This is a genomic window from Desulfoscipio geothermicus DSM 3669, assembly GCF_900115975.1.
Taxonomy (GTDB): domain Bacteria; phylum Bacillota; class Desulfotomaculia; order Desulfotomaculales; family Desulfallaceae; genus Desulfoscipio; species Desulfoscipio geothermicus.
Genome location: NZ_FOYM01000026.1, coordinates 1 through 52,766, shown reverse-complemented (window position 1 = coordinate 52,766; position 52,766 = coordinate 1). Strand labels below are relative to the sequence as shown.

49 protein-coding genes, 3 tRNA genes and 1 pseudogene are annotated in these 52,766 nt (G+C 49.6%); 14 read left to right on the top strand and 39 right to left on the bottom strand.

What is annotated here, in order from left to right:
• Positions 1-286: 286 nt before the first annotated feature.
• Positions 287-2,296, bottom strand: coding sequence for an acetate--CoA ligase (acs, locus tag BM299_RS14480; RefSeq protein WP_245779791.1), 2,010 nt, complete (start codon positions 2,294-2,296; stop codon positions 287-289).
• 257 nt (positions 2,297-2,553) lie between these two features.
• Positions 2,554-4,257, bottom strand: coding sequence for a Na/Pi cotransporter family protein (locus BM299_RS14475; protein ID WP_092485845.1), 1,704 nt, complete (start codon positions 4,255-4,257; stop codon positions 2,554-2,556).
• A 276-nt stretch (positions 4,258-4,533) separates the two neighbouring features.
• Between BM299_RS14475 and BM299_RS14470 the strand changes: the two genes are divergently transcribed.
• Positions 4,534-5,643, top strand: coding sequence for an HD-GYP domain-containing protein (locus BM299_RS14470; RefSeq protein WP_092485843.1), 1,110 nt, complete (start codon positions 4,534-4,536; stop codon positions 5,641-5,643).
• A gap of 143 nt (positions 5,644-5,786) precedes the next feature.
• Here BM299_RS14470 and BM299_RS14465 read toward each other — a convergent pair whose 3' ends face one another.
• The 10 genes from BM299_RS14465 to tsaD all read right to left on the bottom strand — a co-directional run bounded on the left by BM299_RS14465 (position 5,787) and on the right by tsaD (position 19,096).
• On the bottom strand, positions 5,787-7,421 hold the full coding sequence (locus tag BM299_RS14465) for a long-chain-fatty-acid--CoA ligase (protein WP_245779790.1): 1,635 nt from the start codon (positions 7,419-7,421) through the stop codon (positions 5,787-5,789).
• Positions 7,422-7,643: 222 nt separating this feature from the next.
• Complete coding sequence (gene fdhF / locus BM299_RS14460; RefSeq protein WP_092485838.1) at positions 7,644-10,331, bottom strand: formate dehydrogenase subunit alpha; 2,688 nt, start codon at positions 10,329-10,331, stop codon at positions 7,644-7,646.
• 24 nt (positions 10,332-10,355) lie between these two features.
• On the bottom strand, positions 10,356-11,282 hold the full coding sequence (locus BM299_RS14455; protein WP_092485835.1) for an NADH-quinone oxidoreductase subunit G: 927 nt from the start codon (positions 11,280-11,282) through the stop codon (positions 10,356-10,358).
• A gap of 47 nt (positions 11,283-11,329) precedes the next feature.
• Entirely contained in the window at positions 11,330-13,282 is a 1,953-nt protein-coding gene (gene nuoF / locus BM299_RS14450; protein WP_092485832.1) for an NADH-quinone oxidoreductase subunit NuoF, read from the bottom strand.
• Positions 13,283-13,300: 18 nt separating this feature from the next.
• Positions 13,301-13,786: an NADH-quinone oxidoreductase subunit NuoE gene (nuoE, locus tag BM299_RS14445; protein WP_092485830.1), complete on the bottom strand. Its 486-nt coding sequence runs from the start codon at positions 13,784-13,786 to the stop codon at positions 13,301-13,303.
• Between the two features lie 107 nt (positions 13,787-13,893).
• On the bottom strand, positions 13,894-14,478 hold the full coding sequence (locus BM299_RS14440; RefSeq protein WP_092485827.1) for a 5-formyltetrahydrofolate cyclo-ligase: 585 nt from the start codon (positions 14,476-14,478) through the stop codon (positions 13,894-13,896).
• A 135-nt stretch (positions 14,479-14,613) separates the two neighbouring features.
• A complete protein-coding gene (locus tag BM299_RS14435; RefSeq protein WP_092485824.1) occupies positions 14,614-15,045 on the bottom strand; it encodes an ACT domain-containing protein in 432 nt (143 codons plus the stop codon).
• Positions 15,046-15,084: 39 nt separating this feature from the next.
• Complete coding sequence (locus tag BM299_RS14430; RefSeq protein WP_245779789.1) at positions 15,085-16,383, bottom strand: phenylacetate--CoA ligase family protein; 1,299 nt, start codon at positions 16,381-16,383, stop codon at positions 15,085-15,087.
• Between the two features lie 87 nt (positions 16,384-16,470).
• Positions 16,471-17,838 (bottom strand): DUF512 domain-containing protein, encoded by a 1,368-nt coding sequence (locus BM299_RS14425; protein ID WP_092485821.1) that lies wholly within the window; start codon positions 17,836-17,838, stop codon positions 16,471-16,473.
• Between the two features lie 235 nt (positions 17,839-18,073).
• Entirely contained in the window at positions 18,074-19,096 is a 1,023-nt protein-coding gene (gene tsaD / locus BM299_RS14420; protein WP_092485818.1) for a tRNA (adenosine(37)-N6)-threonylcarbamoyltransferase complex transferase subunit TsaD, read from the bottom strand.
• 138 nt (positions 19,097-19,234) lie between these two features.
• On the opposite strand from tsaD, the gene BM299_RS14415 reads away from it, so the two are divergent.
• On the top strand, positions 19,235-20,005 hold the full coding sequence (locus BM299_RS14415) for an endonuclease/exonuclease/phosphatase family protein (RefSeq protein ID WP_092485816.1): 771 nt from the start codon (positions 19,235-19,237) through the stop codon (positions 20,003-20,005).
• Here BM299_RS14415 and BM299_RS14410 read toward each other — a convergent pair.
• A complete protein-coding gene (locus BM299_RS14410) occupies positions 19,944-20,726 on the bottom strand; it encodes an SIR2 family NAD-dependent protein deacylase (protein WP_092485813.1) in 783 nt (260 codons plus the stop codon). The genes BM299_RS14415 and BM299_RS14410 overlap by 62 nt on opposite strands.
• 285 nt (positions 20,727-21,011) lie before the next feature.
• Between BM299_RS14410 and BM299_RS14405 the strand changes: the two genes are divergently transcribed.
• Positions 21,012-22,964: an acetoacetate--CoA ligase gene (locus tag BM299_RS14405; RefSeq protein WP_092485810.1), complete on the top strand. Its 1,953-nt coding sequence runs from the start codon at positions 21,012-21,014 to the stop codon at positions 22,962-22,964.
• Positions 22,965-23,191: 227 nt separating this feature from the next.
• Here the strand turns inward: BM299_RS14405 and BM299_RS14400 are convergent, their stop codons facing one another.
• Positions 23,192-23,611, bottom strand: a complete 420-nt coding sequence (locus tag BM299_RS14400; RefSeq protein ID WP_092485807.1) for a zinc ribbon domain-containing protein — start codon at positions 23,609-23,611, stop codon at positions 23,192-23,194.
• A 123-nt stretch (positions 23,612-23,734) separates the two neighbouring features.
• Here BM299_RS14400 and BM299_RS14395 point away from each other — a divergent pair, with 123 nt between their 5' ends.
• The 3 genes from BM299_RS14395 (at position 23,735) to BM299_RS19460 (ending at position 24,983) form a co-directional block, all read left to right on the top strand.
• Entirely contained in the window at positions 23,735-24,553 is an 819-nt protein-coding gene (locus BM299_RS14395) for a DUF2889 domain-containing protein (protein WP_092485803.1), read from the top strand.
• Between the two features lie 65 nt (positions 24,554-24,618).
• The gene (locus BM299_RS14390; RefSeq protein WP_092485800.1) at positions 24,619-24,816 is read left to right on the top strand and encodes a hypothetical protein; all 198 of its coding nucleotides are present in this window, start codon (positions 24,619-24,621) and stop codon (positions 24,814-24,816) included.
• A 29-nt stretch (positions 24,817-24,845) separates the two neighbouring features.
• Positions 24,846-24,983 carry a hypothetical protein gene (locus BM299_RS19460; protein ID WP_165608349.1) on the top strand — a complete coding sequence of 46 codons (138 nt, stop codon included), beginning with the start codon at positions 24,846-24,848 and terminating at the stop codon, positions 24,981-24,983.
• Between the two features lies 1 nt (position 24,984).
• Here BM299_RS19460 and BM299_RS14385 read toward each other — a convergent pair whose 3' ends face one another.
• The 3 genes from BM299_RS14385 to BM299_RS14375 form a co-directional block, all read right to left on the bottom strand.
• Positions 24,985-25,299: a hypothetical protein gene (locus BM299_RS14385; protein WP_092485797.1), complete on the bottom strand. Its 315-nt coding sequence runs from the start codon at positions 25,297-25,299 to the stop codon at positions 24,985-24,987.
• Between the two features lie 33 nt (positions 25,300-25,332).
• A complete protein-coding gene (locus tag BM299_RS14380) occupies positions 25,333-25,638 on the bottom strand; it encodes a GerW family sporulation protein (protein ID WP_092485794.1) in 306 nt (101 codons plus the stop codon).
• A gap of 88 nt (positions 25,639-25,726) precedes the next feature.
• Complete coding sequence (locus tag BM299_RS14375; RefSeq protein WP_092485791.1) at positions 25,727-27,505, bottom strand: adenine deaminase C-terminal domain-containing protein; 1,779 nt, start codon at positions 27,503-27,505, stop codon at positions 25,727-25,729.
• A gap of 185 nt (positions 27,506-27,690) precedes the next feature.
• On the opposite strand from BM299_RS14375, the gene BM299_RS14370 reads away from it, so the two are divergent.
• The 3 genes from BM299_RS14370 (at position 27,691) to BM299_RS14360 (ending at position 30,778) form a co-directional block, all read left to right on the top strand.
• Positions 27,691-28,074, top strand: a complete 384-nt coding sequence (locus BM299_RS14370) for a hypothetical protein (protein WP_092485789.1) — start codon at positions 27,691-27,693, stop codon at positions 28,072-28,074.
• Between the two features lie 128 nt (positions 28,075-28,202).
• A complete protein-coding gene (thrC, locus tag BM299_RS14365) occupies positions 28,203-29,714 on the top strand; it encodes a threonine synthase (protein ID WP_092485785.1) in 1,512 nt (503 codons plus the stop codon).
• 518 nt (positions 29,715-30,232) lie between these two features.
• A complete protein-coding gene (locus tag BM299_RS14360; protein WP_092485782.1) occupies positions 30,233-30,778 on the top strand; it encodes an O-acetyl-ADP-ribose deacetylase in 546 nt (181 codons plus the stop codon).
• Positions 30,779-30,888: 110 nt separating this feature from the next.
• Here BM299_RS14360 and BM299_RS14355 read toward each other — a convergent pair whose 3' ends face one another.
• From BM299_RS14355 to BM299_RS14285, 15 genes are all read right to left on the bottom strand, one after another.
• The gene (locus BM299_RS14355) at positions 30,889-33,894 is read right to left on the bottom strand and encodes an FAD-dependent oxidoreductase (RefSeq protein ID WP_092485854.1); all 3,006 of its coding nucleotides are present in this window, start codon (positions 33,892-33,894) and stop codon (positions 30,889-30,891) included.
• Between the two features lie 79 nt (positions 33,895-33,973).
• The gene (locus BM299_RS14350) at positions 33,974-34,828 is read right to left on the bottom strand and encodes a CoB--CoM heterodisulfide reductase iron-sulfur subunit B family protein (RefSeq protein ID WP_092485779.1); all 855 of its coding nucleotides are present in this window, start codon (positions 34,826-34,828) and stop codon (positions 33,974-33,976) included.
• Positions 34,829-34,917: 89 nt separating this feature from the next.
• The gene (locus BM299_RS14345; protein WP_092485776.1) at positions 34,918-35,463 is read right to left on the bottom strand and encodes a 4Fe-4S dicluster domain-containing protein; all 546 of its coding nucleotides are present in this window, start codon (positions 35,461-35,463) and stop codon (positions 34,918-34,920) included.
• 494 nt (positions 35,464-35,957) lie between these two features.
• Positions 35,958-36,042 (bottom strand) — tRNA-Leu (locus BM299_RS14340).
• A gap of 70 nt (positions 36,043-36,112) precedes the next feature.
• Entirely contained in the window at positions 36,113-36,439 is a 327-nt protein-coding gene (locus BM299_RS14335; protein WP_092485773.1) for a DVU0772 family protein, read from the bottom strand.
• Positions 36,440-36,549: 110 nt separating this feature from the next.
• A complete protein-coding gene (locus tag BM299_RS14330; RefSeq protein ID WP_092485770.1) occupies positions 36,550-36,798 on the bottom strand; it encodes a DUF1540 domain-containing protein in 249 nt (82 codons plus the stop codon).
• 227 nt (positions 36,799-37,025) lie between these two features.
• Positions 37,026-37,102, bottom strand: a tRNA-Arg gene (locus BM299_RS14325).
• Between the two features lie 7 nt (positions 37,103-37,109).
• A tRNA-Gly gene (locus BM299_RS14320) sits at positions 37,110-37,183 on the bottom strand.
• 112 nt (positions 37,184-37,295) lie between these two features.
• Positions 37,296-37,772, bottom strand: a complete 477-nt coding sequence (locus tag BM299_RS14315; RefSeq protein WP_165608348.1) for a metallophosphoesterase — start codon at positions 37,770-37,772, stop codon at positions 37,296-37,298.
• A gap of 28 nt (positions 37,773-37,800) precedes the next feature.
• Complete coding sequence (locus BM299_RS14310; protein WP_092485766.1) at positions 37,801-38,406, bottom strand: XTP/dITP diphosphatase; 606 nt, start codon at positions 38,404-38,406, stop codon at positions 37,801-37,803.
• A gap of 23 nt (positions 38,407-38,429) precedes the next feature.
• A complete protein-coding gene (gene rph, locus BM299_RS14305; RefSeq protein WP_092485764.1) occupies positions 38,430-39,170 on the bottom strand; it encodes a ribonuclease PH in 741 nt (246 codons plus the stop codon).
• Positions 39,171-39,195: 25 nt separating this feature from the next.
• Entirely contained in the window at positions 39,196-39,969 is a 774-nt protein-coding gene (locus BM299_RS14300) for an MBL fold metallo-hydrolase (protein WP_092485762.1), read from the bottom strand.
• Positions 39,970-39,973: 4 nt separating this feature from the next.
• Positions 39,974-40,750 (bottom strand): acyl-CoA dehydratase activase, encoded by a 777-nt coding sequence (locus BM299_RS14295; protein WP_092485851.1) that lies wholly within the window; start codon positions 40,748-40,750, stop codon positions 39,974-39,976.
• A gap of 5 nt (positions 40,751-40,755) precedes the next feature.
• Positions 40,756-41,730 carry a 2-hydroxyacyl-CoA dehydratase family protein gene (locus BM299_RS14290; protein ID WP_092485760.1) on the bottom strand — a complete coding sequence of 325 codons (975 nt, stop codon included), beginning with the start codon at positions 41,728-41,730 and terminating at the stop codon, positions 40,756-40,758.
• 176 nt (positions 41,731-41,906) lie between these two features.
• Positions 41,907-44,162 (bottom strand): SH3 domain-containing protein, encoded by a 2,256-nt coding sequence (locus BM299_RS14285; protein WP_092485757.1) that lies wholly within the window; start codon positions 44,160-44,162, stop codon positions 41,907-41,909.
• A 252-nt stretch (positions 44,163-44,414) separates the two neighbouring features.
• Between BM299_RS14285 and BM299_RS14280 the strand changes: the two genes are divergently transcribed.
• A complete protein-coding gene (locus tag BM299_RS14280; RefSeq protein WP_092485754.1) occupies positions 44,415-45,530 on the top strand; it encodes a Gfo/Idh/MocA family protein in 1,116 nt (371 codons plus the stop codon).
• Between the two features lie 59 nt (positions 45,531-45,589).
• Here BM299_RS14280 and BM299_RS14275 read toward each other — a convergent pair whose 3' ends face one another.
• Positions 45,590-46,186, bottom strand: coding sequence for a GerMN domain-containing protein (locus BM299_RS14275; RefSeq protein WP_092485751.1), 597 nt, complete (start codon positions 46,184-46,186; stop codon positions 45,590-45,592).
• A 137-nt stretch (positions 46,187-46,323) separates the two neighbouring features.
• On the opposite strand from BM299_RS14275, the gene BM299_RS14270 reads away from it, so the two are divergent.
• A complete protein-coding gene (locus tag BM299_RS14270) occupies positions 46,324-47,268 on the top strand; it encodes a L,D-transpeptidase family protein (protein ID WP_092485748.1) in 945 nt (314 codons plus the stop codon).
• Between the two features lie 11 nt (positions 47,269-47,279).
• Here the strand turns inward: BM299_RS14270 and BM299_RS14265 are convergent, their stop codons facing one another.
• The 6 genes from BM299_RS14265 to BM299_RS14240 all read right to left on the bottom strand — a co-directional run bounded on the left by BM299_RS14265 (position 47,280) and on the right by BM299_RS14240 (position 51,706).
• Positions 47,280-48,638, bottom strand: coding sequence for an APC family permease (locus BM299_RS14265; protein ID WP_092485745.1), 1,359 nt, complete (start codon positions 48,636-48,638; stop codon positions 47,280-47,282).
• A 1-nt stretch (position 48,639) separates the two neighbouring features.
• Complete coding sequence (locus BM299_RS14260; protein WP_092485742.1) at positions 48,640-48,996, bottom strand: SCP2 sterol-binding domain-containing protein; 357 nt, start codon at positions 48,994-48,996, stop codon at positions 48,640-48,642.
• A 32-nt stretch (positions 48,997-49,028) separates the two neighbouring features.
• Positions 49,029-49,946 (bottom strand): DUF8754 domain-containing protein, encoded by a 918-nt coding sequence (locus tag BM299_RS14255; protein WP_092485739.1) that lies wholly within the window; start codon positions 49,944-49,946, stop codon positions 49,029-49,031.
• A gap of 177 nt (positions 49,947-50,123) precedes the next feature.
• On the bottom strand, positions 50,124-50,324 hold the full coding sequence (locus BM299_RS14250) for a hypothetical protein (RefSeq protein ID WP_092485736.1): 201 nt from the start codon (positions 50,322-50,324) through the stop codon (positions 50,124-50,126).
• Between the two features lie 46 nt (positions 50,325-50,370).
• Positions 50,371-50,766, bottom strand: coding sequence for a hypothetical protein (locus BM299_RS14245; protein WP_092485733.1), 396 nt, complete (start codon positions 50,764-50,766; stop codon positions 50,371-50,373).
• A gap of 184 nt (positions 50,767-50,950) precedes the next feature.
• Complete coding sequence (locus BM299_RS14240; RefSeq protein WP_092485730.1) at positions 50,951-51,706, bottom strand: CpaE/TadZ family protein; 756 nt, start codon at positions 51,704-51,706, stop codon at positions 50,951-50,953.
• A 162-nt stretch (positions 51,707-51,868) separates the two neighbouring features.
• Between BM299_RS14240 and BM299_RS14235 the strand changes: the two genes are divergently transcribed.
• From BM299_RS14235 to BM299_RS14225, 3 genes and pseudogenes are all read left to right on the top strand, one after another.
• A complete protein-coding gene (locus tag BM299_RS14235; protein ID WP_207545195.1) occupies positions 51,869-52,093 on the top strand; it encodes a spore coat associated protein CotJA in 225 nt (74 codons plus the stop codon).
• Positions 52,094-52,108: 15 nt separating this feature from the next.
• A complete protein-coding gene (locus BM299_RS14230) occupies positions 52,109-52,372 on the top strand; it encodes a spore coat protein CotJB (protein ID WP_092485724.1) in 264 nt (87 codons plus the stop codon).
• 23 nt (positions 52,373-52,395) lie between these two features.
• Positions 52,396-52,494: pseudogene (locus tag BM299_RS14225) on the top strand (manganese catalase family protein); the annotation flags it as partial.
• Positions 52,495-52,766 lie beyond the last annotated feature (272 nt).

The following is a 52,766-nucleotide window of genomic DNA, read 5'->3' as shown; positions in this document are numbered from 1 at the left end:
AAACTGTAGCAGATCTTTGCAAGGAAAGCCTTTCTGTTTGAAAAAGTTCGACTGCTTTAGTGCTTGGCCGATCTTATGTTCCTTGAAAAAGTTCGCAACGTAATTGGCTGACTTATTTTCAGCAGCCGTATTTTCTGATAAAATAGAAGTCACAAGAACACCCTTCTTTCCTTGGTATAATGGGTTTTTGTCACTTCTATTTTACCAGATTGAGGGGTGTTTTTGTTGTTAGATTTCAGATTTACCAAGGGTTTGAGGGCATTTTTCTAGTGCGAAAGTTGAAAACCTAACTTTGCACCTGCCGGCGGATTTGTTCGACAACATCCGGGTTGGCCAGGGAGGTTACGTCACCAACATCCCCCCGGTTGGAAATGGATGCCAGGATGCGCCGCATAATCTTACCGGAACGAGTTTTGGGCATGTCGGGAACTATATGCACACTTCTCGGCCGGGCGATTTTACCCACCACAGTGGAAACGGCCTGGGAAATTTTTACCGCCAGTTCCTGGCTGGCCTCATACCCGGGTTTCAGGGATACGTACAGGTCCGGTACCGTACCCTTGATTTCATCCTTGGCGGCAATAACCGCGGCTTCCGCCACTTCTTCAACCGTAAGGGCGGCGGACTCGATTTCCTTGGTACCCAGCCGGTGCCCCGCCACGTTGATAACATCGTCAACCCGGCCCAGAATGCGGACGTAACCGTCGCTGGACATCACCGCCGCGTCGCCGGCCATGTAGGGCCAGTCGCGCCAATCTTTGCTGTTGGGGTCTTTGTTGTATTTTCCATAATAAGTGCTTACATAACGGTCCCGGTCCTTCCAAATGGTCTGCATCTGCCCCGGCCACGGGTTTCTGATGCAGACGTTGCCGGCTTTGCCCTCACCGGGTTTAATTTCATTCCCCTCATCATCGAAAATTACCGGGTGGATGCCGGGTACGCCGGGGCCGGCGCTGCCGGGTTTCATGGGGCTCAGGCCGGGCACGGTGCTGCACAGGAACCCTCCTGTTTCCGTCTGCCACCACGTGTCAACGATGGCTGCCCTGCCTTTGCCCACCACGTTGTAGTACCATCTCCAGACCTCGGGCTCGATGGGTTCACCAACCGTGGTCATGTGTTTGAAATCATAATTATACTTGGCGGGCTCATCCGGACCAGCTTTTCTTAACTGACGGATTGCAGTCGGTGAGGTGTGGAAGATGTTTACATCCAGTTCTTCGGCGATGCGCCATACCCGCCCGGCGTCCGGGTAAGTTGGAACCCCTTCAAAGATTACAGTGCTTGCGGCAGCTGACAGGGGGCCGTATACGATAAAGGAATGTCCGGTGATCCAGCCGATGTCGGCCATGCACCAGTAAACATCTTCAGGGTGAATGTCCTGGATATTCTTGGACATCCAGGTTACGTAGGAAAGGTAACCGCCGATGCTGTGCTGAACGCCCTTGGGCCGTCCCGTTGAGCCGCTGGTGTACATGAGGAAGAGAATTCCTTCAGCCGGCATTGATACGGGCTGTACTATTTTTCCCCGGTACTGCTTGACAAGATCGTCCATGAAGTAGTCCCGGCCTTCCACCATGGGAGCCGCCGACGAATATTTGCCGGGATAACGTCTCCACACCAGAATTTTATCGACATCCTGCCCCAGCTTTTTGGCCACTTCAACGGCCTGGTCGCCATTGACTTTATGGTCAAGCAGCTTGCCGCTCCGGTAGTAGCCATCAATGGTAATAAGCACGCGGCTTTCGGAATCCCAGATCCTCTCGCCGCAGGCTTGGCCGCTGAAACCGGCAAACACCTGGGAGTGGATAACCCCCAACCGGGCGCAGGCCAGCATGGTAATGGGCAGTTCCGGGGTCATGGGCAGGTGCAGGGTGACCCGGTCCCCAGCTTTCAGGCCCACAAAGTCCCTTAGTACTGCGGCGGTTTCATTAACCCGACGGTACAGTTCTTGGTAGGTCATGTGTACAATCGGCTCATCCTCGGGTTCGGGAACAAAGTGAATGGCGGTTTTATTTTTATACTTGTCCAGATGTCTGTCCACGCAGTTGTAACTGGCATTTAGCTTCCCGCCTACAAACCACTTCCAGCACGGGGCGTCGCTGGTATCCAGCGTGGTATGCCAGTATTGATCCCAATCCAGCAAGTCGGCAAACTCTTTGAAACACTCCGGGAAGTTATCCAAACTGAAACGTTCAAAAATTGACGGATCGGTTAAGTTGGCCTGACCCACAAAACTCGGTGGCGGGTAAATATACTCTTCTTCTTGCCAGTGCACTGCATAGTGCTTTTCGGACACAGTATCAACCTCCTTATAAAAATAATATAAGTCCGCAAGATCAAGCATGACCCTATATATATAATAAGATATACTATTAAAAAAATTAAGAAAATTCAGCCAAGTGGTTTTATTTTTAATCTGAACGGTTTTTCCAAAATGTTATCCGTTGAGGTCTGCATACTTTTGCCTAAGGGTATAAAAAGTAGCTTAAGTCAATAAACCACAAAAGTAAAGCCGGGCCACATAACCCGGCTTGAAAAGAATGTTTTTTATAGTTAATTGTTCGCTGCAATGTTATAATCTTCACAGGAAAGGAAATCTTCCTTTGAATGGTATCCGTAAGGGACTTCGCCGTCTTCCCCCTGGGTGATGATTTCATTACAGATGTTGCGGACATGCTCACTGATACGCAGGAAAGAATTAATCAGATCCAGGTGCAGCGCACTGGTAGAAAGGGAAAGCGTTTTGCCCTCCTTGAGCCGGTTAAAGTGTTGCGCCCGCAAGCGCCTTTCCATCCGAACAAGTTCGGGGTACAGTTTCATGGCCTTATCCGCCAACTGCACATCATTGGTGGCCAGTGCTATGTTGGCCATTTGTAACAATTCACAGGTGCGCTGGTGCATATCGTTGATCTCTTCCCAACCGGCCGCGGAAAACTTACATCCCTCGGCTATTTTACAGCTTGCGATGTAAGTAATGTCTCTTTCAATGATATCACCGATTATTTCCAGGTCATTGGTTATATGCATATAGCCCATGCTGCGTAAAAACTCTTGCTTGGATAGTGGGTGGCGCATTACCTGGGTCAAATAATTAGATAAAGATTTGCAAAGCACATCCAGGTAATCCTCTTTCTTGTTAATTTTATCTAATAGATCAATATCGCTCTTTTCAAAAATGGTGATAATGGCGCGTGTCATATCCAGTACCTGGTCCGCGGCGTGGTTGATTTCTTTGGAAGCCAGTCCCAGGGCAATTGACGGTGTATTGATTAATTTCTCATCAAGATATTTGGGTTTCAGTTCTTCTTCCGTGGCCGTTTTGCGTTCCGGCACTATTTTTTCCAGTAACTTGGCGAACTGGTTGATAAACGGTAAGAACAATATGGCAATGCCTATATTAAACAGCGTATGGGCGTTGGCCACCTGATACCCGGGTGAGGCGGTAAGATTGGTAAGCAGTTTGGCGTACGGGGTAACAAAGGGAAAAAGTACCAGTACTCCGGCTATTTTGAAAAGCAGGTGGGCCATGGCCACCCTTTGTGCCTCCCGGGAAGAACCAAGACTGGAGAGCACCGCCGTAAATGATGTGCCGATGTTGGCACCAAACAATAAGTAAATAGCGGATTGTAGCGATACCAAACCCTGTATGGCCATGATCATGATGATACCCACTGATGCCGCACTGCTATGTACGAGAAAAGTAAATAAAGCTGCGGCGGCGATGGCCAGCAACGGGTAATCGCTGGAATTCATCAGCATTTGGCGGAAAAAAGGTTCATCCCTGAGCGGATGCATGGTGTCGGCCATAATTTTTAGCCCCAGGAAAAGCAACCCGAATCCCAGCAAAACTTGGCCGATACGCCTGTATTTGTCTCGCTTGCTGAAAAAAATAATCGTTGCTCCAACACCGACAATAGGTAACGATATTTCCGTAATTTTAAGCGCAATCAACTGCGCTGTAACGGTGGTGCCGATATCCGCACCCAGAATTACTCCAAGAGTTTGTTTCAATGTCATAATGGAAGCACTGGTAAGCCCAACCAGTATAACGGTGGTGGCGGTGCTGCTTTGAAAAAGCATGGTAACCAGTGCGCCCACTATCAGCGCGGTAAACCGGTTGTGTGTAAGCGTACCGAGAATGTTGCGCAGCCTGTGTCCGGCTATTTTTTGCAACCCTTCGCTCATGATAAACATACCGTAAAGCAATAAGCCCATGCCACCCAGTAATCCCAGTACAACAGTTTTCCATAATTCCAAGACTATTCACCTCCCGGAACTTTAATCAAATTATGATAAAATTATTTAAATAAATGTTAAATAAATATTAATTTTTTGTTAAGATTATTGTACCATGTTTCACATTATTTTAGCAATAAATAATTTTTTTTACTTTATAAGAGTGTGTAGAAGAACATAAACCTTCTAATACTCTTATGATATTTTACACAAAAATTCTGCCAAATAAAAAGGATTTTATGGTTTATCGTCGAAAAACTAATTTAAAATAATTGGAATCAAGGACGAATCTTCTTAATGCGTAAAGTTGCCACAGACCGGTTGAAACCGGGTATGAAAATCGGCATTTCGGTATTTAATGCCAACGGACAAATATTACTGATTGCCGGTACTATTTTAACTGAAAAGTTTATTAAAAGATTGGCCAAATTAAATGTACCTGCAGTATATATAGATGATGGATTTTTGCCGGATATAGAGATTGACGATGTTGTAACCGAAAAAACCAGGACCCAGGCCATTCAGGTTACCAAAAAACTATTTCAAGACTTTCACTTTACCAGGACTTTGACGGGCCTGGAAAAAATTCAGGATGTAATCAGTACTATTATTGATGATTTGCTCAATAATCATACCATAATGCTTAATCTGGTGGATATTCGCAGCACTGATGAGTATACCTTCGGGCATTCCGTCAATACGTGCATTCTATCATTGATTACCGCCATCCATATGGGTTTCAATCACAACATTCTTCGCCGTCTGGCCATGGGCGCCATCATGCATGATTTGGGAAAAATATTGGTGCCGTCTGAAATACTGAATAAACCAGGCCGGCTAACGGCGGAGGAGTTTGAAGTTATTAAGAAACACTCCGAATCCGGGTATAAAGTACTTACCCGAAAAAGGAATTTTTATACCATTTCGGCCCTGGTTGCCCTGCAACATCATGAAAGATATGACGGTTCCGGATATCCCAACGGATTGACGGGAGACGAAATTCATCAATTTTCCGCTATTGTGGGTCTGGTCGATATGTATGATGCGCTAACCGCCGACAGGGTATATCGTAAGGCGTATTCCGCATACGAGGCTTACGAGATGATTTCCGCCCTGGGCGATTATATGTTTGATTTCCAGGTGGTGGAATCTTTCCTGCACCACATCGCTGCTTACCCCGTAGGTACCCTGGTAGAATTGAATACCGGGGAAATTGCCGCCGTGGTTGACAACCGGCCCGGGTTTTCCATGCGCCCCAAAATAAGGGTATTATTTACACCGGACATTGAACCTTTAAAAATACCTTACGAAGTAGACCTTGCCTCTGTAACGAATATCACCGTTGTTAGAATTATCGATGATGATGAAGAACTGGGTGCTCTCAAGCGCAAGGTTAGCCAATTTTAATAGTTTGCTTGCTAACACTATGCGTTGAGGCCACCCTGTGAGACAGACCGGTTAAAAGTTGTATATAATTTAAAACCCCATCCTCGGATGGGGTTTTAAATTGGGTACATTCGGCGTTCCGTCTGGGTATCTTGATCAATTCTTTAACTTTTAGTTACTTGCTGCTTTTTTACTTCTTCTTCCCGCAATATGCGCCTTAAAATTTTCCCGACAGTGGTTTTGGGTAATTCTGACCGGAACTCCACCAACCTGGGCACTTTATATTTAGCCAGGTTGGCTTTGCAGAATTCGATGATTTCTTCTTCTGTGGCTTGCTGACCTTCTTTTAGAACTACAAAGGCTTTGACGGTTTCACCGCGATAGGGGTCCGGCACCCCGGCCACCACCGCTTCCAGTACCTTGGGATGTTCAAATAAAACTTCTTCGATATCCCGTGGGTAAATATTATACCCGCCGGCAATAATCATGTCTTTTTTTCGATCCACAATATAAAAATAGCCTTCCTCATCCATTTTGGCGATGTCGCCGGTGTAAATCCACCCGTTGCGTAGTGTTTTGGCCGTTTCTTCGGGCATATTCCAGTAGCCTTTCATGACCTGGGGTCCTTTGATGCAGAGTTCGCCCACTTCGCCCGGGGGCAGTTCCCGCTCGCCGGTTTCCAGGTCAACAATTTTGCAGTCCGTATCCGGCAGGGGTATGCCGATGGAGCCCGCTTTTCGTTTGCCCAGCATGGGGTTGCAATGGGTAACCGGGGAGGTTTCCGATAGGCCGTATCCTTCTACCAGCAAGCCTTCGGTTATTCTTTCAAATGTTTCGGCCACTTCCACCGGCAGCGGAGCCGAGCCGCTTATACAACCCTTGATGGTATTGATGCCGTATTCCTGTACGTTTGGATAGTTGTTTATGGCTATATACATGGTGGGCACGCCGGGAAACAATGTTGGTTTGTATGCCTTGATAGTTTCCAGGCATTGCTTAATTTCAAACCGCGGCGTGACAATCATGGTGGCAGCGTAGATTATGCTCAAATTCATGGCCGTGGTCATACCGTAGGAATGGAAAAACGGTAATACGCACAATACTTTCTCGTTGCCGTATTCCAGTTGTTCAAACCATTCGGCCACCTGCAGGGCGTTGGCGGTAATGTTGCGATGTATCAGCATGGCACCCTTGGATACTCCCGTGGTTCCGCCTGTATACTGGAATACCGCTACATCTTCGTCCATATTTACCGGAACCTGGGTGAATTCCGGCGGGTATTTCATCAACAGTTCTTCCGCCTTCAGCACACTTCCATCTGCTGTGCCGGCGGGCTGACCCAGCGCGAATAGGATAACATTTTTCAGCTGCGTTACATTTTGCACGTTTTTAATCCGTGGGTAAAAAGCATCGTAGGCAATGATGGTTTCCGCTTCGGAATCGTTTAAAACATGTTCAAGTTCCCTTTCCACGTACATGGGGTTGACTTGTACCACTATAGCTCCCAATTTTAATGTAGCCATAAAGCCAACGATATATTGAGGGCAGTTTGGCGACATTATAGCTACCCGGTCGCCTTTCTTGATACCTAGATCCGCCAGGGCGGCCGCAATTTTGTTCACCATTGCCGCCAGCGTTGGGTATGATAGTTTGACACCGGCAAATATTACGGCGTCCCGTTCCGGTAAATTTTTAGCGGAACGGTCAAGAAACTGCGGCATGGTTAGGTCGGGGTAATCAATATGCTGGCGTACATTTTGATCATAACTTTTAAACCATACCTTATTTGAATCTACCAAAAAGTAACACCTCCTGTATGAATGAATGAGCATTCAATTGGTTATTTATCAATTAAATTTCTATAAAAAATTAATTAATCCTTCTGTAAATTAAAAATATTTAAAAAAAACAATAATATGAGTTGTTATGAGCATCACAAGGATATCACAAATGACATGCTCGTTAAATTAAAAAGGCCGCAGGTTGTATACCTTCGGCCTTAAGAGTATAAAGTTGTGGACTCAACTTACTGTTATTACTTTTACCGCGCAAACCTTCAGTTCCGGTATCTTGGCCACGGGGTCCCTTGCCGGGTTGGTCAACTTGTTGATGGCCACTTCCGGGAAGTGGAAAGAGGTAAATACCATGCCCCGGGGTACCACATCGGTAATGCGGGCGGTTACTTCCACCTGTCCGCGTCGGGATTTCATCAGCACTGTATCGCCCTCGGCCACATTCAGGGCGGCTGCATCGGCCGGGTTGATTTCCAGGTGCTCGGCACCGTAATGCACTTCCAGGGCACCGGTACGTTGGGTCATGGTGCCGGTATGGTAATGGAAGTGCCGGCGTCCGGTGCTCAGCACCAGCGGGTAATCCTGGTCGGGCAGTTCTGCCGGCGGGATGTATTCCACCGGGTTGAATTTACCCAGGCCCCGCACGAACTTGTCCTTGTGCAGGTACGGTGTTCCGGGATGGTCCGCATCAGGACAGGGCCACTGGATACCTCCCAACTCCAGGCGTGCGTATGATATACCGGCGTAGGAAGGTGTAAGGCTTGCGATTTCATCAAAGATGTTCGAAGCCGAGGCATATTGCATGGGATAGCCCATGGCCGTGGCGATATTGCAAATGATTTCCCAGTCCGCCCGGGCGTTCCCCACCGGGTCGATGGCTTTGCGCACCCGTTGCACCCGTCGTTCGGTGTTGCTGAAGGTGCCATCCTTTTCCGCGAAGCTGGCCGCCGGCAATACCACGTCGGCCAGGGCCGCAGTTTCGGTGAGAAAAATGTCCTGCACTACTAAAAATTCCAATTTTTCCAGTGCATGTACTACGTGGTCGGCGTCCGGATCCGACAATACGGGGTTTTCACCCATGATGTACATACCCTTGACCTTGCCATCCGCCGCGCCTTCCATCATTTCGCCCACGGTCAGGCCCGGTTGGGCCGGTAATTCGGCCACGTTCCAGGCTTTGGAAAACTTGGTCCGGTTATCATCAACGGTGACAGCCTGGTATCCGGTATATACATTGGGCAGCGCGCCCATGTCGCAGGCGCCCTGGACGTTATTTTGTCCCCGCAACGGGTTAACGCCGCTGTTTTCCTTGCCGATATGCCCGCACAGCATGGCCAGGTTGGCTACGGCAAATACGTTATGGGTACCGCAGATATGCTGGGTGACGCCCATGGTGTACAGAATAGTGGCGTTGTTAGCTTTGGCGTAACCCCGGGCCACTGTTTTGATGGTATCAGCCGGAATGCCGGTGATTTGTTCGGCATACTCCGGCGTATACTTGGCCACCGTTTCTTTCAGGGACTCGAAGTCTTCAGTTCTATTGGCTACAAATTCTTTATTCCATAACTCTTCGCTTATGATTACATTGGCCATGGCGTTGAGTAGAGCGATATCTGAGCCGGATTTCAATTGCAGATGGGTATTGGCCAGTTCAGCCATTTCAGTGCGCCGCGGATCCGCCACCACCAGTGTAGCCCCGTTGCGCTGGGCTTTTTTTGCTTGCAGGCTGATCACGGGGTGGGACTCCGTAGTATTTGTGCCGATGGCCAGGATAAAATCGGCCCCGGCAATTTCCCCAATGCTGTTGGTCATTGCCCCGCTGCCGAATGCAGTCGCCAGACCGGCGACGGTGGGGGCGTGTCAGAGACGAGCGCAGTGGTCGATACTGTTGGTACCGAGCACCGCGCGGGTGAATTTTTGCATCAGGTAGTTTTCTTCATTGGTGCAGCGTGCGGAACTGAGCACCGCAAGCGCGTCCGGGCCATATTTATCCTTTATGTCACCCAGTTTTTGGGCCACCAGAGTAATGGCTTCGTCCCAGGTGGCTTCTACAAACTCTCCGTTCTTTTTAATCAGCGGTGTGGTCAAACGGTCGGGATGATGGATAAAACCGTAACCGAAACGCCCTTTTACACAAAGGGCCCGGCCGTTGACGTCGCCGTCGCAGGAAGTGACGCCCACCACTTGGTTGTCCTTGACGTTTAATTCAAAGTTGCAGCCTGTACCGCAGTATGGACAGGTGGTTTTGACCTTTTGCACTTCCCAGGTTCTGGCAGCCGAGCGCAGGCCTTTTTCCTGCAAAGCACCCACCGGGCACACGGCCACGCAGTTACCGCAAAACACGCACTCCGATTCGGAGAGAGGCACGTCCATGGCCGGAGTGATCTTGGCGTCAAAGCCGCGGTAGGCGAAGTCCACGATACTCTTACCCTGAATTTCTGCGCAGGCGCGCACGCACTTGCCGCACAGTATGCATTTGTTCATATCCCTGACAATGAACGGGTTATCGTCTTCCAGGGGATAATTATGTTTTTCGCCCCCGAAGGGTTCGGTTTTCACGCCATACATGTAGGCGTAATCCTGCAGGCGGCAGTCCCCGTTTTTGCCGCAGGTCAGGCAGTCCATGGGGTGATTGGCCAGCATCAACTCCAGGATGGTTTTCCTGGCTTCAATGACTGCCGGCGAATCGGTATGCACCACCATGCCCTCGGTGGCCTCGGTGACGCAGGAAGCCGGCAAATTACGCATACCCGGGATTTCCACCACGCACATGCGACAGGCACCGAACCTGGTCAGTTCCGGGTCGTGGCAAAAAGTGGGAATGAACAGGCCGGCCTGCCGGGCAGCGTCCAGTACGGTGGTTCCCTTGGGCACGGTCACTTGCAGTCCGTTGATGGTTAATGTAACTTCTGCCACCGTAAGTTATCCCTCCCTTCCTTGTTAGCCTTTATTATCCAGCTTAGCTAAAATATCTTCCAGACCCAGTGCTTCAGCCCAGGATACCTGGGCAAATTCTCCATCCTTTTTCAAATACGGGGGTGGCGGATCATCCAGGTATTTAAGTTCCAAACCCAGTCTTCCCTTGAGGCAGAGCGGGCGGCCGTTACCAGATGCTTTGGGTATCACGCCGACGTTTTTACCGTCTTTGCTTAGCACTTCAAAAACACAGCCGCTGTCGCAGAAGGTACAGGTTACGTCCTGTCTGGCCATCTCCCATGTCCGGCCTTTGCCGGCCAGCGGTTTCCACGCCAGGGCGCCCACCGGGCAGACCGTGACGCAGCGACCGCAGTAAACGCAATCGGATTCACCCAGCGGGGTGTCCATGGCGGTGACAATTTTAGTGTTAAAGCCGCGGTAGCCGAAATCAATCACACTGCGATCGGGGATGGCGTTACAGGTGCGTACGCACCTGCCGCATAGAATACATTTATTGGCGTCCCGGATAATGTACGGGTTGGTATCATCAAGCGGGTAATCCTTGCTCTCGCCCTTGAACCCCGCTTCCTTGACGCTGTATCGGAAGGCATAGTCCTGCAGCCGGCAGTCCCCGTTTTTTTCGCAGGTCAGGCAGTCCTGGGGATGATTAGCCAGAAGCAATTCCAGGATAGTTTTGCGTGCCTCCACCACTGCAGGCGATTCCGTATATACTTCCATGCCCTCGGTGGCCTCGGTAACGCAGGAAGCGGGCAGGTTGCGCATGCCCGGAATTTCCACTACGCAAATGCGGCAGGCGCCAAAGCGCGGGATGTTCGGGTCGTGGCAAAAAGTAGGGATAAACACACCCGCTTCCCGGGCGGCGTTCAGCACGGTGGTCCCTTTGGGCACGGTTACCATAACCCCGTTTATGGTAAGGGATACATAGGACAATTTCTTCCCCTCCTTTTCAGAGAGTTGGTGCCTTTGCGTTAATATGTTTAGGCTTTATAAATAGCGTTGAACTTGCAACCCTGCAGGCAGGCACCGCACTTGATGCATTTTTCCGTATCAATGGTGTGCGGCTCCTTCTTTTCACCGGTAATAGCCCCTGCCGGGCAGTTCTTTGCGCACTTGGTACAACCTTTGCATTTTTCCTGATCGATCTTATAAACCAACAGGTTGGGGCAAACGCCCGCCGGGCAACGCTTGTCCCGGATGTGGGCTATATATTCGTCCTTGAAGTAACGCAGCGTAGAAAGAATTGGGTTGGGACAGGTCTGGCCCAATCCGCAAAGGGCGGTGTTTTTGACCACCCGCCCCAGCCGCTCCAGGGTATCCAGGTCTTCCATATTACCCTCACCGTCACAAATACGGGTCAATATTTCCAGCATGCGTTTGGTGCCTTCGCGGCAGGGGGTGCACTTGCCGCAGGACTCGGACTGGGTGAAAGTCAGGAAGAAACGGGCCACGTCAACCATGCATGTGGTTTCGTCCATGACCACCAAGCCACCTGATCCCATCATGGCTCCGGCGGCGGTTAGCGAGTCATAGTCCACCGGCAGGTCCAGGTTTTCTTCCGGGATACACCCGCCGGACGGCCCGCCGATTTGCACGGCCTTATATTTTTTACCGCCCTGGATGCCGCCGCCGATGGTAAAGATAATGTCCCGCATAGTCATGCCCATGGGCACTTCCACCAGGCCGGTGTTGTTCACCTTGCCGGTCAAAGCAAATATCTTGGTGCCTTTGCTTTTTTCAGTACCAAGTTTGGCGTAATTGTCGCCGCCGTGACGCAGAATGTAGGGTACGTTGGCGTAAGTTTCCACATTGTTCAGGTTGGTGGGTTTGCCCCATAAACCTTTTTGGGCCGGGAATGGCGGCCTAACCCTGGGCATGCCGCGATTGCCTTCAATGGAAGTCAAGAGTGCGGTTTCCTCGCCGCACACAAAGGCGCCGGCCCCGGCCTTTATTTTAATATGGAAATTAAATCCTGTGTTAAAAATGTTGTCTCCCAGGATACCATATTGTTCGGCCTGGGCAATGGCGATTTTCAAACGTTCAATGGCCAGAGGGTACTCAGCCCGCACATAAATATAACCTTCATCGGCACCCACGGCGTAGCCGCAGATCAGCATGCCTTCCAGTACGGCATGGGGGTCGCCTTCCAGCACACTGCGATCCATGAACGCGCCCGGGTCACCTTCGTCTGCGTTGCAGACCACGTATTTCTTGTCACCAGTCGCCTGGCGCACAAAACTCCACTTCATGCCCGTGGGGAAGCCGGCACCGCCTCGCCCGCGCAGCCCGGATTTTTTGACATCTTCTATTACTTCCTCGGGGGTCATGTCCAACAGGGCTTTGACAAAACCGGCGTAGCCGTCATTGGCGATGTATTCAGCCACGTCTTCCGGGTTGATATGCCCGCAGTTATGCAGTACCAGACGTTGCTGCTTGGCGTAAAAAGGCACTGATTCATAGGTTTCGGCGGGTTCGCCGGTGTTCGGGTCTTTATAAAGGAGTCTTTCCACTACTTGTCCGCCCACCAGGTTCTGCTCCACTATTTCAGCAACGTCGCTGTCCTGCACCCGAACATAAAAAGTCTTATCTGGTTCAACTATCATCAGCGGGCCCTGTTCGCAAAAGCCGTGACATCCGGTGATGGTTATTTTGATTTTGTCCGTAAGCCCGTGTTTTTGCAGTTCTTCCTGCAACACTTCCACCAGTTTTCGCGAACCGGAGGAGGTGCAGCCGGTACCGGCGCAAATCAGAATATTTTTTTTCTCAGAGCCTTTGGTTAAATGGATATCGGATAAAGCATTTTGCCTTTTTTGCCGGCAGGCTTCATCATCGTGGCAGATGGGGCCTGTTTTGCGACACTTGATGAAGTCCCGGCAGGGGGTTTGCGGTCCATGGGTACATTTTTCGCAACACTTGTCCAACAGGCTTTTCAAGTTTGCCAGGCCTCCTTTCTAATCGTATTTTTTAATCTCGGCAATGGCCTTGTCCGGTGTCAGGCGGCCATGTGTATCATCATTGACCATCATGACGGGCGCCAGCCCGCAGGCACCGAGACAGGCTACGGTTTCCAGTGTATAGCGCCGGTCTTCGGTGGTTTCATTACGATCTACGCCCAAATCGTTGGATACGGCTTCGAAAACCTTGGCTGCGCCCCGTACATGGCAGGCCGTTCCCTGGCATAATCGGATAATGTTGCGCCCGCGTGGTTTCAAGTGAAACTGAGAGTAAAAAGTAGCAACCCCGAAGGTCTTGCTGAAGGGCACACCGATTTCCCGGGAAATCTTTTTCATAACATCACCGGGCAGATAGCCGAAAATTTCCTGGGCTTCCTGCAGCAGCGGAATTAAAGCCCCCTGCACAGTCCGGTACTTGTCAAAAACTTTTTGCAGTTCCTGGTACTGGGATTCCAGGTTTTGTTCACACTTGCAAGATGCCAATTTTTTCCCTCCTCTCATTAATTCAAAACATGGACATTACATTAGCCCGGGCCAAAAATGCACCCGGGTAAAAATGATCTTTTAGAGAAGTTTCATTATATTCTCATTTATTTTCTCATATTGCGAAAGTCTAGCAACCTTTCCTCTGTTATTAACAAGTGAACGGGAACGTCATGCTCATGGGGATACACGTTTGGCCTTATTTGCAGTTCAAAGGCCAGGGAAACAAAAACAGTTGCCGCTCCGGTCAGGGGCAAGAAACGGTCGTAAAAACCGCCGCCGTAGCCAAGGCGGTTGCCGGCGGTGTCAAAAGCCACGCCGGGTACTATGACCAGGTCGATTTCCTCCGGCGCAACCGGGCGGACACATTCCGGCTTCGGTTCTAAAATGTTCCAGGTCCCCGGCGTCAGGTCATCAGGATAATTGATTAATTGTGAAGGAATAAGTCTCCTGTTGGGTGTGTCGGTAATTGGCACGACCAAGCGTTTACCATTTTGCAGGGCATGGTTGATGATCTCCGCGGTCTGAACTTCATTGCGAAAATCAACGTAGGTCATGACAGTTTCGGCATTTTTGTATTCAACCAGTTCCAGCGTCCGTTTGACGATTGCGGCGCTTTTCTCCCGCACTACCTCTTTGGGTAGCGCGTTACGCCCGGCAATTACATTTTTTCTTAATTCGTTTTTGGGCACATGAATTCCTCCAAAAATTTTTTTAAAAATTTTTTCGGTATGTCCCGTGCAGAATATTCAATACATTACTTCGCCGGAAAAAAAACAAATCCTCCACTGCCAGCGGAGGATTTGAAATATAATCCAAAACTTGAATTACAGCGCGTACACCCTGCTTCCGTCCAGGATGCTGATATTGTTCTTTTGCAACACTTCTATCGCTTCATCAATCTGTTCGACCCGGAAAACCACCAGGGCGGCGTTGGTTGCCTTTTGTAAAAAAGCATAGAGATATTCAATGTTTATATTGACGTTTTGCAATATTTCCAGCACCTGGGCCAGCCCGCCGGGGTCGTCTTTAACCTCCACTGCGATTACGTCGGTGGTGCTGACGGTGAACCCGGCGTCTTTAAGCGCCCGGTAAGCGGAATCGGGGTTGTTGACTATCAGGCGCAGGATTCCGAAGTCAGTGGTATCAGCTATGGAAAGCGCCCTGATGTTGATGCTGTTTTCACCCAACACTCTGGTTACTTGGGCCAGGCGGCCCGACTTGTTTTCGAGGAAAACCGATATTTGTTTTACTTTCATACTATTCGCCCCCTTTATGTAGAATAAAATTCATGTTAATTATATTTCCCGCTTGTCGATGACGCGTTTGGCCTTGCCTTCGCTGCGCGGAATGGTGCGCGGTTCTACCAGTTTGATACGTGCACTGATGCCCAGTACGCTGAGGATACGGGAGCGTAGTCTGTTTTCCAGGTCCTCAATGGCCCGCACCTTGTCTGAAAAGAACTTGTCGCTCAGTTCCACCCAGATTTCCAGTTCGTCCAGCGTGCCCTTGCGGTCCACCACCAGCAGGTAGTGCGGCTCGGTATCGCCGAATTCCAGCAGTACGCTTTCAATTTGGGACGGGAACACGTTTACTCCCCGGATGATCAGCATATCGTCAGTGCGTCCGGTAACTCGCTGCATGCGGGTGAATGTGCGACCGCAACCGCATGTTTGTTCAGCCAGCACGGTGATGTCCCGGGTGCGGTAGCGGATAATGGGCAGCGCTTCCTTGGTCAGGGAAGTAATCACCAGTTCCCCGGGCTGGCCGTAAGGGAGCGGTTTTTGGGTTTCCGGGTCTACGATTTCGGCTATAAAGTGATCTTCAAATATATGCATGCCGTTCTTTTCCGGGCATTCCATGGCCACCCCGGGCCCGATAACCTCGCTGAGGCCGTAAATATCAAGCGCTGTCAGGTTGAGCTTGGATTCCAGTTGATCCCGCATCTGTTCGCTCCAGGGCTCGGCGCCGAAAACGCCGATCCGGAGTTTTATTTTTTGTGGGTCAATGTCTGCTCCGGCAATTTCTTCCGCCAAGTACAGAGCGTAAGAGGGTGTACAGGTGAGGATGGTGGAGCCAAAATCCTGCATGAGCATCAATTGCCGGGCGGTGTTTCCGCCCGATACGGGTACTACCGTGGCCCCCAAGCGTTCGGCGCCGTAGTGGATGCCCAAGCCGCCGGTGAAGAGCCCGTATCCGTATGCGTTTTGGACGACATCTTTGGCTGTTCCCCCCGCCACTACGAAGGCCCGGGCCATAATATCAGCCCAGGTATCGATATCGTTTCGGGTATAACCGACCACCGTGGGCTTGCCCGTGGTACCGGAGGATGCGTGTAATCTAACTACTTGATCCATTGGTACCGCAAACAGGCCGAAGGGGTAATTATCCCGTAAATCTTGTTTGGTGGTAAACGGTAAGTTTGCCAGGTCTGCCAGAGACTTTATATCTTCGGGTTTAATACCGGCGGCGTCGAAAGCCCGGCGATAAAAATCCACATTTTGATACGCGTGCCGAACTGTTTTTTGCAAGCGCTTAAGTTGTAACTCTGCCAGCTTTTCCCGCGGCATGGTTTCATATTCCTTTTGCCAGTACAAATTTCTTTCTCCTTTCACAGTCGCAATAAATCTTATTTTAAAAAGAATAGCACAAGTTTAAATTAAAAAAAAGAGTGATTACACTTGTCACAAAATCTCCACCGGCAAGGCAAACTGCTGCTTGATATCCAGCCAGGAGCGGCCGGTAATGTCGCGCCCGCGGTGATCAAAGGCCACTTGTGGCAATAATACCAGATCCGGGCGGGGGTGGCGGGTTAGATAGGTCCGAAGTGCTTCCAGCATATCGGCCATTACCAGCAGCCCGGCTGTTTTGATGAATCCGCCGAAAAAACCGTTTGGTACCGGTAAAACGTATATTGCCGGTCCAGACTGCCGGCAATGCAACGAAGTTTTAATGATATTGTCTGCCAAAGCAGATGTGAGCACCAGCGTATTGGCCACCTCGTGCCTGGTTATTGCTCTATTAATTTCCCGTATTGTTCCCGGGTCAATATCGAAATCCATTACCAGCCCGGAACGGGCTCCGGCCGTTTTTTGCAGGGTCACCGTAATATTTGTGCCGTCCGGCCTGCGCAGGGCCAGCACCGGGTCGGACGCCTCCTTGACAAGGTGGAAGGCGTGTACCCGGGAAACCGGTACAACACCGTTTACGGTATTTATTACATCACCATGTCGCACTCCGGCCCGGTGGGCCGGTGAATCACTCAGCACTCCGGCCACTTCCGGGCGCAGGTCGTCCAGCAGCGGCGGTTCCAGGGTTACCGGCACCGCAATATCCGGGCGCAGTTCCCGGATAAAACAGTCCAATTGTCCGGGTAGTTCCGTAGGGAAGTGCAACTCCGGCGGCGCCAGCCGGGTGAAGCCGGGTATGAACACCCTGATGGTTTGCGCTCCGCACCGGGCCAGGTAATGGATTGTGTTACGCAGGTCATTCCATCCGGTCAGGTGGGGCATGGCCACCACGCTGCCATGCCAGGAAACGCCGTACCGGCCCAATAGCTTCGCCGCCGCCACGGCGTTTTGGGCCTGGGGGTCGCGCATGACCCACGCCCGCAGGTGTTTGTCGGCGCTGTTTAAAGAAAGATAAACGGTCAACGGTGCCAGGGACTGCAAAAATACTACCCGCTTCTTATCGAGCAGGGAACCGTTGGTGGTAATCTGTAAAGGGGTTCGGGGAAAAGTTGACCGTATCATGGTTAAGATTTCTTCAATTCGGGAGTGGGTAAACGGTTCTCCTTCATTTATCCTGGTTACCGATTCCCCAATCACCACCGGGCGGCTTCGGTCCATTACCGCCAGGGTTTGCCGCACCTGGTCCAGAGAACGCGGCTTGATATTGTATACTTCCACTCCGGGAGGATTTGACGAATTGCTGCAAAAGACACAGCGTACATTGCAGCGTGAAGTGAGCGGCAGAATGTTCCCGTGCCCGGCGCCCCGGTAAATTAATGATTCAACATAGTTCTGTATTAGTAAATTCGAATTGTCACCCACAGGTCAAACCTCTTAATTGCCAAGTTATTAACAGACTTATCCACATTGTCCACAGGAATTTAATCTACAAGCTATAAAATAATCACTATAGTTTAGAAAAATAGGCAAATTGCAATAATGTGATATGCGAGTAAAATTAGGGCTTTGAGTAACTGCCACCGTTCATATGAAAAATTTATCTACAACATGTTAGCAAAGACTGTGCTTTATTTTGTGGATAAAATGTTAAATCATTTTAATAGCGGTCTAATCCCAGTTGCAAATTGGGTATGGCGTTAAGTGTCAGCGGGGCAAAATCGCCGCGCAGGTATTTATAGTGTGCCGCACAGGCTATCATGGCGGCGTTGTCCGTACACAGCACCGGCGGAGGGTAAATGACCCGCAGACGTTCTTCCGCCGCCCGGCGGGCAAGTTCATCCCGCAACAGCCGATTGGCTGCCACTCCGCCGGCCAGCATGATGGTATCGGTTTCGTATTGCCGGGCGGCCAGGAGTGACTTGTCCACCAGTACGTCCACTACCGCCCGGCGGAAACTGGCTGCCACGTCGGCTGCATTGACCGGCTCGCCTTTCTGTTTCAAGCGGTGCAGGTAATTGATGACTGCTGTTTTTAGTCCGCTGAAACTAAAATCAAGGCTACCCTCTTCCAGGTAGGCCCGGGGCAGGGTGATGGCCCGGTCATTACCCTCGGTGGCCAGGTTGTCAATCAGCGGTCCGCCCGGGTAGCCCAAACCCAGAACCCGGGCCACCTTGTCAAAAGCTTCCCCGGCCGCGTCATCTCTGGTAGCGCCCAGCAATTGATAATCACCAAAATCCTTGATTAACACCAGGTCCGTATGGCCGCCGGATACCACCAGGCAAATTAAAGGAAATTGCGGGTTAGTTTCGGTTAAAAAGTTTGCAAAAACATGTCCTTCAATATGGTTGACCCCCAGCAGGGGAATGTCCAGTCCGAAGGCGATGGCTTTGGCTGCAGCCACTCCAACCAAAAGAGCGCCCACCAGTCCGGGGCCGTAGGTAACGGCCACTGCGCTGAGGTCGCCGAAACCGATTCCAGCGGCGTCCAGGGACTCCCGTATGACTATGTTAATCAATTCCAGGTGCTTGCGGGATGCCACCTCGGGCACCACGCCGCCAAACTTGCGGTGTACGTCCACCTGGGAAGATATAATGTTGGACTTGATAACCGCGCCGTCCGCCACTACGGAGGCGGAAGTTTCATCACAGGAAGTTTCAATAGCCAGAATAATAACGCTCATTTTTACATAGCTCCTTGTACAAACAGGCACTTTTTTAAACCGAGTTTTAATAGATTATTATAGGTCTTCCATATCAATTGCAGGGCCTGATGGCCCAACATACAATTATTTGCAAATTGTTTTGTCAAGGTGAGATAAGTGAAATTAAAAGTATTAACATATAATATCAGACATTGCCTGGGTATTGACGGCAGTGTATCTTTAAAAGCGGTGGCTTCCACCATCGCAGCTACGGGAGCTCAAATAGCGGGTTTGCAAGAAGTGGATTGTTGTAACCCCCGCAGTTTGTTTTTCAACCAGGCGCATAAGCTGGGCCGGTTGCTGGGCATGTATGCGTTCTTCGGACCCAACGTTCGATGGGGTTGTCTGGCCAGATTTGGTAATGCAGTTGTTTCCTCGTACCCCATTGTATCATGTCGTAATTATCCCCTGCCCAGCGTGGGCGAAAAAAGGGGCCTCCTACGCGCTGAAATTGTCGTGCATAACCGTCCGGTGGCGTTTTACACCACGCATCTAGGGCTCAACCAGGAAGAGCGTTTACGGCAGGTGGATACAATTACGGACATTATTGCTGACGATGAAGCACCCCTGGTATTAACCGGCGATTTTAATGCGCGGCCCGATGCGGCGGAAATACAAATAATGCAGGTTTTGCTTACGCCGGTGGACCCTGCGGGAGCGGGGTTGACTTTCCCGGCCGATTTTCCCAAATATAAAATAGATTATATTTTCGTATCAAAACACTGGGAAGTCCGTGATACCGGGGTCCATGACAGCCGGGCTTCGGACCATCTGCCCCTGGCTGCGGATCTTAAACTTAGATCTACGAACCATAATCAAACCATAATCAGTGATTTTCCGCTGTGTTTCCCAGTTCGCCGGGCAGTTGCTCTCCCAACTCCGCCATGATATCTCTAAATACCCGCCCGGCGCTTTCGTTTATTACTACGGCCGCTTCTTCGTCCCAGGGAGTGGGGGTTTTATTGATGATCACAATTTGCTTGGCCACTCCCGGCAGGCCGGCCACCGGATAGACGGTGAGGCTGCTACCCACCACCAGCAGCAACTGGCAGCCCGAAATGACCTGGGTGGCCTGAAAGAAATCTTCGTTCATCCGGTCCTCGAACAGTACCACGTCCGGGCGCAGGATACCGGAGCATTTGAGGCAGCGCGGTGGGTTTTCCCCGCCTTTGAAACGGGCCGCCAGGTTGGAAAAATCATGTTCAGCCTTGCAGGACATGCAGTGGCAGGTGCGCAGGTGGCCGTGCACTTCCCAAACCCTGTTGGAGCCTGCTTTGACATGCAAGCTGTCTATATTTTGCGTAATCACCCCCAACAGCAAACCTGTTTTTTCCAAACGTTCCAGGGCATAGTGGGCCGGGTTGGGTTTGGCGTTATTGTAAGCGGTCCAGCGTTCCAGGTTGATGGCGTAAAATTGGGCGGGGTCCTTTTTTAAGGCCGACAGACTGGCGGTTTTAATGGGGTCATGCTTTTCCCACAGTCCGGTCTGGGGGCTGCGGTAATCGGGAATGCCGCTTTCCGTGCTGATACCGGCTCCGGTGAGGGCCAGCGTTTTTTGGGATTCTTTGAGCAGGCGAACTATTTCTTTGATTTTATCAATGTATTGCACAAAAAAACCTCCGTTTAATGTAATTATCGTAAGTTTATAACATTATCTTATAAAATAATTTTCTCTGTCAATGTTTTGCCAGGTAAATGTCGCTATACTTATCAGTTTCGGGTTAAAGTGTATAATATTTTAAACAGGTTTACTAATGTGCATTTCAGGCAAGGCCCGCCAATAGTGTATAAACAGTCCGTAGCCGCTGGCACAGGTATTGCAAAACAATGCAGAAGATTAAACATAATAGGGCGGTATGTGTAAATTATTATTCAACGAGGGGGTTGTTTTTGCATGAAAAAGCCATTATGGGTACCATCGGAAGAGCGTAAGCAAAAAGCCAATATGACCGCATTTATTAATTTCGTAAATAATAAATACGGTAAAAATTTTTCTGATTATTCAGAACTATATGATTGGTCAGTCAACTGCTCGGCCGATTTCTGGGCGGCTATGTGGGAGTTTTGTGAAATAAAGGCTTCCCGCCCTTATGACAGTGTGGTAATTAACCAGGATGACATGATCGGGTCCCGCTGGTTTCCAGGAGCAAAGTTGAATTTTGCTGAAAACCTGCTGCGTTATCGTGATGAACAAACTGCTATTATTTTTAAAGGCGAGGGGCAAGTGCCGGTGCGCCTTACCTATGCCCAGTTGTTTGACCGGGTGGTGCGCCTGGCCCGCTCCTTGCGGCACCTGGGGGTTGCCGCTGGCGACCGGGTGGCCGGTTTTATGCCCAACATGACGGAAACGGTGATTGCTATGCTGGCCGCTACCAGCATCGGCGCCATCTGGTCATCCTGCTCACCGGATTTCGGAATCAAAGGGGTGTTGGACCGGTTCGGGCAAATTCAGCCGCGGGTGCTTTTTACAGCCAACGGCTATTATTATAATGGTAAGCAACACGATTCACTGGGACGGGTGGTCAGGATCATCGAGGAAATTCCTTCGGTGGAAAAAGTGGTGGTGGTGCCTTATACAGACCCCGCACCTGATCTGGGCGCTATACCCAACGCGGTGTTGTTTGCCGATTTCATGGCGCCGGAAAGCGGGCTGGAAATTGAATTTGCGCAGTTGCCCTTTGATCACCCGGTATATATCATGTATTCCTCCGGTACCACGGGCGTGCCCAAATGTATTGTTCACGGTGCGGGCGGGACTTTAATCCAGCATTTGAAGGAACTCAAGCTACATACGGACTTGAAACGTGAAGATACTATATTTTATTTTACCACCTGCGGTTGGATGATGTGGAACTGGTTGGTCAGTTCTTTGGCCCTGGGGGCCACCATACTCCTTTATGACGGCTCGCCCTTTTACCCCGGCCCCGAGGCGTTATTTAAAATGGCGCAGGACGAGAGGGTTACTGTTTTCGGCACCAGCGCCAAATACCTGGCGGCCATAGAAAAGGAAGGAGTAAAACCCCGGGAAACTTTTGATCTGACACCGCTCAAGGCCATCCTGTCCACCGGGTCACCCCTGTCGGTCGAAAGCTTTGAATATGTTTACCGCGACATTAAGGAAGATGTGTGCCTGTCGTCCATTTCCGGGGGCACGGATATTATTTCATGTTTCGCCCTGGGCAATCCCATCGGTCCGGTGTATGCCGGGGAATTGCAGTGCCGCGGCCTGGGCATGGAGGTGCATGCCTTTGATGACAGCGGACGGCCGGTGGTTAATCAAAAGGGCGAACTGGTTTGTACGTCCTCTTTTCCATCCATGCCTGTTTGTTTTTGGAATGACGAAAGTAATGAAAAATATACCAATGCGTATTTCAGCATGTATTCGAATGTCTGGAACCACGGGGATTACATTGAGATCACCGATACCGGCGGCATCATCATTTACGGGCGCTCCGACGCCACCCTCAATCCCGGCGGGGTGCGCATCGGCACGGCGGAAATTTACCGGCAGGTGGAGGCGTTGGAAGAAATCAAAGACAGCCTGGTGGTGGGCCAGAATTGGGACAATGACGTGCGGGTGATATTATTTGTCAAGCTGGCTGAAAATGTGGTCTTAAACGGTGACCTGATCAAGAAGATCAAAACCACCATTCGGGTCAATACCACCCCCAGGCACGTCCCGGCCAAAGTCATTGCCGTGGATGATATCCCTTATACCATCAGTGGAAAAAAAGTCGAAATGGCCGTGCGCAACATTATCCATAACGAACCTGTTAAAAACCGGGATGCCCTTGCTAACCCCGAAGCCCTGGATTTGTACAGAGATATTCCGGAACTGCAGGTATAATGCAAATAGAAGTAAAACTAAGCCGCGGTGAAAACCGCGGCTTAGTTTTACTTCGTTCGTTCTTTGGCGCGCTGCAGAAGGAATTTCAGCAGACCGGTAAATTGTTTCGTTTAACTGCTGGTTTAATGTCTTACCCTATTCAGCGGCCTTTCTTTTGACCTGTGACAGTTGATTCATGAGAAATTTATCAATTATATACTCGACATAAATAACCAGATAAAATATTTTTACTGCGTCTGTTTACTGGAGATTTGCTTGCCGCAGTAGCTGCAAAAATTGCCGCCTGCGGGCAGTTCTTTGCGGCAATCAGGACAAAACGGCTGCTCGGGCTGCATAGCGGCAATTTCCGCTTCCAGTTCTTTCATTTCCTGTTCTAACTCCCGGGTTGTGGCCAGTAGCCTTTGCATTTCTTCTTCTACGTTATCCTTGCCTGATTGCTGCTGGTAATATAATGCGCCGATACCGGCCAGGTTATTTTCCATTTCCTTTTCCATTTTTCGCAATTCATGCTTCATTCTGGTGAGTTCGAGCAAATCCGAAGATTTTTTGGTCAGGTCCTTGGCCTTGTCTCCGGCCATGCCGCCGAAGTCCCTGGCGCGGATGCTCAACTGCTTGGCGCTATCCGCTATTTTCTGGATAAAACTCATAAAATCACCTCCCGCTATATTTTTATTCGGCATACCTGGAAATAAACCTTTTCCATATCGCTGTAAATTTATCAGCCAAAAATTGATTGTTTTACAGTATAATAGTGCTAAAGGAGTGAGACTGTGTCCAATATTTTACAGCGACACTGGCTGACCACGGTGCGCCGGGACGCGCCCGGGGCTTTTTTGGAAGCGCGGACAGTTTATTGCGGCACTGATTGCGAGGTGGGCGCTTTTTTAAAAGTAGACCCGGTAAGTTTTACGGTTATTGAGGCTACCTGGGAAAACTATTCCCCGCCCGCGGCAAACATGGATATAGTCGGTCTGCGCGGCGTGCAGGCTTACTTTGACTGTGGCCCGGCGTTGAAGGAAGCGTTGGCCGGGATGGGAGAATTCCCTCGCTCGGTCTTTGCCGATACCGTGCGTGGCGTTATTCAGGCGGAAACATTCTTATATACTGAAAGAGGTTTTGCTTCAGCGGTGGAATACAGCAATTACTGGGAGAAGTTTTATGCCGATTCATGCCGCTATTACAGCAACCTGCACCGAGTCAATCGGAAGTGGCATGAATATGCCGGCCATATGCGTACATCCAACTTGTTCAACCGGTTCAAAGCTCAATCCGTTTATAGGGAGGTAAATGATTACCGGGTATGCAGTCAATTAAGCGATTCTTTTCATGAACTGAATGTAGAAATTGTCCTGGACAGGCAATTAGTGGTCACTGAATGCCGGGGCACTTTATTGCGCGTTCCTGACCCGGTTTGCCAGGAGGCCGCGGTATTTTTAGATCAAATGGTCAGCCGGCCGGCCAGCGCCCAAAGTAAAAAGCAAATCGCCGGTCTGCTCGGGCGGGGTGACGGTTGCGTCCACCTGATCGATATGGTTTATGAAGCGCTTGAGTCAGTAACAATAGCCATCGAGGTAATTGGTATAATTTAACAGGAAATTTCCTGTTTAAAAAAAGAATACTGAGGTAAAATACGGTAAATTGAGGTGAGGGAATAATGAGCAACAAAAAAATGGATTACCGAGTAAACTTTCGCGAGAATGGCCAAATTCTTAGCATTGAAATAACCTGCTGCGGCAAACATATCGGCGAAATCCGGTTTCGGGAGGGTGAATCAAAAACCTGTCCGGAATGTGGGGCTGCGCATACAATAAAAATTCAGCACAATCATTTTCACCTGACCCGTAGTGAATAAACCAAATGTTGCGTAAGGAGGGGGGTATAATGGCGGATTCGGATAAGCGCGCGGCTGCGCCCGACAAGCACAAAGGATTTTACAAGCCTTACCGAATCAAACCTGCTGAAGTATACGTGGAACCGAACCCGGACGTCTGTTCCGGGGAAGATAAATCCCCCAGGTGAGCTAATTAAATTGCTCACCTTTATTTTTTTCCTCGCTGTCCTTAAGCAATACCAGGGCTTTGGCGGTTAGCACAACGGGAAACATACGTATATACTTGGGTCTGAGGAATGTTGCCGGTAAAAAGGCCCTGGTAGAAATCAATCCTTTTTCCATCAGTAATTTGACAATGTCAATTGCTTCTTGTTCGGTGAACCCAAACTGGTCCATGACCCGCCCCATGGCGTCTTCCAGGAAAAAAGTACATTTTTGCGCGGTATATAATTCGCGCAATAGTTTTTCCAGGCGAATGTTTTCCAGGTTTACTACGTTGGACATGTGCATTCCTCCTCCGCACCCCCGAGCTTTCAGCTATTCTTCATCATTGTCCAGTTCCAGGACTTTCGGCAGCAACGCTGCCAGCTTTTCCACGGCATTGCCGCGCTGGAGCGGATAAACATTTATTTCTCCGTCCCGCAGCGCCACCACAGCCACCGGGTCAATTTTAAAACCTCCGCCCCCGGTATGGTTGGCCGATCCACCGTAAGCGGTGGTGATTGAGATTACGGGCACCAGGGTAGTTCCCTGCACCGCAATGGGTTCGCCCAGCACCATATTGGGGGCGGCGGCTGTTTTCAGCCCGGTTAGAATGCTTTTCGACATGTCACCAGGCAACACTATGTAACCTCCCGCTGAAAAAGCGTTTGTGCCCGGATTGCAGCACCTTTAGTGTTAGTATACCAGTATTTCTATTAAATTACAAAATTTATACCGGGCGTTTGCCGGTATATTTGACGGGAACCAGTATTTTTTTATCCTTTACAGAAAGAATGCCGGCCGGGGATAAGCGTAATTCCGGCAGGTGCGTGGCCGATAAAAACAGTAAGGTATACAGCAGGTCGTAGTGGGTGTGGCCCCGCTCCGCCAGCAGAGCGTACAAAGTGCTGCATTCCTCAATGAGCTGATCCACGGGCGCTGGACTCATGATGCCGCCCAGAGGCAGGGGTAATTCATAAATTACCCGGTGTTTTTCAACCAATACTACCCCTCCGCCCATTTCAAACATGCGTTTTACGGCCAGCAGCATTTCTCCGGGGCTGCGTCCCAGGGCCAGTATGTCGCCGGTGATGGTATTGGAGCAGGCCAGGCCGGCCAAGTCATCGGCAAAGCCGCCCAAGATGCCGCTGCAAACCCAGCTGCCTTTCCGGTCAAGCAAAGTGGCATAAAGCAAACCCCGCTTACCTGTTATATCAACCAGGCTGTCTTGTGCCGGTAATACCATGTCCTGTCTACGGGTGATCACGGGATTGACCAGTTGCATCACCGGAAAGGCACCAGTTCGGGCGGCGGGAACAAGGTCATGGGGGATTATTCCGTCCGTGGAGCCGGAAACGGCAGTGATGTTGTAATCTTGCCAGCGCGGTTCAGGGAATTTTACCAGCGGCCTGCTCTGTTCCGCTACCAGTGCGCCTTCGGCCAGCACTTTCACCGGGGTGGGGTTGGTTGGTTCAGTCAAAAAAAGAACATCAGCCAGCCGGCCCGGGGCGATACCGCCCAGTTCATCGTCCAGACCGTAGTAGACGGCCGGATTGATGGTAGCCATACGATAGGCATCCATTGGCGGCAGTCCCGCCTGCATGGCCACGCGCAATATGTGATCGGTAAACCCCTGCCCCATGCTCGGGGGAGTCACCCCGTCGGTGGTAACCATGGTGCGCCGCAGGTCCACTCCGCTGCTGAGCAGATCTTTAATCAATCCGGGTAGGTCCGGGCGCAGGGAACTGTGCCGTAGGGTGGCATATATGCCCAGGCGCAGGCGGCGCAACGCTTCTTCTCCCGTTATGCTTTCATGGCAGGCTGAAACGCCCCCGGCGGCCAGCATGTTCAGGGTCTGCATCGAGGCGCCGGGGGCATGGCCCTCCACCCGTTTGCCCAGGTGGCCGGCGGCCAGGATGTTTTCCAGCATCTGCACATGGCCGTTTACCAGCGATGGCCAATCGGTTAGCTCCCCCACCTGCCTGGACAGGGGCGTATCCAGCAATTGTTTGATGCCCTCCGGTGCAAACCTGGTCATTCTGGCGCGGGAATAGGTTTGGGGATCCAGGCGGATACTCCATAATAGTTTTACCTGCAGTTCAGCCAGTTCCCGCCATAAATGCATCAACCTGTCCTCATCCATGAGCATGAAAAAAAACAAGTTATCGCAAATCAGGGTGGTAGTACCCCGGGTCATCACATTTTCGACCAGAGTGATCGGGTTGTAAGTTTGAAAGGGATGGGCATGCGGCTCAATGTACCCGGGACATAGGTACATGCCGGCGGCGTCCAGCACCCGAGTGCCGTCCCCCACCATGGCATCCCCGTCGCCAACGTAAGCGATGTGCCGGCCTTTTATAGCCACGTTGGCTTTTATTAATTCACCGGAATAAACATTGATTACCGTACCGCCTTGAATATAAATGTCGGCTTCTATTTCCCCCCTGGCGGTGCGAATTAAGTCATATAATTTTTGTTTATCCAGCGGCCGTAATTTTTGGGTTTCCATATAAAACCTCCGGCAAATATTGGTTTGAGTAAATTATAGCACCAGTCAATCGGTAATTACCAGAACATTAAATAATAAAAAAATTATATCGCCCTTGAAAAAAAATCTCGTTACGTATCAAAATATCCTAAAATGTCAATCATTATTGTACAATATTGGATATATTTAATCTGGAGGACTTACAAATGCAGTTTGCAAATGTCTTAGCATTTCCGTCTGCCGAGGACCAACACGTCATTCAAACCGCAGTTGAAACGTTTCTTTACACGCAGACCGGAAAAACCAGGGAAGTAATGCTGAAAACCATCCGTGCAGTGCTTGACCGGTACGGAATTACCAAGTTCGGATTTGCCGATTACATGGTTTACGCAACGAGGGAACCCAGGTGGTCAATAATTAAAGCCAAGCATATTATACAAGGGGACAACTGCCCTGGTTGCGGGGACCGTATTTATAATTTTAAAAGCGCCATCCGAATCCTGAGCATAGAAGAGCATCTTCGCAGGCATTATGTCAGTTATGGCTGCCGCTGCGGTCGGGTATTCGGTAAATGGGAGCCCGCTATATAAGTCCGTTTTTTTTCTGACCGGGTTGAGGTTGCTCCAGTGTAAGTTGCTTTTTAACTGATATCTTGATTGACTCCGGCCTGCTAATGGTGTTTTAATGTAATAAGCAAAAACATGCGGGAGGAATTAAAATGTTTTATGAAAGCACCAGAGGAAATTACCAACCCCTACCATCCGCAGGCGCTATTAAACTGGGTATTGCCCCCGATGGAGGATTGTTTGTTCCCACTGAAAAAGTGACCTTTTCCATGGCAGATATATCGGCGATGGCAGGTCTTGGCTACCAGGACCGTGCCGCTAAAATATTACAATCGTTTTTAACTGATTTTACCGGGGAGGAACTTGCCCGGTGCATTAACGGGGCCTATAATGAAATCAGTTTTGATCACCCGGACGTGGCCCCTCTGGTGGATCTGGACGAAGGGTTAAGCGTGCTGGAACTGTGGCACGGTCCCACCTGTGCCTTTAAAGACATGGCGCTGCAAATACTACCTCATTTTTTAGTACAGTCTATGGGAAAAACCGGAGAAGACGCGGGCATCCTTATTCTTGTAGCCACTTCTGGTGATACCGGCAAAGCCGCGCTGGAGGGCTTTAAAGACGTACCCCGAACCGCTATTGTGGTGTTTTACCCTGAAGAAGGGGTCAGTGAGGTTCAGAGATTGCAGATGGTCACCCAGGAAGGAAAAAATGTGGGCGTTGTGGCCGTGCGGGGTAATTTTGATGACACCCAGAGCGGGGTTAAAGAAATTTTTGGTGATCCCGGTATGGCCGAAACAGCGTTGAAATACGGTTATAAATTTTCCTCTGCCAATTCAATAAACTGGGGCCGTTTGGTGCCCCAGATAGTATACTATTTTTCTGCTTACGCTGATTTACTGAAAAGGGGCCGGTTAAAGGTCGGCGAACCCGTTAATTTCGTGGTGCCCACAGGCAATTTCGGCAATATATTGGCCGGTTTTTATGCCCGGCAAATGGGCCTGCCCGTGAATCGGCTAATCTGCGCCGCCAATGATAACAATGTGCTCACAGATTTCATTCGCACCGGTATCTATGACCGCAACCGGGCTTTTAAACGGACTATTTCCCCGTCCATGGATATCCTGATTTCCAGCAATCTGGAACGTCTGCTCTTTGAGTTGACCGGGCATGATGCCCCAAGGGTTCGGCAGTGGATGGCCGATTTAAAGGAGCACGGACGGTACGAGGTGGACAGTACTACCAGAGACATGATACAAGAATTGTTCTGGTCCGACTTTGCCAGCGATGAGGAAACCTTGGTCTCCATTAAACAAAATTATAATCAATATAAATACGTGGTGGACACCCATACGGCGGTAGGTTTACATGTCTACCGCAAATACCGGGAGAGTACCGGAGATAAATTTCTGACCATAGTACTATCCACCGCCAGCCCGTTTAAATTTAACGCCAGCGTAACGCGGGCACTGCTCGGCGAAGATAATACAAATGATAAGGATGAATTCGCCCTGCTACAAATGCTGGCTGATTTCAGCGACTTGCCGGTCCCGCCGGGATTGCGCGCCCTGGACCGGCGTCCGGTGCGGCATAAGGTGGTAGTGGACCGGGACAATATGCGGGAGGCAGTTATAGATTTTTTACGTGCCGGTGATTGTAATTGATGAGTAAAACATTTCTGCCCATGATGCTGACGGTATTTGCGTCGGTGGGTACGTATTATCTACTGGTCACTGAAACTGGCCTTTCCGAAAATTTAAGTATGGCTGGTGGGGTGATAGTGGCTATTTTATTAGCAGTGGCAACTAGGAAGTTATTTGACCGAAAAAAATAGTCCCTGCACGGACACCTTTGCAGGGACTATTTTTTTCGGCGCTCCTCCGGTACATACCATTTTCCGTTAATTTGTACCAAATCTGTGTTTACGTCATTAACGGGGTAAAAGACCCAGCCTTGGGCCCGCTTGGTGTTACACAGTCAGGCCCATTCCTTCATGAGCAGCGGGATATTAAAGTGGTTGTTGATAAATACTTCACCCGTTTTGGGGTTATACAGCACCCCTTTACGTTCCATAAAAAGCACATCCTTTCCATTATTTTCAGGCGTTATCATAATATTATGTAAAGTTTATTATTACTGTAAAGTGTTTTTTAATTATTTATCATTACTGGAGGTGTAAAGTGTGGAATTCTGGGTTAATAATACTCGGATATTGTTAAAACGTGACGATATCACCAAACAAGATACAGAGGCTATAGTAAATGCCGCCAATTCGAGCCTGCTTGGCGGCGGTGGCGTAGATGGCGCTATTCACCGGGCTGGTGGCCCGAAGATACTGGAAGAGTGCAAGCAGATCAGGGCCAGGCAGGGAGGTTGCCCTACCGGCGAGGCCGTTATTACTACCGGGGGGAATTTACCGGCCCGCTATGTTATTCATACCGTGGGACCGGTATGGCACGGCGGCCGCCACGGGGAAGCGGATTTATTGCGCAACGCATACAAAAACAGTCTGCTGCTGGCGAAAGAAAAAGGTATTCGGAGCATCTCTTTCCCTTCCATCAGCACCGGGGCATACCGGTTTCCCATTGAACAGGCGGCAGGGATTGCCGTTGCCTCAGTACAGGAATTTGCTGCCCAAAATATTATCCCTACTGAAATAAGGTTTGTGCTTTTCAGCGACGAAGTTTTGCTGGTCTACAGGTTGGCCTGGGAAAAAGCGCTTCAGTAAATTGTACTTAGCAAGCATATAGCTAAATTTTCCTAGTAAGTGTTGAATGAACTGGGCAATATTAAAGTCCCCTCTTGCATTTAGCAAAAGAGGGGACTTTTTATGCATATTTACCGGGCTTGCTCAAACAAGCCGTGCACCGCGGCGCTCAGTTGCTTATCGCTATAACTTTGCAGGGTAATCGCCTTATTGGGGCATTCTCCGGCGCAGGTGCCGCAACCCTGGCAAATTACAGCCTCTATTTCCGCCACATGTTTTTCTTTGATTCTGGGTGCCTTAAACGGGCATAACCTGACGCAGGTCAAGCAGGCCGCGCATTTGGTGGGCTCAATCACGGCCACCACGCCTTTTGATTCCAGGGTATCGTGGGAAAGAATGCTGGTGGCGCGCCCGGCGGCTGCTTTGGCCTGGGCAATGCTTTCTTCTATAGTTTTTGGTCCGTGTGCCAGACCGCACATATACACTCCGTCAGAGGAAAAATCCACGGGACGCAATTTCATGTGTGCTTCCTGGAAAAAGTTATCCGGGTTTAATGGCACCTTGAACAGCTGAGAAAGCCGCTGGTTGGATGCAGGCGGCACGATGGGCGCCGCCAGGGTAACCAGGTCTGCATCAATGGTGATCGGCTCGCGCAGGATATGGTCAGTGGCGGTGACCCGCAAAACACTGCCGCCGTTTTGCCCAGCCAGTTCAACGGCTGGTTTGTTATCCACTTCGTAGCGAATGAAAATAACGCCATTTTCACGGGCTTGCCGGTAGTAATCCTCGTTAAAGCTGTAAGTTCTGATGTCCCGGTATAAAACGATAATTGATGCATTGGGGTTGACTTCCTTGATCTTCAGGGCCAGTTTCATAGTCTTGGTGCAACAAATACGGCTGCAATAAGGTCGGTTTTCTTCTCTGGAGCCTACACACTGGATCATAACAATATTCTGGGCGCTCTTTACCCGTGGGTCATTGTTGACGATGGCTTCGTCCAGTTCCAGTTGGGTCATAACCCGCTCGTCCTGCCCGTACAAATATTCGGTGGGCTTTTGTTCTTCCGCCCCGGTGGCGATAATGGTCACGCCGTGTTTGATTTCCTGCCCTGATGTCAACTTGGTCGTGAAATTGCCCATGTAACCGGAAACATCCGCTATTTCGCTGCCGGTGTACAGGTCAATTAAAGGGTTATTATTTACGATATTAATTAATTCCTTTATATAACCTTGAACATTTTCGTTGTTAAACCCTTCTTTGATTCGCAGCGCTACCCCGCCCAGCCGGTCGCCTTTTTCCAGCAGGCTGACCTTGTAGCCTTGCTTGACCAGGCTACCGGCGGCGGTCATGCCGGCAATGCCGCCGCCTATTACCAGCGCAGCACGGGTTACGTTCACTTTTACGTTATAAACCGGCTTTAATGTGGCTGCCTTGGCTACAGCCATACTGATTAAATCAATGGCTTTTTCAGTGGCTTTTTGGGGCTCTTGCATATGCACCCAGGAACACTGGTCCCGGATATTGGCCATTTCAAACAAACTGGGGTTCAGCCCCGCTTCACGCATGGTTTCCTGGAACAACGGTTTATGGGTCCTGGGGCTGCAGGATGCCACAACAATGCGGTTAAGTTTATGCTCTTCAATTAGTTCCTTCATGGCTGCCTGGCTATCCTGTGAGCAGGCATACAGGTTATTGGTGGCAAAAACCACATTGGGTAGTTTTTGAACGTGTTGTATAACTGTCGGTATATATACTACGCTGGCAATGTTTATACCGCAATGACATACAAATACTCCTATACGGGGCTCATCACCGCCGATATCCTTTTCCGGGGGGAACTCCCTTTCCGTTACCAGAGTATTGCGGGCTTTCGAAAGATAAGCAGCTGTATCACCGGCCGCCGCGCTGGCCTGCATTACGGTTTCCGGGATATCCTTGGGGCCGCTGAAGACGCCGGCCACGTAAATCCCTTCCCGGGAAGTTTGGACCCCCGTCAAGTCTTGGAGTTGACAGAAATTGTACTGGTTCAGTTCCACGCCCAGTATGTTGGCCAGTTTGACGGAATCCTCCGTGGGTTTCAAGCCGACCGAGAGCACTACCATATCGAAATCTTCCTCGGTCATAGCCCCGTCGGGAGTGCGGTACCTTACGCGCAATTCTTTGGTCTGCTGCAGTTCCTTGACTGAGGAAATCATGCACTTGACGTACCTGACGCCGTATTCGTTTTGAGCTCGGTTATAATACTTCTCATAGTCTTTGCCGAAGGCCCGTATATCCATGTAAAATATGGTGGTTTCAAGTCCGGGCTCGTGTTCTTTGGCGATAACCGCTTCCTTGGTGGCGTACATACAGCATACCGAGGAACAGTACCCGCGACACAACGAAACGTCGCGGGAGCCGACGCACTGAATAAAGGCAATTTTTTTCGGTGTATTGCCATCTGCTTTCTGGATATGGCCTTCATAGGGTCCCGAGGCGCTTAACATACGTTCGAATTGCAAGCTGGTCAACACATTGTCGTAAACGCCATAGCCGTATTCTCCGCGTAGCTCTGCGTCGAACAATTCATAGCCGGGGCACAGGATGATAGCTCCCACGTTAATATTGACCTGTTCTTCTTGCATGCTATGGTCTATGGCATCCACGGGGCAGGCTTTTATACATTTGCCGCAGGCCTTGGGGTTTTTATGTTTTAAACATTTGGTAGCATCAATCATATAGGCATTGGGGTAGGCCTGAGGATAAAGCTTATATATAGCCTTACGCTTGTTTAACAGCTGGTTGAATTCGTTGGGCACTTTAACCGGGCATTCTTCCGCACAGGAACCGCAGCCCAGGCACTTGTCGGGGTCTACATAACGAGGTCGTTTATTTATTTTTACCTGAAAATTGCCGGGCTCCCCTTGCAGATCCACTACATCGGAACAGGTGAGTATCTCGATGTTCCGGTGACGCCCGCATTCAACCAGTTTGGGAGAAAGAATGCACATGGAACAATCGTTTGTGGGAAAAGTCTTGTCAAGCATGGGCATGCGTCCGCCAATGGCCGGGGATTTTTCCACGATATAAACTTTATACCCTACTTCCGCTAGGTCCAAGGCGGACTGCATACCACTGATTCCTGCGCCAACAATCATCACAGAGCCGACAATATTGCCATTCTTGTGATCGGTATTATTATTTTTCAATGTCAATCCAGACCTCCATATCCGAGAATTAATCCGCCAGAGACAACGACTGCAGCAGCGGCTTCGGGTTAATCAAATGCAGGTTGAACCATTTACGGCAATCCGGCAAGTCCATGGCCAAGCCAATCAATTCTGTGAAATAGAAAGCGGGCAGATCGGTGCCGCGCTCCTTGCGGCGCATTTCCAGGTTGGACTGGCACAGCGGGCAGGCGGTGACCAGGGCCATGGCTCCTGCTTCCTTTGCGGCTTCCAATAAACGGTTGACCATGCCTTGTACAACATTGCTGGAAGTCAAGCCCAGGTTAGCACCGCAGCAATCTGTTTTATAAGACCAGGGGATACTTTCGGCGCCCAGGGCTTTAACTATATTGTCCAATGCTACCGGGTTTTCGCTGTTATCAAAACAGGTTACTTCCGGCGGCCTGACCAGTAAACAGCCGTAAAAACAAACGACTTTAAGCCCTTTTAACGGTTTTTTAACGTTTTTGGCGATAGCCTCTACACCAATTTTAGTTATCAGGGCTTCCAACAATGAGTAAACATTTACCTGTCCACGGTATTTGAACTCAACAATTTCTTCTATTTTTTGACGCATTTCATCATTGTGGCGCATATTGTAATCGGCTTTTTTAACCCGGTTATAACACGCAGAACAGGGAACTGCCAGGTCCAACCCTGTTTCCTGGGCCAGCGCCAAGTTGCGTGATGGCAGGGCGATGGATAACAGGTGGTTGGTGCTATGGGCAGAAGTGGCCCCGCAGCAAACCCAGTCTTTTAACTCAACGAGTTCCATTCCCAGGGCCTGGCAAACGGAACGGGCTGAATAGTCATACTCTTTGGCGGTTGATCCTAAAGAACATCCCGGAAAATAGGAAAGTTTCAATTTATGTAACTCCTTTCCTTGTACAGCTGAATAAATAACATTTTGTTTTATTTTAAAGAGTTAATCATGGGCGCTTGCCCTGATGTTACTTAACTATGGGCAGTGGTTTTATCAAATATTTTTCTTAACTGCCCCTTTGCCTTGATGCGGTGAGGTAAAATGGGCAATTTACCTTTCCTAAACATCTCCCAGCCAATGTCCATGTCGGACATCAAATCACCGCTTTTAAACTTGTAAATGGCCATCATGGTGCCCTCATGAACGCGACCGTGCGCACGTGCCGAATTCAGGAAAACAGAGTGAAATAAATGAATATTTTTCTCTTTTACCTTATTTTCCCTAATGGCTATTTCTTTCAGGGCATCCATTACTTCGGCTATATTTATTCCATTGGGACACCTGGCGCCGCAGGTCTCGCAACTGGAGCAAATCCAAATGCTGGATGAGTTCAAGACGCGATCTTTTTGGCCAAACTGCACCATACGTAAAATTTCATTCGGGTAATAATCAGCATATTCGGTAGCTATGCATCCTGAAGCGCATTTCTGGCACTGGTAGCACAATTCGATCGGCTGCCTGCTCATTTCTCTTACTGCATTAAAAAAATTCCTCTTGTCTCCATTAAGAAAACTCAATCCCGGTCCCCCCTCTGGTAAGCTTCAATTTTTTAACAAAAGGTGATAATTTTAGTTAGATATAGATGATTATAAAAATTAACTAATTGTTTGAAATTTAAATCAAAAGGCCAGTATTTAGCGTATGTTCAATATAAATGACTAAAAAGAACCATGTTTCAATACTTGAGTAAATCGGGCAATTAAACTAGAATTATATAAAGATGTTTGCTAATACTTAATTATAGTTTCGCTATCAATAAAAGTAAATATAATTATCAAAGGCATAATTTTATTATAATTTAAATTTTTTTTAATGAAAAGAATAAAATGATAATTTATAATAAATAAAAACGATAATGTTAATTATTGTATAATATTTTGAAGTTTAACGAGATTATTCTTTGTTATTATAGTTAACTATAAATCATAAAAATCATGAAAAGCATAAAAATAAGCACTAAAAGAAAATGACTATCGAGGTTGTGGTCATTTACAACTAAGGCTTATAGTAATGGTGCGGGCGAAGGGATTTGAACCCCCACGGGTGTGCCCCACTGGATCCTAAGTCCAGCGCGTCTGCCGTTCCGCCACGCCCGCACATAAAATGTATTATTAAATCAACTGCATGTTAAATGGTAACACAGATGGTCCCCAGCGTCAAGGTGCATTACCGCCTATGATTTTGTAACAGGTTTTCCTGTATCCAGCAACGCAGTTCTTCGTTTATTTGATAAAGCCCATCCTGTCCACAATGCCACCCTTGATTATAAAGCGCCTTGAGCAGCAATTGGCGTGATGGTTGGGTGGTAACGGTAGTGCTGATACTGCAGTTAATTTTCATATGGTAAAGGGCCAACCGGGGTATGCCTTCCAGAACATCAATTACAAAACTATAACCCAGCGGCCTTTTTCCCTGGAATTCCGTAGCCAAATTCAAATCCCAGCGTAAATTGTGTTTTACATGGCTATAATCTCTGACAGTACCCGGATACAATGGCAAAACCTCCAAATTTTTATTACTAGCATTGCCTGTATTGAATAAAATAAACTTCGCTGTCCACACAAAAAAGCCCGGCTGATTATGAAGCCAGGCCTTATTGATATTTATGACATTTTCTGTACTCTGTCAACATTGGCGTCGCCGGATCCTTTGAGAACAAAGGTCTTACAGCATGTGGCCATGCAAGTTTCCGCCGGTTGGGGAGTCAATTGTTTGGCCATGGTGGCATCGATTCTATCGGGTTGATTTGCACCAAATTCGTCGGATGTCACTAAAATCTCGTTGGCTGCGCATTTGTTACCCTGCGACCAGTAATGGCAGTTGTTGATAATGCAGTGAATGTGCTGGTTCATTAGTGCTCGAATCCTCCTTCACTATGTTTTTGTTTTTCTTTAAGTATTTTTCCCCTGTTCTTACTTAAATATAAGTAAAAATAACATTATAAGATGTAAAATCAAATAAACCGACCTGATTTTGCCCTATGATTTAATTTTGCCTTTAAGAATGCAATTTCTTGCTGCTTATATCGCATTTTTCAATAAATCACAAAAGCCCTTGCTATGCAAGGGCTTTCATATTCTGGCCTCCCGGGAGGGATTCGAACCCCCGACCCACGGATTAGAAGTCCGTTGCTCTGTCCAGCTGAGCTACCGGGAGATAAAAATGGAGCGGGTGATGGGAATCGAACCCACGCGACTGGCTTGGAAGGCCAGGGCTCTACCATTGAGCTACACCCGCCCGTTATTGGTTCAATTTATTTATTTTAAGCGAACAACTTTATTATACAAAAAAGCGTTCTTTAAGTCAAAACAAAATTTTTGTATCTGTATGAAGTTTTTAGGCGCCGGTTCTAATCCAGGGTGCATAATTCTCCGGTAATGTTATTCTTATCAATGCTTAAAATGCCGTAACCGGCTTTGCTGCCTCCCTGGGGCCGGGTAGTACTGCCCGGGTTGAAAAGAAGAATACCATTTTCACGTATATTTACCGGCACGTGCGTATGCCCGAAAACCACTACACCGGCACTTGTTTCTTGCGCCTTATAATATAAAAGTTGCAGGGTACTCTTGGCCCGGAACAGGTGACCGTGGGTAATATATATTTTACATCCTTCCAAATTAATAAGCAACTCTTCAACTCCACTAAAGCCCGCATCGCAGTTGCCCAGTACCGCATAAAGCGGCACGTTGAAATTTTTACTAATATGCAGGGCATCGCTGTAAAAGTCCCCGGCGTGGATCAGGGCGTCAATCGGACCCATTTTATTTATTGCTTGAATAGCTATATTGATAGAACCGTGTGTATCGCTTAAGACACCGATACGCAAAATTTGCCACCCCGTAAACAATATTTTATCAATTAGCCGGATTATGGACCAACTTGGTCAAAATTGATTGAACCTTTTGTAGTGCCCGGCCCCGGTGGCTGATGGAATTCTTTGTCGTTCCGTCCAGCTCGGCAAAGGTTTTGCCATACTCCGAAACCCAGAAGAGCGGGTCATAACCAAAACCGTTCTCTCCCCGTGGTTCGTCGATGATTAATCCTTCGCATTTACCGTCAGCCGTTTCCACCCGGCCGTCGGGAGTGGCCACGGCCACCACGCAGCGAAAACGGGCCGTGCGTTTTTCCGGTGGTACACCTTGCAGCAATTTTAACAGCTTTTGGTTGTTGGCCGCATCATCGTGCCCTGTTCCTGCAAAACGTGCGGAATGCACACCCGGTGCCCCGTTCAGGTAATCCACTTCCAGGCCTGAATCGTCGGCCAGAGCAATTTCCCCCACGGCAGCTGCCACTTGCCGGGCCTTTTTTACGGCATTGGCCAGGAAAGTATCGCCGTCTTCGATTACCTCGGGCACATGCGGATACTCAGCCAGGGAAACCACATCATATCCAGTGCCGGCCAACAGTTCCCGCAATTCCCGGACCTTGCCCTCGTTATGTGTAGCCAGAACCAGCTTCATTTTACCATCCCCCCCCCGGTATATTACTTCCCGATGCTGTCAGCTACCGGTCCCAGCACTTGTTTTTGGTAGTTTATCAGCTGTTTTATCCCATCCCGGGCAAGGTTTAACAGTTGATCCGTCTCTTCTCTGCTGAATGATGCCTCTTCTCCGGTGCCTTGTATTTCCACGAACCGATCACTACCGGTCATGACAATGTTCATATCCACTTCGGCGGCGGAATCCTCTGTGTAACACAGGTCCATTATAATTTCCCCCTGTAATATTCCCACGCTGGTGGCGGCTACAAAATCACGTAGAGGCATTTGGGGAATCAGCCCGTTGTCAATCATCCATTGCATGGCATCGGCCAGGGCCACGAAAGCGCCGGTTATGGACGCCGTCCGGGTGCCGCCGTCGGCCTGGATCACGTCACAATCCAGAGTGATATTATATTCACCCAGTGCTTCCATATCGGTCACCGATCGCAGGGCGCGGCCGATCAGGCGCTGAATTTCCAGGGTGCGGCCGTTGGGCCTGCCCCGGACAGAATCGCGTGGTGAGCGCTGGCCCGTGCTTCTGGGAAGCATGCTGTATTCGGCGGTGACCCACCCCTTGCCTTCCAACTTGCGCCAGTTGGGAAGGCGGTCTTCAACCGTAGCGGTACAGATTACTTTGGTGTCGCCCACCTCGATCAGCACGGAACCTTCCGCGTGTTTGTTTATGCCCCGGGTTATTTTTACCGGTCGCATTTCGGTATTTTCTCTGCCGTCAACTCTTTTCATATTTTACCTCTTTTCAGTGTGATTTTTATAGTATATATGTTTTCCCCTGCTTGGCAGCCTCAACCGCGCCGCCAAAACTTCTGCCGGCCTCATTGAGCAAATCTGTTACCGCGTATTCCGGCCAGAAATGGGTGATTACCAACCTTTTTGCCCCGGCCCGGCGGGCCAGGGTGCCGGCTTCCCGGGCGGTCATGTGGGCGTTGGCAAGATAACCGGCGTCCTTATCCAGCCCGCTGGCCTCGCAGAGAAACAGCCCCGCCCCCTGCGCCGCCCTTTCAATTGCTTCGGTGGGAGCGGTATCGCCGGAAAAAAATACGGTTTTATCTTTCTGCAGGAACAGTACCGCGTATCCTGGCAGCGAATGCGCGGTGTGTATAAAATACAGGGCCAGGTCGTTGAGCAGTGCTTTTCTGGTTATAACCCCCGGTATTTGCGTGGTTTCGGGTAATTCCTCCACGTTTACCACGTCAAACGCTCCGGTATAGCTGGCCAGCTTGGCATAGATATCTGCGGGGTCCGGCGGAATAAACAGTTTGACCGGCCCGTTCATTTCGTCCGCCCGCCGCGCGCCTTCTATGGCATGACGCAGGCAAAACACGTCGGCGTAATGGTCGGGATGAAAATGGGTAATCACCAGCCCCGATAGACGGCGAAAATCCACGTGGCGGGCAAGTTCGGCAAAGCTGCCGTTGCCCGCTTCCAGCATCACGGTGGTATCACCGGCCCGGAGCAGGTACCCCGAACAGGCTTCCCCCGGACGGGGATAGGGTGCCCAGCATCCCAGTACGGTTAATTGCATAAAATTACCCCCTGTTTTCCCCTTCCCGGCGAGCTGCCAGGCAGCAACCCAGCGCGCCGGCGTACTGCGGCGCGGGCGGCACCCGCACTTCCACTGCCAGCTCGCGGCGGATTATTTTCCGCAAGGCTGTATTGGCGGCCACTCCCCCGGTAAAGACAATCACCGGGCTAAGCAGCTTTTGCAGCATGGGGCGGATGCGTTTAAAAATGGTGTAATTTACTCCCGCGGCCAGGCTGGCCGTGCTGTAACCCTCTACAACCCGGCCTATAAGCTCTGTTTCTCCGAAAATGGCGCAGGTGGAGGTTAGTTCCACGGGATTTTCATGGTATCTGGAAAGTTCCTCCGTGGATATGCCCAGCACATCCGCCATGTTTTCCAGGTAACGTCCGGTGCTGGCTGCACATTTGTCGTTGGTTTGAAAGTCCACCATGCGCCCGCCGCTTACCAGGGCCACCTTGCTGTCCTGCCCCCCCAGGTCCAGCAGGGTGAAGTCGGTAAGGCCGGTGGCGTATGCGGCGCCCAAGACATGCGCTTTTATTTCCGGGATGGCCCGGGCGCCCGCCAGGTTTACCGTCTGCCTGCCGTAACCGGTGCTAACCACGGTGTCAATCTGTTCTTCCACTGAAAGCAGGCTTTCCAAGTCGACCTGCAGCTTTCCATTCACCAGCCTCCCGTGTTCCCGGTAGAATTTTATTGTATCGAATTTGTAATAGCGCACACCGTCATTATTTAAGAGGGCTACCTTGACGTTACGGCTGCCCAGGTCAATTCCACACCACACCAATCTCACCTCAGCATTTCCACAAATGAATCCAACCGCATTTTAGTGCGGGCATCCAATCGGTTAGGTTTATCACCCTCAAGTGTAAGCACGGGAATGTTTATTTTTTGCCTTACAATAAGGTCTTCAATCTGGCGATAACAAAAACTTTGGGCATAATGGATAATACCATCCAGTTTGCGCCGTTCCAGTTCAACCAGTATATCTTTTAAGCGGTAAAAAATTCCGTACGGGTAAGTGTAAAGGCGATATTGTTCCACCAGGTCATCCACCCCGTAAGGCATGGTGAACTGCCGCTGGGTCTCGTTGAACACTACCCGGGCGCCCCGTTCCTCCAAGTAATCATACAGGTCATCCATAATGGGCGGTACACCGATGTAGCCCAGGCGGATGCTCTGGCGGTCGGGTTCTTTTTGGCGTTGAGCTTTGATAAAGGCATCCGCTTCCCGGGCAAACTTAGCGGGGTCGCCCTGGAAGTCACTGCAATTCACCTGGAACAGGTGGTTGTCCCACCCGCTTACCAGGTTGTCCCGCCAGGTCATGATGTCAATTTCCCACACCCGGCTGCGCACTTCATCCAGATATTTCTTGGTGCGCTGCACCGCAGTCCAGTCGGTGCCCAACCGGTCCATCAATTTATCCATCTGCAGGCGCAACAGGTCGGCGTCGCGGTCAAAGGGATAAGCAAAGGGAATTACCGTTACCCCGGCCAGTTCCAGGGTTTCCATTAGGGCGTGGGTGTTGCTGCAATCTCCCTGGGTGACCGCTATGATGGTGCGAATATCTTTATTTTCCAGTACGGTGCTGTATATCCCTTTTATCCAGGCGCACACGTTGCGCGGGTATCCGGCCAATTCAGCCTGTTCCACCAGGGATTCAGGCCGGTTATGAGTTATGAATATGTTATTCAAGTCCACCGGAACGTGTCCTGCGGCATAAATAATTTCCACGGGTACGGTGGTGGTAATGCCGATTTTCATTGTTCATATCCTTTCCCTGAACTACTTTTGCTAAAACAATATCGAGCGGTTTAAAAAGATTCCCCAAAAATACATTTTATCCTCTGCCGCCATATTGCACCACCCCTTATTGCAATAAATTTTTAGAAGTAAAAAGGAACCGGTGGTCAGCCGGTTCCGCAACAATAAACTATTATTTAGTTGGCAAAGTAATTATTCAATCCATGGGCCAAAGCTTCGGCAACTTTCAGGCGAACTGTTTCCTGTCGCAGCATCTGTTCTTCTTCCGGATTTGAAATGAACGCTATTTCCGCCAGTGCCGCAGGTACGGATGAGGTGCGTAGTACCACAAAGTTGGCCTGCAGCACGCCCAGACTGCGCCTGCCCAGAGCTCGCAGCAGTTCGGATTGGATGGCGCCGGCCAGACGGCGGTTGTCGGCCTGGCTCACCCCCGGAGCTATATCACCGTCATCTCGCCGGTAATAGGTACTGGTGCCGTTGATGTTTTGTTTGGGGTTAGCGTTGACGTGAATGCTTAACAATACTTCGGCGCCGTTTCTTTCGGCGATGGCCGTACGCTCATAAAGGTCCACAAAACGATCGTCGCTTCTGGTGAGCACCACCTTGGCTCCGTTTTCTGCCAGTAATTTAGCCAGTTTTAGGGCTATGTCCAGGTTGACATCCTTTTCCTGCAGTCCGGTGGGGCCCTTGGCCCCGGGGTCCTTACCGCCGTGTCCCGGATCGATGGCAATAACGTGGCCCTGCAGGAAGCTGCCTATTTCCGGAATATAAATATCCAGGTCAAGTTGCTTGCGGTCCTGGGACAGCTTGTCCATGCTAACCACAGCTTTTTTTAGGTCAAACACCAGCCGTACTACGGGCGGCTCGGTGCTGAACCAGCCCGTGCGCATCCGGGCCACTGCCTTGGTATCCACTTCAACTTTAGCCGGCAAATCTCCCAGGTCCGTATTCTTGAGATCGATGACCAGCCGCTCGGGATTCGTGAGCATGAACATGTCGTAGTTCAACCGGTCACTGGCCTTAATGCTGACCAGCGTATGTTCGTTTTCTTCCCGCACCTCAATTTTATCGAGTTTGACTGGTTGGCCGGGTTGTTGCTCCCCGCTTTGGTCGGTATCTTCGGTTTCCACGAGGGGATCGCCCGGCGCCGGAGATGCTTCCGCCTTTTCCACGTTGACCAGCCAGCCGGCCACCCAACCGGCCACACCGCCTTCCAACTTGACTTTATACCAGTCGCCGGCCCGTTCCAGCACTCCGAAACGCTGGCCCCGGCTGACCTGGCTGATGATGCCGTGCTGGGTTCCCGGACCGCCCCGGACATTAACCAGGTTATCTTTAACAACGGCCACAACAGTTCCTGCGGATTGACCTGCCGGGTTATCCTGCCCGGGGGCGGTGGGCGGAGTTACGGCTATTTCATTGACGTTGGCGAACCAACCGGCAATCCATCCCGACTGTCCGCCCGGCAAGCTGATTTTCAGCCACTGGCCGTTCGAGTCGATGACGGTGTATTTTTCGCCTTGATTAACTTTGGCGACGGTACTGTACGAAGTATTCGGGCCCGCCCGTACGTTGAGCCTGGAAGCAGTTATAGTAGCCTGCTTTAACTTTGCTGTAGCAACCTGTTGCTTCTGTGCCGGGCTTTGAGAACCGGTCGCGGGGGCGGCGGGCGGAGTTATAGCCACTTCTTTGACGCTGGCAAGCCAGCCGGCTATCCATCCTGATTTTCCCCCCGGCAGGCTGATTTTCAGCCACTGGCCGTTGGAGTCGATGACGGTATACTTTTCGTCTTTATTAACTTTGGACACGATGCCGTAGGATATATCCGGCCCTGACCGAACGTTGAGCCTGGAAGCAGTGATGGTGGCTTGCTTCACTTTGGCCGGGGCCGCCGGTTGCTGCTTCGCCGGGGCGGTCGACGAACCGGCCGAGGCCTGCTCAATCTTTACCAGCCAGCCGGCCAGCCAACCTGTTTGCCCGCCGGGCAACTGCACTTTAACCCAATCACCCTCAGTGGTCAGCACGGGTAAAGTGTTACCGGAATAAACCTTTCCTACCACCCGGTGGTCGGTGCCCGGACCGCTGCGCACATTCAGCGTGCTTGTTTGCACCACGGCTTTTTTGGCCGACGCATCCGATACCTGCCTGGCATTGACCAGCCAGCCGGCTACCCATCCTTCTTTACCGTCTACCTTTATTTTGTACCAGTCGCCGCGCGCATCCAGCGCAGTAAATTGATCGCCTTTATGTACTTGGGCCACAATACTGTGATTGGTGCCGGGACCACCCCGTACGTTCAGGGTGTTGCTATCCACCACCAGCTGGGTGGCAGCGGGAGCAGCTGATGTAAAAGCAAAATAGCTTGAGGCGCAGAGCAGAGAAATAATCATTCCCTTTTTAAATATTTGTTTCCAGCTTTTGCATTTGCCCATAAACCGTTTCCTCGTTTCCCAATTTTTTCCCAAATAACTGTTAAATCAGCAAAAAATATAATTCAACAAATAAAGGGAAAAACCTGCCGGGCAGGTAAATTGCTATATTTTGTTAACCTTAGCTGCGTTATGATGGTTACACTTATGGGACGCTTTTAACCGGTAAAAAGTTCCCTAAAATGACAAATTACCGGATAGTTTAACTTTTGAGGCTGCATACTAAATTTAAACAATGCAGTGGAGGGATAATGCGTGGAAAAGCTTAAAGTGGGAATTATCGGTACGGGAATGGCTTTTGAACGCCTGCATTACCCGGCCTATCAGGAACTGGCGGATAAATATGAGATTGTGGCCCTGTGCGACCCGGTGCCCGAAAAAACCAGACCGTGGGCACAGCGGCTCGGACTGGGCGAGGATGCCATATACACCGATTACCGGCCGCTGCTTACGCGGGGGGACATCAACGTTTTTGATATCATGGTACCCATTGAGCAAAATTTTTCGGTTACCGAGGATGTAGCTCGGGCAATAGCGTTTCAGCCGCATCGGGCCATTATCTGTGAAAAGCCGCTGGCGTCCAATTACGAGCAGGCCCGTGCCCACGCGGAATTGCCGCGCCGCTACGGCGTGCCGATTATGATTGCGGAAAACTATCGCTATAACGAGGAAATTAAAATGATCCGCGCCATGGTACAAGAAAAGAAAATAGGCGATGTTGTGTACTTTATCCAAAACCGGGTTACCTGCTTCCCGGAGGAGATGCTGAAAAATAAATTCGCCAGGGAAGAATGGCGCCAGCACCCGGTATTTCACGGCGGAGTGATTTTGGATACCGGGGTGCATGATATTGCCGCCCTGCGCTGTATTTTTGGCGCCGTTGACCGGCTGCAGGCTTTCGGGGTGCCCCAGGACGATGATTTTGCCCCTTATGCCGTGGTAAATGTGAATATGCGGTTTAAAAGCGGGGTAACCGGTCAGTTCACCTTTTACAGTGCCGGCAAGGAAATGCAGCGCCCGTTGATTGGCCTGCGCATATTTGGAACTTCCGGAATGATTTATTGGGAGGAAAGAGATTGCGGCACCGTTAACGTAGCATACAACGACGGTGGCTCGGAGCAAATCCCCTATCGCCCGCAGCGCGGCTATTATAATGAATTGCTCAACCTGTATAACTTTATGATGGATAAAGAACCCATCGAGGTCACTCCGGAGATGGAATATGGCGACGCCAAGACGATTTTGGATATTTTGCGTTCAATACGGGAGGACAGCATTATTTCCGTGGATAAAAATAATGACTTTATACCCGCTTATATTTCCGCCCAACAGCCCGTGCATTTTGAGTTTCACCATGTGAAGTGGCAGTAATGGAATGAGCCCCGTGTAGACTCTGGCACGGGGCTCGTGGACATACATGTAATATAAAATCACAAACTGTTGATAATATCGCTGTTACGCGCCAGCGGCACGCTGACATCGATATGTCCGGCAATGGAATCCACTATCCGCCCGTCCACTTGAATCTGCACCCGCTCCACGGTTCTGAACTGGGTAAGGGTGTTTACAATGGAATAAACCGTTTGGTTTTCCATGGCTGAGCCGCCGCTATGCGCGGTAATCAATTGCTTGCTGAAATTGACAGTACATAGACCATCCCTGATATTTATGTCCAGCAATTCGGTGCCCGCCGGCAGAGTGGGAGAAATGGCGCTGTTTTGCGGCCCCCGGCAGAGTTCCTGCATAGTTCGCCGGGCAATGCCCACTACCTTGGGTATTTCCCGCCGTTCTGCCACTAAATTACCGTTATCGTCGGCAAAATAAAGTACAACTTTAGTTTTTTCAGTTGTATCAGCTATAACGGGTAATGTGGCTTCATTTGTCGGGGCGCAGTCGGGTTGTTCCAAGGTTATTATCTCTTCCTTCATTTTACCGCTGCCCGCATCGTTATTGTAAAAACATCCGGAAGTGTACAGGATTATCATAATCAGCCCCATATAGAGAAAAAATTTAATTGCCGCTTTCATTATCTCACCCCCATAGAGTTTGTCCTACTTAATTTGTATGGGAAAAGAACATTGATTATGATATTAATTGCCGGGAGAATACAGTCATTCGAGCAGGGGGAAACTAAGAGCGGATTTTGTGTTGGAGGGGAAACGATTTGCCTAAGCATTATATAGCCATAATTATTGTATTAGTTTTTGCCGGGCTGCTGCTCTGTTCCAGCCCGGCCCGGGCGGTGCCCGGGTGTCCCGAATGCCGGGTAGCGACGGAGGGGCTTCGCATTTTGAAGCTGCAAAAGCCGGCTATGCATGGAGCGGACGTGCGCTTGCTGCAATTAATGCTAAAAAAGCTGAATTTTTACCGGGACCAGGTCAACGGAGTTTATGGACCCCGTACCGTTCAGGCAGTACAAAAGTTCCAGCAAACCTGGGGTGCAGAACCGGACGGGGTGGTTACAGAAGCAACTTGGGAACAAATGGAACAAGTGTATAGCCAATTTTTGATATCAGAAAATGAGGTGCCGCCACCCCCGGGGGAGGTAAGTATTTTGGTGGACACTTATCGGCGCAAATTGACTGTGCTGTCCGACGGGGAACCATATAAGCAATACCCGGTGGCTGTTGGTAAATACAAAACACCCACTCCCATCGGGACCTTTAAAGTGCTGCGCCGGGCCAGGAACTGGGGCACGGGTTTCGGCACCCGTTGGATTGGCTTGACGGTTCCATGGGGTATTTATGGTATTCACGGCACTAACAAACCTTATGCCATTGGCAGTTACGCCAGTCACGGCTGCATTAGGATGAATAATAAAAATGTGGAGGAAATATACCCCTGGGTCAAGCCCGGCACAAGGGTGATTATTATAGGAAATCCATTTATGTATCAACCTGACCGGTTTCGGACTATGCGGCGGGACGAGCGGGGCGGGGATGTGCTGGAAGTACAGATGCGTTTGCAAAGACTGGGGTATTATGACGGCCCCCTTGACGGTATCTGGGGCGGGGGCATGGAGCGGGCGGTAATGGAATTTCGCAAAAGCCGAAAGCTATCCAGGGATAATGCAGTAGATGCCGAAGTTTACCGTGCGCTGGGATTGTAAAGAAGCGGGGGTTAGTCCCCCGCCTTTGTTGTCTGGATCATCGGGCGCCTGCGCTTCCGGGCGGCAGACTTTTTGGCCTGATACTTTTGTTTGATCACCGGAACTACGCGGCTGACATACCAGGCGCAAATCAGCAACCCCAGGGTCAGGTAAAAAAAGACCTGCGGGAATGTCACAAATATAGCCAGGGCCAGGATACTGAAAACCACAACGCTGACTCCAGGAATGATATAACCGCTCGGAATACGGTAGGGCCGGTTGGCATAAGGCATTTTACGGCGTAAAACAATTACAGCCAGGCCTGCCAGCGCGTAGATAATACTTTCCATGGCCGCGGCCATGTTCACCAGTACAAGGTAACGATGAGTAAACAGTACTATTGTTGATATGGCGACACCGATAATAAATATAGTGAATACGGCCACCCACGGGGTAAAAAATCGCATGCTGATCTTGCTGAAAACTGGCGGCAGCACATGTTCCCGGGCTGATGCGTAGATAAAGCGGGATACGCTGATCAAACCTGCGTTGAATGTGGTAATGGAGGCGGCCAGGGTCAGCGTTACCATCCACACCACCCCGATATCGCCTAATATTGTACGGGCAAAAATCAGTTGTGGTATCGGCGACCCCGTCAGGGCGGCCCGCGGCACCGTTGCCGTCATCCCCACGGTAAAAACGGCGTATATGATACTTAAAAGTCCAACGGCCAATAGCATGCCCCGGGATATCAACCGGCTGTGGGTTACTTCTTCGGCCAGGGGTGTAACCCATTCAAAACCGACAAACAAAAATACACCCACGGCCACCGCATTTATCAGTCCCATTGCGCCTCCCGTATCCATTGGGGCAGTCAAATGAAAGTCGACCCTGGCCAGGGCGATGAAAGCCAGGGTTACCAAGGACAACATCAGTCCGTAAGTTATGGTGTCCTGAAATCCGCCGGCCAGTTTTAGGCCGATAATGTTCATGGCCGTGACGGCCAAAAACATTACCAGTATCCATACCATCGGAGGCACAGACGGCAGTGCCTCGTTTAAAATTTCCGCCAGCACATAACTTTCCGCCCCAATTACTCCCAGTATAACGGCCATATAAAGAATTGACACGGTTAGGGCCGTTCGGTCATTGAAGGCCCGGCTGAAATACAGGCGGATGCCGGCCGCTGACGGAATCATGCCGTTAAGTTCGCTGAAACATAGGGCTGCTGTCATACACAGCAGCCCTCCGGTGAGAATGGCCAACCAGGCTGCATCGCCGGCTAAAAAACCCGCCACCTGAACTGCTGCCACAAAGGTAGAACTGGACAGAGTCAGGCCGGCGCTGGTGGCTACCACCGTACGCAGGGTGAGGACTTTTTTTAACTGCACCTCACTCACCCCAGATCATCAACGAAATGAAATCCAGGCGTACAATATCATCTTCGGACCCCTTAATTACCAGGGTCCCGTTCATGTATGGCTCGGTGGGGGTAATGTCACCGTAAAAAAGGTCAGCCAGGGTTTCGCTGTCGGCCGTGACCACCAGATCGGGATCACCTGCCGGCGTGCCTTCAGTTACGGTAAGTTCGCCGTTTTTAAGTATTAAAGTATGTTGGGAGTCCACGTCCGCTGCTTTGATTAAAATTACCCGGTCCCAATCTTTGTTCATTATTTTTAATTTTTTATTCTTTTGGTAGCCCTCCCCAAAAGCCTGTAAGCTACCGGTTATTTCCTCATGTGTAGCCATAATAACCTCCGCCTGCCAAAAATGTATGTCAGTTAACTTGCCATATCTATGATACGCGGTTTGAATTCCAATCGTTCAATTAGATCCATGTAATCTTCCGGCGTCACTTCCTCCCAGGGCTTGCCCAGGAGGGCGACCAGCACGCCTTCCATGACATTGGTGCCGAAGGAACGCCCCTCAAATACCGGGGTCGTAGTGACCAGCCGGCTGGCGCCGCTTTGTCGTAAAAACTCTACATCGGCTGCCGTTGTGGTGTTGGTGATGATGATTTGACCGTTCAGATTGTCGGGTAAGTAACGTTTAATAAAATGAAAATCACCGGCAATTACATCCGCATCCCGGTAATACTGTGCATACTTTTTAGCCTTTTCCTCATCCCTGGACTCTTGTTTTTTTCCGGTGGGGTATAGCATGTGAAAGGGCAGTTTGGTCATCTCCGGCAGCAATTTGCCGGCCATTTCCTCCAGTTCTTCCAGGGTTTTAATGGGATAGGGAATGCCGGCGGCGAAAATCAGGTCGCCGAAAGTGACATCGCACCCCGCGGTTGTAAAGGCTTGGGCCATGCCGAACCGGTCCACCGCGCTGACCATGAGCACCCGGGTGTCTTTATTCAAGTAATTCGTTTCCCGCAGTAAGTAGTTTACCGTCTCCCGCTCAAGGGTGTTTTTCAAACCGCTGCCGTCCACCACGGGAGTTTTTTTGACGGTCTCCATTAATTTTAAACCATCTTTAAAGGCATATTTTTTATTTCCCGCATAAACGTATACGTCAATGCCGCCCAGACCGATGGCATCGACTTGTCCATCAAGCTCCTGTAGTTTTGCCAGGGCCCGGTCAAAATCGCCGTCCATTCCCAGGCGCTCTATTTCGAATTGCTCGCCCAGCAATTCCACCTGTACTTTGTGATCACGCCCGGAAGAACCCAGGCTGACACTGACCACGCGTTTCAAAACGTAAGCCCTCCTATCAACTCTCTCTTTGAAATATCTTTTACCATTGTAACCAAATTAAGCAAAAAAAACAAGCAATACTGCCTATCAATGAGTTTTTGACATATTAATGTTAATCCATGGCATTCTATTGCTTTATGTATAATAAATCTGGTTTCCAATTTAAACGGTCATCCATCAAGGATGACCGTTATCCAGGCCCAGAATATCCGGCGGGTTCACTTGTTGCGCATCTTCCAGTACTGCCAGAGCATCGTCAAAAGAATCAATGTAGTCCGACTCCAGGACGTTAAGTTCAGTCTCGGTCAATACAGGGACTTCTTGCCGGGCGCGTAAACTTTCAGCAGTTAAGGTGAGGTCCCTTTGTTCGTTGCTCATCATAATTCCTCCTGATACCTTAAATTATTGACTCGGGTTATTCGGGTTATATGGTACCCCCGTTTTTTTTAATTATTTCCTCCGCCCGGTCGGCCATGTCATCAGAGGTGACCACGGTCACTAAAAAGGACCTGCCGCCGGCAATTCCGTAATTACGGTCGCCGTAACCGCTGACCGAGGGGTCGGCACCCAGCAGTACCCGTTTGTCATTGTCAACCAGATTATCGGTGCCTGCTGAATATAATGTCAGTCCGGTAATGGTCTCCGCCCGCCCCATCAGGGCGTTGTTGATCTCTGCGTCGTGAGTTTCGCCGTACCTGCTTACGCGGTCAACTTGCACAGTATCATAACCGGCTTTCTTTAATTCTTTTGCTGCCGCCTCCGCGGCATTGTCCGACGGAAAATATGCCAACAAGGATCGTTCGCCCGGTGATAACTGCATTTAATTCGCCCCCTTCATTATTTTTGCTTATATTGTTAGCCATGGGGGTTGATAAAAAACATTAAAAATAAAAAAACCCCTACCTGTGGGGTTTCACCATAACATTGGTTTGTTTAAAAGTCAGCTTTTCAAAAAGCAGCATATTCTCGCAAGAAATTTCTGAGCCGTACCTGGCCTTTAGCAATCAATCACCCCATACTTTTCCCAATACCTGCCGCAACTCCTGAGAGAAACGGCTTGACTTTTTTGTGGTAAGAATTTTGGTCTGATTCTTTTTTTCTGATAGGTTGGGGTAGTTGGGTAACACACCGCAAAGCGGTATGCCAAGTGACCGGCTTATCTCTTGCGGGTCATCTTCTGCAAAGGTGGGAAAACGGTTAAAGACTAGACCGAACCGGTCCATGCTAATTCCTTCGTCTACCAGCAGTCGTAAAAACATTTCTGCATTTTGCAGGGAAAAACCGAATGGTTCTACAACCAACAGCACTTTATCAACTCTGAGTATGAGTTCAATGGTATAGTCGCGCACTTCACTGTTGGTATCGAATACCACAACGTCAAAGGCTGATTTTAACAGGCTACGTATAATTATTTCCAGGCTGCTTAATAAAAAAGGGGAATGATCAAGATTTTTTTTCGTATTGCTGGCCAGCACATGCAGGCCTGAATTATGTTGCTGTATAAATGGCTGTATTTCTTCTGGTTTATAAGTAATTTCCCAGCAAGGCGAGGTATTCATTTTTTTTATGATTTCGATCAACCAAGATCCGATATTGGGTGATTCGTTCAAGCCTAGTTTATCCGTAATATTGCCTTTATTTAAGTCCAGATCCACCAGCAATGTCTTCTGACCGAACTGATGAATAAAGCCGGCCATTTCTTTGGCCACGGAGGTTTTGCCTGTACCGGCGGTGAGACCATAAACTGCCACCGTTTTCATACTATCCCTCCCTTTACAATTAAATTCCACCAGTTCCTCCTTTTTTCCTCTATATTAAATAATAAAATGTTTTATTTGTTTTTCCATTTTGTAACACCAATGCATGTAATTGCATAACATGTTAACAATATTAATCAATGAATTAAAATGGAGGCGTTTGCTATGTCAAATAATAGCCCCAAAAGTCCCAACCCAAACCAGGTGCAAGCCGTGTCCAATCAAAAAACGGAAAATCTGCAGGGGTATTATCCCGGCCAACCCTACCCGGGTATGGAACTGGCTCGGGCTTACATTCCTATCCAGAGGCTGGGTACAGTTTACCCACCTGCCAGGGCCCTGGAAGTAGGTACCCTCTTTCCCGATTTATACAGACCTTACCCGTATTGATGGAGGTGAATCCTAGTGGATAATCACAACCAGGCGCAATGGTTACATCAAATACAACAATTGGAATTTGTTACTGCGGAATTGAATTTATACTTGGATACTCATCCCGAAGATCAACAGGCCCTGGCCATGTATAATAAAGCGCACCATGAATTAATGCAGGCGTTACGTAACTATGAGCAAATTTACGGACCGCTTTTAAGTTTCGGTTTTTCACCGGTCATGCATAGCTATTGGAAATGGGTAGATAGCCCGTGGCCCTGGGAAATACAGTATTAGTTTATAAGAAAGGATTTGTGACTATGTGGATATATGAAAAGAAATTGCAGGTTCCGGTCAGGATTACGGCGCCTGACCCCCGGATGGCTAAATACATTATTACTCAATACGGCGGGCCGGACTTATGATTTTTCAATAAAAAATCTTGTCGAGTCTGTTCGAAAAGTTAAAACTTTAGGCAGCCATAAATAGGAAATGCACCGTCACTTGTCGAATTAGGTAGTAATTTACGAGAAAACTACCAATTACCAAGCGAGGTGCATACTTATGGCGAAGATGCAGTTGGATCTATTTCCAATGTCATATTATAACACACTTGGCTTTGATAGAGAACTCATTGACTATATTGATATTGTGGATGATTCAATTATTTATGATTTGGTTTTACCGTTAT

Bases quoted from the DNA above. Each gene is read 5' to 3' on its own strand.
- BM299_RS14470 (WP_092485843.1), top strand. From the start codon at position 4,534: ATGCGTAAAGTTGCCACAGACCGGTTGAAACCGGGTATGAAAATCGGC.
- BM299_RS14435 (WP_092485824.1), bottom strand. From the start codon at position 15,045: ATGAAAGTAAAACAAATATCGGTTTTCCTCGAAAACAAGTCGGGCCGC.
- tsaD (WP_092485818.1), bottom strand. From the start codon at position 19,096: ATGAGCGTTATTATTCTGGCTATTGAAACTTCCTGTGATGAAACTTCC.
- BM299_RS14405 (WP_092485810.1), top strand. From the start codon at position 21,012: ATGAAAAAGCCATTATGGGTACCATCGGAAGAGCGTAAGCAAAAAGCC.
- BM299_RS14400 (WP_092485807.1), bottom strand. From the start codon at position 23,611: ATGAGTTTTATCCAGAAAATAGCGGATAGCGCCAAGCAGTTGAGCATC.
- BM299_RS14390 (WP_092485800.1), top strand. From the start codon at position 24,619: ATGAGCAACAAAAAAATGGATTACCGAGTAAACTTTCGCGAGAATGGC.
- BM299_RS19460 (WP_165608349.1), top strand. From the start codon at position 24,846: ATGGCGGATTCGGATAAGCGCGCGGCTGCGCCCGACAAGCACAAAGGA.
- BM299_RS14385 (WP_092485797.1), bottom strand. From the start codon at position 25,299: ATGTCCAACGTAGTAAACCTGGAAAACATTCGCCTGGAAAAACTATTG.
- BM299_RS14375 (WP_092485791.1), bottom strand. From the start codon at position 27,505: ATGGAAACCCAAAAATTACGGCCGCTGGATAAACAAAAATTATATGAC.
- BM299_RS14370 (WP_092485789.1), top strand. From the start codon at position 27,691: ATGCAGTTTGCAAATGTCTTAGCATTTCCGTCTGCCGAGGACCAACAC.
- thrC (WP_092485785.1), top strand. From the start codon at position 28,203: ATGTTTTATGAAAGCACCAGAGGAAATTACCAACCCCTACCATCCGCA.
- BM299_RS14355 (WP_092485854.1), bottom strand. From the start codon at position 33,894: ATGATTGTTGGCGCAGGAATCAGTGGTATGCAGTCCGCCTTGGACCTA.
- BM299_RS14330 (WP_092485770.1), bottom strand. From the start codon at position 36,798: ATGAACCAGCACATTCACTGCATTATCAACAACTGCCATTACTGGTCG.
- BM299_RS14310 (WP_092485766.1), bottom strand. From the start codon at position 38,406: ATGAAGCTGGTTCTGGCTACACATAACGAGGGCAAGGTCCGGGAATTG.
- rph (WP_092485764.1), bottom strand. From the start codon at position 39,170: ATGAAAAGAGTTGACGGCAGAGAAAATACCGAAATGCGACCGGTAAAA.
- BM299_RS14300 (WP_092485762.1), bottom strand. From the start codon at position 39,969: ATGCAATTAACCGTACTGGGATGCTGGGCACCCTATCCCCGTCCGGGG.
- BM299_RS14290 (WP_092485760.1), bottom strand. From the start codon at position 41,730: ATGAAAATCGGCATTACCACCACCGTACCCGTGGAAATTATTTATGCC.
- BM299_RS14285 (WP_092485757.1), bottom strand. From the start codon at position 44,162: ATGGGCAAATGCAAAAGCTGGAAACAAATATTTAAAAAGGGAATGATT.
- BM299_RS14275 (WP_092485751.1), bottom strand. From the start codon at position 46,186: ATGAAAGCGGCAATTAAATTTTTTCTCTATATGGGGCTGATTATGATA.
- BM299_RS14260 (WP_092485742.1), bottom strand. From the start codon at position 48,996: ATGGCTACACATGAGGAAATAACCGGTAGCTTACAGGCTTTTGGGGAG.
- BM299_RS14250 (WP_092485736.1), bottom strand. From the start codon at position 50,324: ATGAGCAACGAACAAAGGGACCTCACCTTAACTGCTGAAAGTTTACGC.
- BM299_RS14245 (WP_092485733.1), bottom strand. From the start codon at position 50,766: ATGCAGTTATCACCGGGCGAACGATCCTTGTTGGCATATTTTCCGTCG.
- BM299_RS14240 (WP_092485730.1), bottom strand. From the start codon at position 51,706: ATGAAAACGGTGGCAGTTTATGGTCTCACCGCCGGTACAGGCAAAACC.
- BM299_RS14235 (WP_207545195.1), top strand. From the start codon at position 51,869: ATGTCAAATAATAGCCCCAAAAGTCCCAACCCAAACCAGGTGCAAGCC.